The following is a 54,901-nucleotide window of genomic DNA, read 5'->3' as shown; positions in this document are numbered from 1 at the left end:
TCTTGCCTTCCTCGGTACGCGAGAACGGAACGCCGTAGTGCTCCAGCTCGATGATGGCGGCCGGCGCTTCCTTGCACATGTACTCGATCGCATCCTGGTCGCCGAGCCAGTCGGAACCCTTGATGGTGTCGTAGAAGTGGAAGCGCCAGTCGTCCTCGCCCATGTTGCCCAGCGCGGCGGAAATGCCGCCCTGCGCCGCGACGGTGTGCGAGCGGGTCGGGAAGACCTTGGTGATGCAGGCGGCCTTCAGGCCCTTCTCGGCCAGGCCGAAGGTGGCGCGCAGGCCCGCGCCGCCGGCGCCGACCACGATCACGTCGTACTTGTGTTGCTGAACCTTGTAGGCTTCCATCGAACTCAGGCTCCCAGGGCGATGCGCAGCACCGCGAGCACGCCCGCCAGGGTGGCGAGCACGGCAATGAACTTGATCGCCATCAGGAGCGTCGCTTCCTTCCAGCGGGTGTGCACGTAATCCTCGATCACCACCTGCAGGCCGAGCACGGCATGCCAGAACGCGGTGACCACGAAGGCAATCAGCAGCACGGCGTTCCACGGGCGGCCGACGAGCTCGCGGGCGGTGGCGTAGTCGGCGTGCAGCACGCGCAACACCAGCGTGACCAGCCAGATGCCGAGGCCGACCAGGGCAACGGCGGTGACGCGCTGCACCCACCAGTGGCTCACGCCGTGCTGGGCCGAACCCAGGCCACGGGCCTTCTTGAGCGGGTTGCGGTATTCCTTCGGATAGGCACTCATGCTCCAGCTCCCAGAGTCAGCACGTAGGCCCAGACGGCCACCGTCAGCAGCAGGCTGACGATGATCGAGGCCCAGCTCGATCGCACGAACTGCACGATCTCGTAGCCGTAACCGCCGTCCTGCACCAGATGACGGATGCCGTTGCACAGGTGGTAGAACAGCGCCCAGCTCCAGCCGATCAGCAGGACGAGGCCGATGGGACTGCCGACGAAGGCGGTGAAATGGCCGAAGCGCTCCTCGCCGCTGGCCAGCGCGAGCAGGCCCCAGGCAACCAGCAGCAGGCCCACGGACAGGGCGATGCCGGTGGCGCGGTGCAGGATGGAGGTCACCATCTGCACTTGCCACTTGTAGACGGAAAGATGCGGTGAGAGCGGTCGTCGCGTGTCTGCCATGGCGGCTGTCCGTGTAGTGGATTCGCGTCTCGCCCGAGTCGCCCGCCCCTGATGACCTGTACCGGCTCGCGCCGCCACGGGCGAATCAGAAGTCGATGCAGCGTCCGTTCTTTTCCCAGTCGCCGTAGCGGGTGGGATCCGGCGCCGGCCGCTCCGGTCGCGCCTCGCCCTCGGCCGGCCGCGCGGGCACGGCGGGCTGCTCCGCGGGCGCGGAAGCAGGGGCGGGTTCGTTCTTGGAGGAGGACTCGGACATAAGTAAAGCCGCAGAAGCGTAATACGCGCTGACCAAGCAGCACAACCTTGACTGGTGCGTGAAAACCTGTCCGCACCTTGCCTTAACGCGTTTCTTCCCTTATTTCATGCGCCATGCCCAACACCTATTCCGCCGAGCTCATCGCGCTCGAAGGCCCGGACGCGATCGCGTTCGCGCAAGCGCAATTCAGCAGCAACCTCGCCTCGCTGGCCGATGGCCAGTGGCAGTTCAGCGCCTGGCTCGATGCGCAGGGGCGCGTGCGCGCGTTGTTCCATCTGATGCGGCTTGACGGGCAACGCCTGCGCCTGCTGCTGCGCGGTGGTGAGGCGCAGGCGATGGCAGGCGAACTGCAACGCTACGTGTTCCGCGCCAGGCTGCGGGTCCTGGCGTTGCCATTGCGGGAGCTGGCAACCGCCGAGCCCATGCCGTTGCATGCCGTCACGGAACAGGGCGACACGCTGGTGATCGGTTGTGGTTCGCACGCACTGAAGCTGGCCACACGAGGCGACGACGAATGGCGCCTGCGGCAAGTGCGCGCCGGCTGGCCGTGGCTTGTGCGCCACACCGCAGGTGAGCTGCTGCCGGCCTGGCTCAACCTGGGCGCGCTTGGCGCGACGGCGCTGGACAAAGGCTGCTACCCGGGCCAGGAGATCGTGGCGCGTATGCATTACCGCGGCGGCAGCAAACGGCATCTGCACCGCGTTCGACTGTCGCGCCCACTGGAACCGGGCAGCATGCTCGAAGTGGACGGCCAGACGATCCAGTTGCTGGACGTTGTGGCGGTGGGTGGCGCGGCCGAAGCGCTGGCGGTGGTGCACGACGATACCCAGGCCAGCCTGGCTTCCGGAGTGGAGGCGGGGCTTCCGGACGGCTCCGGCGGCGTGCAGGTAATCGCGTTGACTGCGTAGGTGGGCTTCGACCCACCGCTTACGGGGCCAGATGACGGTGGGTCGGGGACCCACCTACGGAGCGAGCCGCTTGCCGTAGACGTGCTGGCTCTTCTGCCGCGCGTAGCCCAAGTGTTCGTAGAACGGATGCGAATCCTGGCGTTGCACGTTGGAACGCACGACCACCATGTCGATGCCCTGCTCCGCAGCCCAGGCTTCGGCCGCGCCGACCAGGGCGCGCCCCACACCGCCACGACGGGCCATGCCGTCGACCACCAGACCCGTGATCTCCACGCGTTCGCCAACCTCCAGATTCAGGCGTCGCTCGGCGGCGATCCAGCCGGCCAGACGCCCTTGCCAGTCGATCACGCGCACGCATTGGCGCGGATTGCCAAGCAACGCATCCAGCCGCTCGGCCATGTTGTCCGGGTCGACCGGATAGCCCAACTCGCCCGCCAGCCGCGCGATCTCGGCAGCGTCGGAGGTGCGCGCTGCGCGCGGCGCTTTCACGCCAGCCGCGAACCGTTGGGTACCGGTCGCTCGACCGCGGTGACAACCACGCCCTCGTCGGTGTGGAAGCCGGTCAACAGGAACTGCGATCGGAACGGGCCGATCTGCTTCTCCGGAAAATTGAGCACGCCCACGATCTGCCTGCCGACCAGTTGCTCGGGCGTGTAGAGCGCGGCGATTTGCGCACTGGTCTTGCGCTCGCCGTAAGGGCCGAAGTCGGCCCACACCTTCCAGGCCGGTTTGCGCGCTTCGGGAAACGGCTCCACGCGGACGATGGTGCCGACCACGATCAGCACCTTCTCGAAGTCCGACCAACTGATTTCTTCCACGCTCATCCTTCCAGTCTCGTTTTCAGCCAATCCTGCAGTTCGGCGCGCCAGTAGCTCGCCTGGGCCGCCATGAAGCCCAGCGGGCGGTAAGTGGAGGCGAGCCCATAATCGTTGAACTCCCGCCACGCGGGATCACCCTCGGCGATGGCAGCCGCCAGCAGCTCGCCGGCCGCGCAGGTCGAGCTCAGCCCATGGCCGCCGAACGCCTGCGCCCACCACAGTCCGTCTTCGCGCCCGCCGATCTGCGGCATCTGGTGGCGCGCGTAGCTCATCAGGCCCGACCAGGCGTAATCGACGCGCACCTCGCCCAACTGCGGGAACACGTGCAGCAGGTCGCGCCGCAGCAAGCGCTGCACCGCGCGCGGCGAACGGTCGAGTACAGAGATGCGGCCACCCCAGAGCAGCCGCGTGTCCGGCAGCGGCCGGTAGTAGTCGAAGGCGAAGCGCGTGTCGTAGATGGCCGCGCGCGTGGCCAGGCATTCGTCAAGGCGATCGCCCAGCGGTTCGGTCACCATCACGTAGGTGGCGATCGGCAGGATCGCGCGGTCGATCCGCCGTTCCAGGCCCGCCAGGTAGCCTCCGCATGCCAGCACGACCTGCTCGGCGAGTACTTCGCCGGAGGCGGTCTGCACGCGCCAGCGATCGCCGTCGCGCTGCAGGCGACGCACGCCGCTGTGTTCGTGGATGCGCACACCCCGCCCGGCCGCCGCCGCGGCCAGTCCGATCGCATAGTTGAGAGGGTGCAAATGCAGGGCATCGCGTTCGAACAGGCCGTCGTGGTAGCGCGGGCTGCGGACAAGCTCGCGAAGGCTGGCTTCGGGCAGCCATTCCCAGTCCACGCCATAGCGCTCGGCCAGCAAATGTTGACGCGTGCGCAATACGCCCGGATCACGAAACCAGTTGGCCCAAATCACGCCCGCATCCACTGCGTCGCAGGGAATCGCGTATTCGGCAACGCGTTGGCGGATGCGGTGCACACCTTCGATGGTCCGCCGGAACAAGGCCTGCGCCCGCTTCTCCCCCAACTGGTCGAACAATGCCTGCTCGCCCAACGAATAGCCGGCGAACACGAAGCCACCGTTGCGCCCGGAAGCGCCATGGCCGATCTGCTCGCGCTCCAACAGTACGACGTCGCGCAGCCCGCGCTCGGCCAGTCCCAACGCCGTGTTGAGTCCAGCGAAGCCGCCTCCGACGACGACCACGCGAGCCTCCTGCCGGCCTTCGAGCGGCGCATGCGGGGCATACGGCGTGGCCGTGGCGCGGTAATAGGACGGAACGGGCGGCGGCATGAGGGACAGGCCAGTCGGGCGACGGCTGAGCATATCGCGGTGGCCGGCGCTATTCGAACGAACCGCCATGGCGCGCAGAACCCGTCGAAGCAACGGTCGGCGCCGGAGCCCGGCTTGCGGATGATGCGCGGCACTGGTCGCCCGGCACATCGCCCGCAAGCGGGCTCCTACAGGTTCATCGGATAAGGGTCAGAGCTGGCTGGCGAACTCGCGCACGACCGGCGCGAGCTTGGGATCCTGCATGGCCATGTGCATGGTGGCGCGAACCAGGCCGGCCTTGTTGCCGCAATCGAAGCGGGTGCCTTCGAAGCGGTAGGCAAGCACCTTTCCCTGCTCCATCAGCAGCGCCTCGATGGCGTCGGTGAGCTGGATCTCGCCACCCGCGCCCGGCTCGGTCTGTTCAAGCAGCTCGAAGATGCGGCCGGGCAGCACGTATCGGCCCACCACGGCAAGGTTCGATGGCGCATCGGCGGGTTTGGGCTTCTCCACCATGTAGCGGATGCGCGCACTGCGCTGGTCGATCGGTTCGGCGTCGACGATGCCGTACTTGTCGGTCTGGTCGTGCGGCACTTCCTCGACCGCGATCACGCCGGCATGTTCCGATTCGGCCAGCGCCGCCATCTGCCCCAGCGCGCCCTTGCCGCGGTTCCAGATCAGATCGTCGGGCAGGATGATGCCGAAGGGCTCGTTACCCACGACCGGCTTGGCGCAAAGCACCGCATGGCCCAGGCCGTGTGCCTCGGGCTGGGTGACGAAGATCGCGCGCACGTTGGACGGCAGCGTGCCCTGTACCAGCGCCAGCAGCTCGTCCTTGCCCTTCTCCTCGAGCTTCGCTTCCAGCTCGTAGGCCTTGTCGAAGTAATCGGCGATGGCGTGCTTGTAACGGTTGGTGACGAACACCAGGGTATCGGCGCCAGCGTCCACCGCCTCGTCGACCGCGTACTGGATCAACGGCTTGTCCAGCACCGGCAGCATTTCCTTGGCGACGACCTTGGTCGCGGGCAGGAAACGGGTGCCGAGGCCGGCCACGGGGAACACCACCTTGCGCAACGGCTTGGTCACTCAGCTTTCTCCTGTTTCGATACGGCCCTGTTCGATACGCCCCGCCTCGCGGCGGATCGACACCACGTTGTCCGGTTGCGCCGTCTCGCTCCAGCGGAACGATGGCAGCAAGCTGGAAACGCAGCGACGCAGTTCGTCTTCATTGAAGATCGCGGTGGCTTCGCAAGCCTTGTTGAGCAGCGCCTGCAACAACTCCCACGAGACCTCGCGATGCTGCGCGAGGAAAATCTTGGCGTGCGCCGTGGCGCTGTAGTTCTCGAGCTGGTGGAAGAGTTCCTCGAACAGCTTCTCGCCTGCGCGCAGGCCGGTGTAGACGATGGGGACCTCGGTACCCGGCTTCTTGCCGGCGAGACGGATCATCTGCTCGGCGAGATCGCGGATCTTCACCGGTTCGCCCATGTCCAGCGCGAAGATCTCGCCGCCCTGCCCCAGGCAGGCGGCCTGCAGGATCAGCTGGCAGGCTTCCGGGATCGTCATGAAGTAGCGGGTGATCTCCGGATGGGTGATGGTCACCGGTCCGCCGTCGCGGATCTGCTGGCGGAACAGCGGCACCACGGAACCGGCCGAATCGAGCACGTTGCCGAAGCGCACCGTGATGTAATGCGTGGCCGAATGGGCGTTGAGGTTCTGGCAATAGATCTCCGCCACGCGCTTGCAGGCGCCCATGACACTGGTGGGGTTGACCGCCTTGTCGGTCGAGATCAGCACGAAGCACTCGACCTGGAACTCGTTGGCCAGGTCCGCCACCGTGCGGGTACCCAGCACGTTGTTGCGGAAGGCCGCCCGCAGTTGCTTCTGCAGCATCGGAACATGCTTGTAGGCGGCCGCATGGAATACCACCTGCGGCTTGGTCTCGGCGAAAGTCTTCTGCAAGGCGATGCGGTCGCCGCAGTCGCACAGCACGCATTCGAGCAGCAGTTCGGGATAGTCGCTGCGCAGTTCCTTGCCGATGCGATAGAGGTTGTATTCGCTCTGCTCGACGATGATCAGCGACTGTGCACCGAGCCGCGCGACCTGGCGGCAAAGTTCCGAACCGATCGAACCGCCGCCGCCGGTGATCAGTACCCGGCGGCCTGTCAGCGTCTCGCGGATGGCGGTCCAGTCCAGCTCGACCGCGTCGCGGCCCAACAGGTCCTCGATCGCCACTTCCTTGATCTCGTTGAATTGCGCGCGGCCGGCAACCACATCCTCGAGCCGCGGTACGGTGCGGTACGGCAAGCCGGTCTGGTCGCACAATTCCACCACCCGGCGCATCTGGCCGGTCGTGGCGCCCGGCAGCGCGATGAGCAGCATCTCCACCGCCGCCTCGCGGGCCAGTTCCGGCAGCTGGTCGATGCACCCCAGCACCGGATGGCCATTGATCGAGGCGCCGCGCAGGCTGGCCTTGTCGTCGACGAAGCCGATCACGCTGAAGCGACCGTCATGGCGCAGGTCGCGTGAGAGCGCCTCGCCCGCGCGATCGGCGCCCACGATGAGCACCCGCTTGGAGGAGCGCGTGCTGAAAAGGTCCAGCCGGCTGTCCTTCCAGAACCGGTAAGCCAGGCGCGGCAGGCCCAGCAGCAGGGTCAAGGCGACTGGGTACAGCAGCAGGACCGAGCGGGGTACGCCCTCCATGCGCTCATAGAGGAACAGCGCCAGGCCGATGGCCAGCGTGCCGAAGATAGCCGCCTTCAGGATGTTCCAGAGATCCGGCAGGCTGGCGAAGCGCCAGACGCCCTTGTAGAGGCCGGTCCAGGTGAACATCAGTCCCTGCATCGCCAGCACGATGGGGAATTCGAGGGCGTCGAAGCTGCCATCCTGGCCCTGCACCGTGGCATAGCGCAGTGCCTTGGCGATCCACCAGGCGAATCCGGCCATCGCCAGGTCGTGCGCGACGACGGCGATCCGCGGGTGGATGAGAGCGATCCATTTACGTGGCGACATGACGGTCCTTCAATGGTGCACGTCGCAGACAGCGGCGCTTGGTAACGATCCATGTTGCGCCGGCCACCGTATAGACGGCGGCACAGGCGGGCAATGCCATGGCCGGGAGTTGCCTCGCGACAACCGCCGCAGGCGCGGCGACGAGCAGATTCCAACCCAGGTACCACGCGGTAGCGCGCGCATGCGTGCGGCCGGATCGTACCAGCCACTGGTAGAGATGCTCGCGATGCGGAGCATACCAGCGCCTGCCGCGTAGGAAGCGGTTCAGCAACGTCAAGCTGGCATCGGCAACGAAACCGGACACGAGGATGAGTGCCGGCCAAAGCAGCGCCGGTTCAACCCGCCAGAGCATGGCCGCCAGTGCGAACAGCAGCAGGCCCACGCTGCCACTTCCCACGTCGCCCATGAAGATCCGGGCCGGCGGCCGGTTGTAGAGCCAGAAGCCGAGACAGGCCGATGCCACGACGAAGCTTGCCCCCATCAGCGCAGGCTGGGCCACGCTCGCGGCGAGGCAGCCAAGCCCTGCCGCCACGAAGATGCCCTGCTGCGCCAGCAACGCGTCGATGCCGTCCATGAAGTTGTGCAGGTTGATACTCCAGCCGCCGGCGAGCACCAGCAGCGGCAACCAGACCCAGGCAAGACCTGCGCTCGCGATCAGTGCCGCGCTGAAAAGCGCGGTCGCGAGTAGCTGAACGCCCAGTCTCGGCCATTGCCGCAGCGGCCGATGGTCGTCCCACCATCCAATCGCTGCGACCAACAACAAGGCCAGCGCCAGACTGGCGATCGTCAACGCCGACCAGGCACCGGCCAAGCTCAGCAACGCACCGGGCATCGCGACCAGGCAGGCCAGCACGATGCCGATGCCGCCGCCGCGCGGTGTCGGCAGCGTGTGCGAACGGCGCTGGCCGGGCTGGTCCAGCATTCCACGCCGGTGCGCATAAGCGATTGCGCCACGGACCGCCACCGTCGCGATGACCAGCGCGACCAGGCTCCATCCCAGCACGATGGTGAGTTCGGGACGGATCACTCGTTGGCGACGCCGTGGATCGGGCGGATGGTGCTCCAGCCCTTGCAGCTGGGACATTGCCAGTGATGGGCCTTGGCGCCGAAGCCGCACCGGCTGCAGCGATACATCGCCTGGCCCTCGAGCAGCTTGCGCGTGAGGTCGCGCAGGATCAGGAAATTCTCGCGCGCCTCGCCTTCGATCTTGTCCATGGTCGCATCGATCAACGCCATCAACCCGCGCACCGAGGGGCGCTGGCGCAGCTGCGACGTCAGGAACTCGATGCCGGCCCGTTCGCCATCGCGCTGGTTATAGAGCTTGGTCAACGCCAGCACCGGCGAGATGCCGTTGTAGCGGGCGAGGATGTCACGCAGGAAATGCTCGGCACGCTCCATCTGCCCGGTGCGTGCGTAGCTGTTGAGCAGCGGCGGGAGGATTTCCGGCACGAACGCGATGTCCGCGCCGACGGCTGCCTCGTAGGCCTCCACGGCTTCGGCGTGCTCACCAGCTTCGGCATGCAGACGGCCGGTAAGCATGAAGGCGCGCACGCAATCGGCCTGGCACCCGAACGCCTGGCGCAGGTAGTCGCGCGCTTCCGACCTTGCGCCATGCTGGCGGGCCTGCTCGGCCAGTTCGCAATAGAACTGGGCGATCATGGGCGATTCGTCATCACCGGTCATCGTCTCGAGCCGGCGCGCGTGGTCGATCGCCTTGTGCCAGTCGCGCTCGTGCTGATAGATGGCCACGAGATGCCGCAGCGCCGACGGTGCGTGGGCGTTCATGGCGACCAGATCGGAGAACAGCGCCTCGGCGCGATCGAGCAGGCCGGCTCGCATATAGTCTTCGCCCAGTTCCAGCAGCGCGACCGTCTTCATCGCCTCGGTCAGGCCCGGTCGCGAAACCAGGTGCTGATGCAGGCGGATGGCGCGATCGACTTCGCCGCGCCGACGGAACAGGTTGCCCAACGCAAGATGGGTTTCCACGGTGTCGCGGTTGTATTCGGCGAGCTTGAGGAAGACCTCGATTGCCTTGTCCTGCTCTTCGTTGAGCAGGTAGTTGAGGCCGCGGAAGTAATCGGACGAAAGCTCACTGACCCGCATGCCCGAGCGATGGACCGCTGCCCGGCGGGCCGCAAACCAGCCGCTGGCGAACGCGGCAGGCACCAGCAAAACCAGCACGTAGAGGACGTTCATGCGCGGGCCGGCGTCTTCCCGCTGGACGGCCGCGCGCGACGCAGCACGCGCCGATGGCGCAGGCTCATGCCCAGCCAGGCGGTAAGACCGCCCAGCAGCCAGCCGATCAGCAATGCGACCAGCAATCCGGCTCCCTTGGGCAGGGTCACCCTGAAAAAGGCCAGGTCGTAGCTCACCGGATCGGCGTTGAGCGCGCCGACGACCACGCCGATGACGACGAAAAGCGCCAGGATGAGTAAGGCAATCAATCGCATCGCGCGACTTTACCGGAATCCGCTTGAACTGGCACGGACCATCCCTTCAGGGAGGCGTGGATGGGGATCGGGCCCGTAATGCGGAATGGGGTAACCCGCCCTCGGTCCGCCACCTGTGAAAAGAATCGACCAGTCACGCATGAGAACAAAAAAGGCAGGATCGGCTTGCGCCGCCTGCCTCCAGACGATGTCCGCTTGTCGAATCAGGCCAGTTCGGCTTCGGCCTGCAGCGACAGATTCACGCGTTCACGCAGTTCCTTGCCCGGCTTGAAATGCGGCACGTGCTTGCCCGGCAGGGCCACCGCGTCGCCGGTCTTGGGGTTGCGCCCCATCCGTGGCGGCCGGTAATGCAGCGCGAAGCTGCCAAAGCCGCGGACCTCGATGCGCTCGCCCTGTGCCAGGGCGTGGCTCATCTGCTCGATCACGCTCTTGACCGCAAGCTCCACGTCGCTGAACGCGAGATGGGTCTGGCGCCTGGCCAGCGCCTCGATCAGTTCGGATTTGGTCATGGGTCCCCAATGTCCGTGACGTTAAACGGCGGGGCGGCTAGGTGCCGCCCCGCTTCGTACTCAAGTCATTGTAATCCTAAAGGAATTACTCGGACTTGTTGAGCTGCTCCTTGAGCAGCGCGCCCAGCTTGGTGGTGCCGCCGGCCGCGGAGCCATACTCGGCCATCGCATCGTGCAGGTCTTCCTCGTCCTTGGCGCGGATCGAGAGCGCCAGCTGGCGGCCCTTGCGGTCCATGCCGGTGAACTTGGCTTCGACCTTGTCGCCCACCTTCAGGTGCTGGGTGGCGTCGTCGATGCGCTCCTTGGCGATGTCGTTGGCGCGCAGGTAACCCTCCACGCCCTCGCCCAGGTCGATCACCGCACCCTTGGCGTCCACTTCCTTCACGGTGCCGTTGACGATCGTGCCGCGCGGATTGTTGGCCATGAACTGGCCGAACGGATCCTGCTCCATCTGCTTGATGCCGAGAGAGATGCGCTCGCGCTCCGGATCGACCGCCAGCACCACCGCCTCGATCTCGTCGCCCTTCTTGAAGTTGCGCACGAGGTCCTCGCCCGACGCCTGCCAGGAGATGTCCGACAGGTGGACCAGGCCATCGATGCCGCCGTCCAGGCCGATGAAGATGCCGAAGTCGGTGATCGACTTGATCTGGCCGGACACCTTGTCGCCCTTCTTGTGCATGGCGGCAAAGGCTTCCCACGGGTTGGAACGGGTCTGCTTGATGCCCAGCGAGATGCGGCGACGCTCTTCATCCACGTCCAGCACCATCACTTCGGTCTCGTCACCGACCTGCACGACCTTGGCCGGGTTGACGTTCTTGTTGGTCCAGTCCATCTCGGACACGTGGACCAGACCCTCGACGCCCGGCTCGATCTCGACGAAGCAACCGTAATCGGTGACGTTGGAGACCTTGCCGAAGATGCGACTGCCGACCGGGTAGCGACGCGAAATCGCGACCCACGGATCGTCGCCCAGCTGCTTGAGGCCCAGCGAGACGCGGTTGCGCTCGCGGTCGTACTTGAGCACGCGCACGTCCAGCTCGTCGCCGACGTTGACCACTTCGGACGGATGGCGCACGCGCTTCCACGCCATGTCGGTGATGTGCAGCAGGCCGTCGATGCCGCCCAGGTCCACGAACGCGCCGTAGTCGGTGAGGTTCTTGACCGTACCCTTGACCACCGCGCCCTCGGTCAGGCGCTCCAGCAGCTTCTCGCGCTCCTCGGAGAACTCGGTCTCGACGACGGCGCGGCGGCTGACGACCACGTTGTTGCGCTTGCGATCCAGCTTGATGATCTTGAACTCGAGGTCCTTGCCCTCGAGGTACACCGGGTCACGGACCGGACGCACGTCGACCAGCGAGCCCGGCAGGAACGCGCGGACGTCCTTGATGTCGACGGTGAAGCCGCCCTTGACCTTGCCGGAAATCTTGCCGGTGATGGTCTCTTCCTTGTCGAAAGCCTGCTCGAGGTCGTCCCACACCATCGAACGCTTGGCCTTCTCGCGGGAGAGCTTGGTCTCGCCGAAGCCGTCTTCCAGGGCGTCGAGGGCAACCTTCACCTCATCGCCTACCTGCACTTCCAGCGTGCCCTCTTCGTCGCGGAACTGCTCGATCGGGACGATGCCTTCGCTCTTGAGGCCGGCGTTGATCACGACGACGTCGTTGCGGATTTCCACAACGATGCCGGTGACGATGGCACCCGGCTTCAGCTTGGCGATGGCCTGCTGGCTCTGTTCAAACAGCTCGGCAAAACTTTCAGTCATGTTGATTCCAGAAATGGGAAAAGGCCCAAAGCCCCTTGTGCGCGCCGTCGGATCAATTGCGCACGGGCTAACCGGCCCACCGGTTGTGGGTGTCGCAGAAAACGCGCCCTGTGACGGACCGCCCTGTCGGCACCGTTGACCAAAACCCCCGCCGCGGCGGAGGCGCCTAAAGCCGCGTGCAGCCTTATCGGGGCTGCACCACGGCAAAAACTTTCGCGACGACGACCTCGATGGGCATGCCGGTGGTATCCACCAGAACCGCATCCTCGGCCGGGCGAAGCGGGGCGACCGTACGCGACGCATCGCGTTCGTCACGCGCCTCGATCTCGCGCTGAAGGGATGCAAGTGTAACGTTCAGTCCCTTTTCCTTCAACTGCTTATAGCGCCTTTTCGCCCGTTCGGCGGCGCTGGCAGTGAGGAAGACCTTGAAGGACGCGTCCGGGAAGATCACCGTGCCCATGTCGCGTCCGTCGGCGACCAGGCCCGGGCTCTTGCGGAAACCCAGCTGCAGGTCGACCAGGGCTTGCCGTACCGATGGGATCGAGGCGATCGCCGAGGCTGCAGCGCCCGCGGTTTCCGTACGCAGTTCGTCGGTGGCGTCGTGACCATTGACGATCACCCGCGTATCGCCGCCATCGGCGGCTGCCTGGAAACGGATCTTGGTCGTCTGGGCACAGCGGGTCACCGCATCGGCGTCGGACAGGTCCAGCCCCTCGGCTCCCGCCGCGTAGCCGACCGCCCGGTAGAGCGCGCCCGAGTCGAGCAGGCGCCAGCCCAGTTGCTCGGCGACCAGCCGACTGATGGTGCCCTTGCCCGACCCGGACGGCCCGTCGATGGTGAGGACTGGGACCGGCTGCGTGCGGCTCATGGGGCTCCCTGGGATCTGCAAAAACGCGATGGTAGCGCGTTGACCACCCCCGAGGCGCGTGCTATCTAGCCGCGCACCGCCGTTGCAGCGCCCTCTGCCATGACCAATCTTCGCCGCGAGTTCGAACAAGCCGCCGAGGACGTCAAACGACTCGGCGCCCGACCCGACAACGACACTCTGCTCAGGTTGTACGCCCTGTACAAGCAAGGCTCCCTGGGCGACATCCAGGCCCACCCCCCCGGCTTTTTCGATTTCGTCGGCACGGCCAAGCACGAGGCATGGGCACAACTGTCCGGCATGCCGCAGGAAGAAGCGATGCGCCGCTACGTCGCGCTGGTGCGCCAGCTCCTCGCCTGAGCCTGTCGTCGCTCGAGGCCATCTCAGGTCGCATCGGGTTCCCCATCCATTCCAACCTCGCCCCCGAGGTACGAAATGGTGTGCTGAAACTTTCCCATTTCCTCACGCACAGCGTGAGACAGCTTGCTTTCATTACGCCCACCCGGCACATTCATACGATCGTTTGAATGGACGCCGGCATGCATTACCCGCACTTGTTCGCCCCCTTGGACCTGGGTCATGTCACCCTTCCCAATCGCATCCTGATGGGCTCGATGCATACGGGGCTGGAAGACCGCGCGGCAGACTACGACAAGCTGGCGGCCTATTTCGCCGAGCGCGCGCGGGGCGGCGTGGGCCTGATGGTGACCGGCGGTATCGCGCCCAGTATCGAGGGCTGGCTCAAACCGTTCGGTGGACGCCTGTCGATGCCCTGGCACGTGGGGCGACACCGCAAGCTCACCCGAGCGGTGCACGCCGAGGGAGGCCACATCTGCCTGCAGATCCTGCATGCGGGCAGGTACGGCTATCACCCGCTGTCGGTAGCGCCCTCGAAGATCAAGTCGCCGATCACGCCATTCACGCCGCGCGCTCTGTCCGCCCGCGGCATCGAGCGCACCATCGACGATTTCGTGCGCTGCGCGCGGCTCGCCCGCGAAGCCGGCTACGACGGCGTGGAGGTGATGGGCTCTGAGGGCTACCTCATCAACCAGTTCCTGGCCGCGCGCACCAACCAGCGAGAGGATGCCTGGGGCGGCGACGTCACCCGGCGCATGCGCTTTCCGGTCGAGATCGTGCGACGCACGCGCGAGGCGGTCGGGCGCGACTTCATCATCATCTATCGGCTATCGATGCTGGAGCTGGTCGAGGGCGGCCAATCCTGGGACGAGATCGTGATGCTGGCCAAGGCCATCGAGGCGGCTGGTGCCAGCATCATCAACACCGGCATCGGTTGGCACGAGGCGCGCGTGCCGACGATCGTCACTTCGGTGCCGCGTGCAGCCTTCGCCTGGGTCACCCAGCGGCTCAAACGCGAGATTGGGCTTCCGCTGGTAGCCACCAACCGCATCAACATGCCCGAGGTGGCCGAGCGCGTACTGGTCACGGGCGAGGCGGACATGGTGTCGATGGCCCGCCCGCTCCTGGCCGACCCGAACTGGGCGACAAAGGCGCGTTCCGGCCGCGGGGCGGCCATCAATACCTGCATCGCCTGCAACCAGGCCTGCCTGGACCATGTATTCCAGAACAAGCGCGCCAGTTGCCTGGTCAATCCACGTGCCTGCCACGAAACGGAACTCGTCATCGGACTGGCCGCGCAGCCCAAACGCATCGCCGTAGTCGGAGCCGGCCCGGCGGGACTGGCCTGCGCGACCACACTGGCCGAACGCGGGCATGCGGTGACGCTGTTCGAACAGGCGGCCGACATCGGCGGGCAGTTCAACTACGCCAAGCGCATTCCCGGCAAGGAAGAGTTTCACGAGACGCTGCGCTATTACCGCCACCGCATGGCGGAATTGGGCGTACATCTGCAGCTTGGAAGTCGGGCGGACGTGGCGGCGCTGAGCGGCTTCAACGAAATCGTGGTGGCGACAGGCGTACTGCCGCGGCAGGTGCATTTCCCAGGCAGCGACGACCCGCGCGTACTGGGCTACCTGGACGTACTCGCGCACGATCACCCCGTCGGTTCGCGTGTCGCGATCATCGGCGCTGGCGGGATCGGCTTTGACGTGGCCGAATTCCTGGCCGAACAATCGCCCTCCCCCTCGCTGGATCCGGTCCGCTGGGCGGAGGCATGGGGTGTGGACCGCACGCTCACCGCGCGCGGCGGCCTGGTACCTCCCGCACCCGAGCCTCCCTCGCGGCAGGTCTGGCTGTTGCAGCGAAGCGAAGGCCGCCCCGGCGCCCGCCTCAACAAAACCACGGGCTGGGTGCATCGAGCCACGCTCAAAGCCCATCAGGTGCGCATGCTGGGCAGCGTGCAATACCAGCGCTTCGACGACGAAGGGCTGCACATCCTGCTCGAAGGGCAGCCGCAAGTCCTGCCGGTCGACCATGTGGTGATCTGCGCCGGCCAGGAGCCGGCCCGAGGCCTGGCCGACGCCCTGCGCCAGGCTGGCTTGACGCCGCACGTCATTGGCGGCGCGGACGTGGCTGCCGAACTCGATGCGAAGCGGGCGATTGCCCAAGGCACGCGACTGGCGGCGATGCTGTAGGAGCGGCTCACTGCGCCCTGCGGGCTAGAGCAGAAACGTTACCGGCAAGCGGGCTCCTGCATGGGCAGGCGGACGTCAAGGGCAAGGGAGGTTCCGCGAGGTTTCGCGGGAACCAAAAAGAAAGCGCTCCGCGAACGACGCGTCGGTAGCGGCTCTGGGGGAGGAGGCCGGTACCGCGGGGATAGCGTCGCTGCGGAGCGAGGGTCACCGCCACCTGGGGGGAGGGGGAAGGTGGCGGGACGAGGCAAACGATACCCTCGTCACAAACGCCCATCCAATATATATTTGCAGCCCGATTTATTCGCGAATCGACTATGTTCGACTTCCGCCAGCTCCGCTATTTCGTCGCCGTGGCCGAGGAGCTGAGCTTCACCCGGGCCGCCCAACGCCTGCACATTTCCCAACCGCCGCTGTCGCAGCAGATCCAGGCACTGGAGCAGGATCTGGGCACGCGCCTGTTCGATCGCGACAAGCGCAACGTGGCGCTGACCGAGCCCGGGCGCATCTTGTTGGAGCAGGCGCGGCAGATCCTCATCCAGGCTGAGCAGGCGCGTGCCAACGTCAGCGATGCGGCGGCCGGCTTCAGCGGCGTGCTGCGCCTGGCCTATACGATCTCGGTCACCTTTCATCGCGCGCTCCCGCAGACCCTGCTGCGCTTTCGCCAGCACGTGCCGAAAGTGCGGATGCAGTTGCAGGAGATGTACAGCGAACCGCAGTTCACCGCGCTGCGCGCCGGCCAGATCGACGTGGGTTTCGTGCGCGATGAACCCCGCCACGAGTCCGATGCCCGCATGCTGCGGATCGACGTGATCGACTACGAAGCGCTGGTGCTGGCCGTGCCCAGCGGCCACCCGCTGTCCGGACAGGACAGCGTGCAGTTTGGCGCGCTGTCAAACGAAGTGTTCGTCAGCCAGCCCCGTGAACTGGCCGCGACGCTGTATGACCGGTTGGTACAGCTGGCGGGCAAGGCGGGCTTTCATCCGCTGATCGGCCAGCAGGCGCAGCAGATCAATGGCTTGCTGGCCCTGGTCGCAGCTGGCATCGGGCTGGCGCTGGTTCCGGCCAGCATGCGCGCAGTGCAGTTGGGTGGCGTCAGCTACGTTTCGCTGGAGGATCCGGACGCCTACCTGCTGTTGGCCGTCGCCAGCCGCAAGGACAACCCTTCCCCGGTGCTGGCCAAGTTCCTGCAGATCGTCAAGGGTGTTGAAGATGCGGACTTGTGAGCGCCAATGGAACCGGCTAAACTTGGCGGCTTGAATTTCCCCGATTTGGTTTCCAGGAGCCTGCCGTGAAGGTGCTTTCCTCTTTGAAGTCCGCCAAGCAGCGGCATCGTGACTGCAAGGTCGTGCGCCGTCGTGGCAAGGTCTTCGTGATCTGCAAGAGCAACCCGCGTTTCAAGGCGCGCCAGCGCTAAGCTTTCCGGGTTGGACGAAAAAAGGCCGCTCCATGCGGCCTTTTTTGTTGCCTGCGTTTCCGGCTCGCCCCACCGGACCCGCACGGCAAGGTGGGCAAAGCCCACCTGCCCTCGACGGCGGTTACTCGTAGCGCACGCCGGTGATTTCGTAGTGCTTGACGCCGTTGGGCGCCTTGAACTCGAAGCTGTCGCCTTCGCTCTTGCCGATCAGCGCGCGGGCGATCGGCGAGGACACGGCGATCAGCCGCTGTTTGATGTCCGCTTCCAGGTCGCCCACGATCTGGTAGGTCACCGGCTCGCCGGAGTCCTCGTCCTCCAGATCCACGGTTGCACCGAACACCACCTTGCTGCCGGCGCCCAGCCTGGACACGTCGATGACATCGGCGGTCGACAGCGCCGCTTCCAGCTCGCCGATCCTTCCCTCGACGAAACTCTGCTGCTCGCGTGCAGCGTGGTATTCGGCGTTTTCCTTCAGGTCGCCGTGGGCGCGGGCCTCGGCGATTGCCGCGATGATCCGCGGGCGCTCGACCGACTTGAGGCGATCCAGCTCGCCGCGCAGGCGCTCCGAACCGGCCTTGGTCATGGGGGCGCGACTCATGCGTTCAGCTCCTTGTGCAATTCCTGCAGGCTGTGCACGTCCGCCTCGCCATGGAAATCCAGCGAGTGGACGAGCGCACGCGCGCCTGCCACGGTGGTCGAGTAGGTGACCCGGTGCTGCAGGGCCTCGCGCCGGATCGAGAACGAATCGGCGATCGCCTGCTTGCCCTCGGTCGTGTTGACGATATAGACGATCTCGCCGTTCTTGATCAGGTCGACGATGTGCGGCCGCCCCTCGAGCACCTTGTTGATGCGCTCGCATGGCACGCCGTGTTCGGTGAGGAAGGCAGCGGTGCCGCCGGTGGCGACCAGGCTGAAACCACGCGCCAGCACTTCCCTGGCCACCGGCAGCAGCCGCTCCTTGTCCGCGTCGCGCACCGACAGGAAGATCTTGCCCGTGTTCGGCGAGCGGATGCCCGCTGCCTCATGCCCACGCGCGAAGGCCGCGCCGAACTGACGGCCAACGCCCATCACCTCGCCGGTCGAACGCATCTCCGGGCCGAGAATGGGATCGACGTTCTGGAACTTCAGGAACGGGAAGATCGCCTCCTTGACCGAGAAATAATCAGGGATGATCTCCCTCGTGGCGCCCTGGCTGGCCAGCGTGCGGCCGGCCATGCAACGCGCGGCAATCTTGGCCAGCGGCATGCCGGTCGCCTTCGAAACGAACGGCACCGTGCGCGAGGCGCGCGGGTTCACTTCCAGGATGAAGACCGTGTCACCCTGGATCGCGAACTGGGTATTCATCAGGCCGATGACCTTCAACTCCCTGGCCATCGCGGCAGCCTGGCGGCGCAGTTCGTCCTGGATCTCGGTCGAAAGCGAGTACGGCGGCAGCGAGCAGGACGAGTCGCCCGAATGCACGCCGGCCTCCTCGATGTGTTCCATGATGCCGCCGACCAGCACGTTGCCCTCGGCGTCGGCGATGATGTCCACGTCCACTTCGACCGCATGGTCGAGGAAGCGGTCCAACAGCACCGGCGAATCGTTGGACACCTGCACCGCTTCACGGATGTAGCGGGCGAGGTCGGCGTCGTCGTAGACCACTTCCATTGCGCGGCCGCCGAGCACGTAGCTCGGGCGCACCACCATCGGGTAACCGATCTCGCGCGCGAGCGCCAACGCTTCGTCGGCATTGCGGGCGGTACGGTTGGGCGGCTGGCGCAGCCCCAGCTTGTGGATCATCTGCTGGAAGCGCTCGCGGTCCTCGGCCAGATCGATCGAGTCGGGCGAGGTACCGATCACCGGCACGCCGGCAGCCTCCAGTGCGCGTGCGAGCTTGAGCGGCGTCTGGCCGCCGTACTGCACGATCACGCCCCTGGGCTTCTCCAGATCGACGATCTCCAGCACGTCCTCGAGCGTCAACGGCTCGAAGTACAGGCGGTCGGAGGTGTCGTAATCGGTCGAAACGGTTTCCGGGTTGCAGTTGACCATGATGGTCTCGAACCCGTCTTCGCGCAGTGCCAGCGCTGCATGCACGCAGCAGTAGTCGAACTCGATGCCCTGGCCGATGCGGTTCGGGCCTCCGCCGAGCACCACGATCTTCTCGCGGTCGGTCGGATTGGCCTCGCACTCTTCCTCGTAGGTCGAGTACATGTAGGCCGTGCTGGTCGCGAATTCCGCCGCGCAGGAATCCACGCGCTTGTACACCGGGCGCACGCCCAGCGTGTGGCGCAAGTGGCGCACGGCTGCCTCGTCGGTGTTCAGCAGCTGGGCGATGCGAGCGTCGGCGAAGCCCATGCGCTTCAGTTCACGCATGCGCGGCGCGTTCAGTGCGGTCATGCCCTGGACCCTGACCTCCTTCTCCGTCAGGACGATGTCCTCGAAGGCGGCAAGGAACCACGGATCGATGCGGCTGCAGTCGAAGATCTCTTCCAGGGAGAGACCGGCACGGAATGCGTCCGCCACGTAGAACACGCGCTCGGGCCGCGGCTCACGCAGCTCGCGCCGGACCCTGGCCTGTCCCTCGGCGCTGGCCAGGTCCAGGCCCGTCGGATTGAGACCCGTCTTGCCGATCTCCAGGCCGCGCAGCGCCTTTTGCAGTGACTCGTGGAAGGTGCGGCCCATCGCCATCACCTCGCCCACCGACTTCATCTGGGTGGTCAGGCGCGCATCGGCCGAAGGGAACTTCTCGAACGCGAAGCGCGGGATCTTGGTGACGACGTAATCGATGGTCGGCTCGAACGAGGCCGGAGTCAGGCCACCGGTGATGTCGTTCTTCAGCTCGTCCAGCGTGTAGCCCACGGCGAGCTTCGCCGCGACCTTGGCGATCGGGAAGCCGGTCGCCTTGGAAGCCAGCGCCGAGGAGCGCGACACGCGCGGGTTCATCTCGATCACCACCACGCGGCCGTTCTCGGCATTGATGCCGAACTGCACGTTGGAGCCGCCGGTATCGACGCCGATCTTGCGCAGCACGGCCAGGCTGGCGTCGCGCAGGCGCTGGTATTCCTTGTCGGTGAGCGTCTGCGCCGGCGCCACGGTGATCGAGTCACCGGTGTGCACGCCCATCGGATCGAGGTTCTCGATCGAGCAGACGATGATGCAGTTGTCCGCGCGGTCGCGGACCACTTCCATCTCGAATTCCTTCCAGCCGAGCACCGATTCCTCGACCAGGACCTCGTGCACGGGCGAGAGATCGAGGCCGCGCTTGACGATCTCCTCGAACTCCTCGACGTTGTAGGCGATGCCGCCGCCGGAACCGCCCAGCGTGAAGCTCGGCCGGATGATGGTCGGGAAGCCGACCCGGGTCTGGATATCGACCGCCTGCTCGTAGCTCCTGGCCACTTCCGCCTTAGGGCAGTCCAGGCCGATGTCGGCCATGGCCTGCTTGAACAGCTCGCGGTCCTCGGCCATGCGGATCGCATCGCGCGAGGCGCCGATCAGCTCCACGCCGTGCTTTTCCAGAACCCCGTTGTCGGCCAGGTCCAGTGCGCAGTTGAGCGCCGTCTGGCCGCCCATGGTGGGCAGCACCGCGTCGGGCTTTTCCTTGGCGATGATCCGCTCGACCGTCTGCCAGTTGATCGGCTCGATGTAGACCGCGTCGGCCATCTCCGGGTCGGTCATGATCGTGGCCGGGTTGGAGTTCACCAGGATCACCCGGTAACCCTCTTCCCGAAGCGCCTTGCACGCCTGCGCGCCGGAGTAGTCGAACTCGCATGCTTGCCCGATGACGATGGGACCGGCGCCGATGATCAGCACGCTCTTGATGTCGGTGCGCTTGGGCATTAGCGGGCCTCCTGCATGAGCTGCGCGAAGCGCGCAAAGAGATAGCCGACGTCATGTGGGCCGGGCGCCGCTTCGGGGTGGCCCTGGAAGCAGAACGCCGGGCGGTCGGTGAGCGCGAAGCCCTGCAGCGAGCCGTCGAACAACGAGGTGTGGGTGACGCGGACGTTGGCCGGCAGCGTCGCCGGATCCACCGCGAAACCGTGGTTCTGGCTGGTGATCAGCACGCGACCGTCGTCATGGTCCTTCACCGGATGGTTGGCGCCATGGTGGCCGAACTTCATCTTGATGGTATTCGCGCCGAGCGCCAGGCCCATCAACTGGTGGCCCAGGCAGATGCCGAACAGCGGAATCTTCGCGTCCAGGAAAGCCTTCGTCGCCGCGATGGCGTAGTCGCACGCGGCCGGGTCGCCCGGGCCGTTGGACAGGAAAACGCCATCGGGCTTCATCGCGAGCACATCGGCGGCGGGCGTCTGCGCCGGCACGACCGTGATGTCGCAGCCGTGGCTGGCCAGCAGCCTCAGGATGTTGAGCTTGGTGCCGTAGTCGTAGGCAACGACCTTGTAACGGGGGCCCGGCGCGGTGAACGTCGCGCGGTCAAGGTCGTACACGCCCTCGGTCCAGTGGTAGGGCTCGCGCACGCTGACTACCTTGGCCAGGTCCATGCCATTCAGGCCAGGAAAGGCGCGCGCCTTTGCCAGCGCGGTCTCGGCGTCGACGCCTTCGCCAGCCAGGATGCAGCCGTTCAGCGCGCCCTTGTCGCGCAGGATGCGGGTCAGGCGACGCGTGTCGATACCGGCGATCGCCACGATGTTCTGGCGCGCCAGGTAGTCGGGCAGGCTTTCGGTGCTGCGCCAGTTGCTCGGCCGGCGCGGCACGTCGCGCACGATCAGGCCGGCAGCCTGCACGCGGGTGGACTCGGCATCGGCGGGATTCACGCCGGTGTTGCCGACGTGCGGGTACGTGAGGGTGACGATCTGGCGGGCATAGGAGGGATCGGTAAGGATCTCCTGGTAGCCCGTCATCGCCGTATTGAAAACCACCTCGCCGACGGTTTCGCCAGTCGCGCCCACGGCGTGGCCGTGGAACACGCTGCCATCTTCGAGGGCAAGCAGAGCGGGAGTGGGCATTGGGGGCCGCCTTTAGGTGCAGCAAAGTCCGCAAGCCGCTGTAAGCAGGCTTGTGGACCTTGGGTCGGAAGAAGTCTCGGGCGGGACGCAATGATAGGTGCGAGGGGCGATTCTGTCCACCGCGCGGTGCGTGAACGAGGCATCCAACCGGGCCTCTGTGCGTGGTCGACGCGCGCTAAACTGGCTGTTATCCGGTCCACGAAGCAGTCCATGAAAGCCACCGTCCTGCTCGATCCCGCCCGCCTCGATCGTCCCGACACCGACGTGCGGCAGGACCCGTTCCCGTTCCTGATCGCCCACGGCCAGTTGCCGGACGATGCCCGCAACGATCTGGAACGCGATTTCCCGCGCTACACCAGCGCGGGCTTCTTTCCCTACGATCCGGTCGATTGCGGCCCGTCGATCAACGCGCTGGTGGCCGACCTGACCGCACCGGCTTTCGCCAGCGTGATCGGCGAACGGCTAGGCATCGCGGACCTGGCCCAATACCCCACGCTGGTGACGCTGTGCCGCCACCTCAACAAGCGCCACGGCACCATCCATACCGACAGCAAGTCCAAGGTCGCCACCGCCCTGCTCTATCTGAACCACCAGTGGCCGGACACGAGCGAGGGCTGCCTGCGCTTCCTTCGCTGCATCGACGACATCGACGATCTGGTTGCACCGGAATTGACGCCCCTGTACGGAGAGTTCGCCGTATTCAAGCGTTGCGACAATTCTTTTCACGGCCACCTCCCCTTCGAGGGCGAGCGCCGGGTCATCCAGGTCGCCTGGCTGACCAGCGAGGAAGAAAAGCTGCGCAAGACACGGCGCGGCAAGTTCTCGCGTGGATTCAAGAAACTGGTCGGCGCGCTGGATCGCCGCTTCGGCGCGCGACGCGCCCGCAACGCCGCGCACCGGGACTGATCGTCAGGCCAGGTGCCAGGCCACGAACGCGGCGAACACTCCGTATAGCAGGCCCACCGGCATCAGCCAGCGCGCGTTGACGTGCCCGCGCTGAAACAGCCACCACAGGTAACCCACCGCCACCGTGGTCAGCGCCCCGGCCACGATCAGTGGCAGGTCGAACAGCCATGGCGTGAAGAACAGGGCCAGCGAACTTGGAATCGTCGCCTGGATCATCATGGCCCCGGAAATGTTCGCCAACGCCAGCCGCTCCTTGCCCTGGCGGACCCAGATCAGCGCGTTGACGGTTTCGGGCAGTTCGGTCGCGACCGGGCTCAGGACCAGCGCCACCACGTGCGCCGACAAGCCAAAGGCCAGACCGATCACCTCGATCTGCGTGACGAATATGCGCGAGGCGATGGCGATCACCACCAGCGCAAGTCCACTCTGGGCGACCACGCGCCACATCGCTGGGTCGTCGGCGTGGGGCTGGAATTTCAGCGGTTCGAGTTCCTCCTCGTCCGCCGCCATGTCGCCGGTTTTCAGCTCGCGCCATACGTACAGGCCGTAGGCGCCGATGAACAACACGCCCAGCCAAGGCTTCAATGCGAACGCGACCAGACCCAGCGTGCACTTGACCACGAAGATCGAAAGGAACCACCGCTGGTCGCGTGCAAGCCGCGCGTGGTCGACCTTCACCACCGCGTCGGGGCGTCGCAACCGGTGCCGGTTGCTCCACAGGGCGATGCCAACCACCGCATAGGCGATGGTGCCCAGCACCAGCGGTCCACCCAGGGCCGCACCGACGCCGATGCCGCGCTGCTCGGGGGTGTGCCCGAACACCACGGCGATGAAGGTGACGGCGCTCTCGGGCAGCGCGGTGCCGAAGGCGGCAAGCACGGTCCCGGTGGCGGTGGCATCCAGCCTGAACTTACGGCCCAGCCATTCGATACCGTTGACGAAGTACTCGCAGGCGGCATAGATCGCCCCGGCGGAAAGCAGGAACCACAAGGCAGTAAGCATCAACGCGAATCCGGCCGGGCGAGCGGAAAACCAATGGCACGACGATGCGGCCCGCCCGGCAAGGGTTCGAGCACATCGTGGCCAAAGGTCTCGCCGGGCACGCGCTTGGCCGATGTACGGCGGCGCTGCCACCCACGCCATGGAGCGTTGGCTCCAAGTCTGTTGACGCGGATTCCTCGGGGAACGAAGGCGGACGGCCTTCGCGGGTGAGGATGGCTACTCCCCAATGACAATAAAGACCATGGTAACGGGCAAGGTGCGAACGCGACAAGCAACGCCCGTCCCGTGTGGGCATCCGGCCGCTGGACACAGTCGTATACACGGCGACAGGTCGGGCCCGGCCTGCCACCTACGCATCGAGTCGCGCGGCCAGCATCGCCTGGAGGTCGTAGGCGGCCGGCGGTTGGGCATGCAGCCAGTGCGCCGCCTCGATCGCACCGCGGGCGAAGATGCTGCGATCGGTGGCACGGTGGCCCAGTTGGACACGCTCACCTGCGCCGATCAGCATCGCCGTGTGCTCCCCCACGATGTCGCCACCACGCACCACAGCGAAGCCGATGCTGCCGGCGCGCCGCGCCCCCTCGCGCGAGCCGGTGACGCCATCCCGCGCGAGCGTGGTACCGCGCGCCGCGGCAGCCGCCTCTCCAAGCGAGATCGCGGTGCCCGAGGGCGCGTCCGTCTTGCGCTTGTGGTGTGCCTCGACGATCTCCAGGTCCCACTCCGGCAGTGCGGAGGCGGCCTGGCGAAGGAGACGCGTGAGTACCGCCACGCCGAGGCTGAAGTTGCTCGCGTGCATCAGCGGTATCTGCGAGGACGCGTCCACCAGCCGGGCCTTCAGCGCGGCATCGATGCCGGTGGTGCCGCTGACCAGCGCCACCCCGTGGCGGGTGCAGTAGTCGAGCGCGGAGGCGAGCCCGCCCGGGCCGCTGAAGTCGATCACAGCGTCGAGCGCTTCCGGTGGCCAGTCCGCGCGGAAACAGGGCGTGGCGCGGTCATGCCAGGAACGCTCCCCCACTTGCGGCATGCCCGGAGCGATGAGTGCCGCGGCGATCTCGAATCGTGCGTCGTCGCGCAACAGATCAAGCAACGCCCGTCCCATACGGCCGTTGGCGCCGTTGATGGCGAGGCGTAGCGGTCGGGTCATCGCTTGGGTCCGTGCATGCTGGAGCGCGTAGCGTACCCGGGAGAGCTAAGGCGCGCATGCGTACTGTTTTGCTCTCTCCCTTACCCGGGGAGAGGGATCAGATGCGAGTAGCGCCCAACAAGATCGGTTTACGAAGTGACGCGGGAGAGGAATTCCTTGACCCCATCGACCCAGCTCTTGGCGCGCGGGGTGTGTGCGTCAGGCTCGCCTTCGCTGAAGCTCGCCTCGAGCTTCTCCAGCAACTCACGTTGCTCGCGGGTCAGGCGCACCGGGGTTTCCACCATGACGCGGCAGATCAGGTCGCCGACGCGGCCGGAACGAACGGACTTCACGCCTCGCCCGCGCAGGCGGAAGGTCTGGCCAGTCTGGGTCTCCGGCGGGATCGACACCGCCACTTCGCCTTCCAGCGTGGGTACCTTGAGCTCGGCGCCCAGCGCGGCCTGGGCAAACCGGATTGGCACTTCGCAGTGCAGGTCGTTGCCTTCGCGCTGGAAGATCGCGTGTTCGCGCACGCGCACATCCACGTAAAGGTCACCCGCTTCGGCACCGGCCGGGCCGGCCTCGCCCTGCCCCGAGAGGCGGATGCGGTCGCCGTTGTCCACGCCAGCGGGGATCTGCACGGACAAGGTGCGCTTTTCTTCAAGCAGCCCTTCGCCGCGGCAGGCCTTGCAGGGCTTTTCGATGGCCTGACCGCTGCCACCGCAATGCGGGCATGCCTGCTGGATCGAGAAGATGCCGTTCTGCATGCGCACGCGGCCGTGGCCGTGGCAGGTCTTGCACTGGGTCGTCTTGCCGTCGGCCGAGCCCGAGCCGTTGCAGTGGTGGCAGTTGACCTGGGTCGGGATCTCGATCGTCTTCCCGACGCCGAACACCGCCTCCTCGAGGTCCAGCTCCATCACGTAGCGCAGGTCCGCGCCACGACGTTGCCGGCCGCGACCGCCGCCACCCATTCCAAAGATGTCGCCGAAGATGTCTCCGAAGATGTCGCCCATGTCGCCGAAACCGCCGCCACGGCCGCCCATGCCGCCTTCGAAGGCGGCGTGGCCGTGCTGGTCGTACATGGCGCGTTTCTGGGCGTCGGACAGGACTTCGTAGGCCTCCTTGGCCTCCTTGAATTTCTCCTGCGCGGTGGGATCGTCCGGGCAGCGGTCCGGGTGGTATTTCATCGCCAGGCGGCGGAAGGATTTCTTCAGCTCGACTTCGGTGACGGTGCGCTCGACGCCGAGCACCTCGTAGTAATCGCGCTTGCCCGTTGCTGCATTCATGACTTGAACCAAACCCCTGCTCTGTCCTGCCCCGATCCGCGGGGCTGCCCGATCAACAAGCAGCCCGCGTCAGCCATGATAGCCGGCGCGGGCTGCCTGATCGGCGGCGTCGACTTCCTTCGATTACTTCTTCTCGTCCTTGACCTCGGTGAACTCGGCATCGACCACATCGTCGGGCTGGGCCGAACCGCCGCCCGGCGCCGCCTGCGGACCGGCCTCCCCGCCGCCCTGGGCCGCGGCATAGAGCGCCTGCGCGGCCTGCTCGAGCTTCTGCATCTTGGCTTCGATCTGCGCCTTGTCGTCGCCGTCCTTGACCTTTTCCAGTTCCGACAGCGCCTCTTCGATCGAACCGATCTGGCCCCCGACCTTGCCGCCATGCTCCTTCAGGGCGCTGCGGGTGGCGTGCACCAACTGGTCGGCCTTGTTGCGGGTGGCGACCAGCTCGTGGAACTTCTTGTCCTCTTCCTTGTTCGCCTCGGCGTCGGCCACCATCCGCTGGATCTCGTCCTCGGACAGGCCCGAGCCGGCCTTGATCTCGATCTTCTGTTCCTTGCCCGTCTTCTTGTCCTTGGCAGACACGTGCAGGATGCCGTTGGCGTCGATGTCGAAGGTGACCTCGATCTGCGGCATGCCGCGCGGCGCCGGGTCGATGCCGGACAGGTCGAAACGGCCCAGCGACTTGTTCGCACTGGCGCGCTCGCGCTCACCCTGCAGCACGTGCACGGTCACCGCAGTCTGATTGTCATCGGCGGTCGAGAAGGTCTGCGCCGCCTTGGTCGGCACGGTCGTGTTCTTCTCGATCAGCTTGGTCATCACGCCGCCCATCGTCTCGATGCCAAGCGACAGCGGGGTGACGTCCAGCAGCAGCACGTCCTTGACCGAGCCGCCCAGCACGCCACCCTGGATTGCCGCGCCCACGGCGACGGCCTCGTCCGGATTGACGTCCTTGCGGGGCTCCTTGCCGAAGAAGTCCTTGACCGACTCCTGCACCTTGGGCATGCGGGTCTGGCCGCCGACGAGGATCACCTCGTTGACGTCCGACACGCGCAGGCCGGCATCGTTGAGCGCGATGCGACACGGCTCGATGGTGCGCTTGACCAGGTCCTCCACCAGCGCTTCCAACTTGGCGCGCGTCAGCTTGATGTTCAGGTGCTTCGGACCGGAGGCGTCGGCCGTCACGTATGGCAGGTTGACCTCGGTCTGGTGCGCGGAGGACAGCTCGATCTTGGCGCGCTCGGCCGCGTCCTTCAGGCGCTGCAGCGCCAGCGGGTCCTTGCGCAGGTCGATGCCCTGGTCCTTCTGGAATTCGTCGACCAAGTAGTCGATGACGCGCTTGTCGAAGTCCTCGCCGCCAAGGAAGGTGTCGCCGTTGGTGGCCAGCACCTCGAACTGCTTCTCGCCGTCGACTTCCGCGATCTCGATGATCGACACGTCGAAGGTGCCGCCGCCCAGGTCGTACACCGCGATCTTGCGGTCGCCGCCCTTCTTGTCCAGGCCATAGGCCAAAGCGGCCGCGGTCGGCTCGTTGATGATGCGCTTGACCTCCAGGCCCGCAATGCGGCCGGCGTCCTTGGTCGCCTGGCGCTGGCTGTCGTTGAAGTAGGCAGGCACCGTGATGACGGCTTCGGTGACCGGCTCGCCGAGATAGTCCTCGGCGGTCTTCTTCATCTTCATGAGGACCTTGGCGGAGATTTCCTGCGGCGCCATCTTCTTGCCGTCGGACGTCTCAACCCAGGCGTCGCCGTTCTCGTGCGCGACGATGCCGTAAGGCACGATGTGCAGGTCCTTCTGGACCTCGGCGTCGGTGAACTTGCGGCCGATCAGGCGCTTGACCGCATAAAAGGTGTTCTTCGGATTGGTCACGCTCTGGCGCTTGGCCGGCGCGCCCACGAGGACTTCGTTGTCCTTGCTGAAGGCGACGATGGAAGGCGTGGTGCGATCGCCCTCGGCGTTCTCGATCACCTTCGCGGTGCTGCCGTCCATCACGGCGACGCAGGAATTGGTGGTACCCAGGTCGATGCCGATGATCTTGCCCATAGTGTTCAGCTCCAATGCTTTCTAGGCGGCCCCCGCGGCCGCGATGGTTTTCCAGATGGTGGCCCACTCCCGGCGATTCAATGCCGCGGGGCCGCCTGTGTGTTCAGCGAGCGATGCGTCAGTCCTTGGCCACGGCGACCAGTGCGGGACGAAGCAACCGGTCGTTCAGCACGTAGCCCTTCTGCAACACGTTGACTACGGTGCCGGGCGCCTTGCCGGGCGCTTCGACCATGCTCACGGCATGGTGGCGCTCCGGGTCAAGGGGTTGGTCGACCGGATCGACCTGCACCAGTCCGTGGGTCTCGGCGACCTTCAGCAACGCTTTCAGGGTCAGCGCCAGGCCTTCGCGCACGGCGGCCGCGTCACTGCTCTCGATGGCCAGCCCGCGTTCCAGGCTGTCGTAGACCGGGAGCAACTCGTTCAACAGTTTTTCGTTGGCGAAGCGGCGGGCCTGTTCCAGGTCGCGATGCAGGCGCCGGCGCTGGTTTTCCAGCTCCGCGTGCTCGCGCAGCACGGACTCGCGCAACTCGGCGTTGCTCGCCTCCAGCTCGGCGACCCGCGCCTGCAGGGCATCGGATCCTTGCGTTCCCGGCGAACCGGATTCCTGCACCTGGTCCGGCGTCTGCTCGTTGTTCTGCATGCATTACTCCCAAACAAAAGTCTGGACCGGCACCTCCGTGCCGGCCACCGATAACTGCGGGAAACCCGCCCTCCGGGGGCGGTTATAGGGACGTCGCGGCGCGATTCAAGGCGTCGCTGAGCAATCCGGCAGTTGCCTGCACCACCGGGATCACCCGGTCGTAGGCCATGCGGGTGGGCCCGATCACGCCGACCGCACCCAGGACCCGCCCCTGCACGCCGTAACTGGCGGTCACCACGCTGCAGCCGTCCAGCGCGGCAAAGCCCGATTCCTCGCCGATAAACAGGCGCACGCCCGGGGCCCGGGCGCACACCTCCATCAGTTGCAACAATTCGTTTTTCTTCTGGAAGGCCTCGAACAGCTCGCGCAGACGGTCCAGGTCGGCAAGCTCGGCGTAACCCATCAGGTTGGTCTGGCCGCTCACCAGAACGTCCTCCCCGCCACCTTGCGGCGCGAAAGAGGCCGCCGCGAGTTCCGTCGCGCTGGCGACAAGGCGGTTGAGCTCGCTCCCGGCCTCGCGCAGCTCGCGCAAAAGGTGGGCGCGGATGTCGTCCACGCGCAGACCGGCAAAATGGGTGTTGAGGTAGTTGGCGGCCTGTTCCAGTTCGCGGCTGTCCAGCGGCCTGGCCAGCTGCACGATGCGGTTCTGCACCTGGTTGTCGGAGAACACCAGGATCACCAGCACGCGTGCGTCCGGCAGCGGCACGAAATCGATATGGCGCAGGGGAAAGTCACCCTGGCGCGGCACCGTCACCACGCCGGCGAAGTGGGTCATCGCCGAAAGCAGCGTGGACACGTTGCCCAACAGGTCGCGGGTGGTCGTGGGTCCGGGTGGCAACTCACGCTTGAGCCGCGCCATGTCCTCGCGCGGCAGCGGCTGCAGCTCGATCAGGCTGTCGACGAACAGGCGCAGGCCACGTGGCGTGGGTATGCGCCCGGCGGACGTGTGCGGGGAGGCGACCAGACCTGCGTCTTCGAGGTCCGCCATGATGTTGCGGATCGTTGCCGGGCTGACGTCCAGCCCCGACGATCGGGACAGCGTGCGCGACCCGACGGGCTCGCCATCGGCCAGGTACTGCGCGATCAGGGTGCGCAGCAGGCGGCGGGCGCGGGCATCGAGGTCGTGGGGTCGGGTCATTCGCTGTAACAAACGGTGAGACGGGACAGAAATAAGGTGTCGCCGCCGAGTTTGCAAGAACGCCGGTCGCGACGGTAGCCGCGCCCGCGCGCCACTTTCTGCCCGTACAATTCCACGCCATGCTCACTTCCCTGTACGTCCGCCATTTCGCCGTCGTCGAAGAAGCCGAAGTCGCCTTCGGCCCGGGCCTCACCGTGGTCAGCGGTGAAACGGGCGCCGGCAAGTCGCTGCTGGTCGACGCGCTGATGTTGCTGGCCGGCGCGCGCGCCGACAGCGGCATGGTGCGCGAGGGCTGCGACCGCGCCGAACTCATCGCCGAATTCGACCTGGCCGCGCTGCCCGAAGCACGCGCCTGGCTGGAACGGGAGGAGCTGGACGATGAAGGTGCCTGCCAGCTTCGCCGCGTGATCCGCGCCGAGGGCAGCTCGCGCGCGTGGATCAACGGCCGCCCGGCCAATGCCAGCCAACTCGGTGAACTGGCCACGCTGCTGGTGGAAATCCATGGCCAGCATGAGCACCAGGCGCTGCTCTCGCGCGGCCACCAGCTCGATCTGCTTGATGCGTACGCCGGCAATGAGGAACTGGTGGGACAGTTGCGCACGCTGGCCGCGCAGTGGCGCGAGCTGGGCGCGCGCATCCGCAAGCTCAGTGGTGGCGGTGACCGCGAGCAACGGCTCGAACTGCTGCGCCACGAGGTCGGCGAGCTCGAACGCTGGGTGTTGCCGGCTGCGGAATTGTCCGAACTCGAGGCCAGCCACAAGCGCTTGGCCAATGCCGGCCGGCTGGCCGAAGGCGCCTCCGGCGTGGTGGAACTGCTCGATGGCGACAGCGAATTCGCGTTGCGCCGTGCGCTCGGCCGCGCGCACGGGGAGTTGGGCAAGCTGGCTGCCCTGGACCCGCGCCTCGCGCCCCTGCTGGAACTGCTGGACAACGCAGAGATACAGCTGGGCGAAGCTTCCGACGGCCTCTCGCGCTACGCACAGGACGTCGACCTCGATCCGGAGCGCTATGCCGACGTCGATACCCAACTCACCCGCCTTCACGAACTGGCGCGCCGCCACCGCCTTCCCGTCGCCGAATTGCACGATCGGCTGGGCGCATTGCAGGCCGAGCTGCTCGAACTGGAAGGCGCCGGCGACGCGCTGGAGCGGCTCGCCGGCGATCGCGCACGGCTGGAACGCGGCTATGCGAAAGCGGCCGATGAACTGAGCAAGGCCCGCCGCACGGCCGCCGCGCGCCTGGGCGAGGAGGTCAGCGCGCTGATGGGCGAACTGGGCATGGCCGGCGGCCGGCTGGTCGTCGACCTCGAACCGGTCGACGACGGCGAGCCGGATGCGCAGGGCCGCGAGCGCTGCGAATTGCTTGTCAGCGCCAATCCCGGCCAGCCACCGCGCGCGCTGCGCAAGGTCGCCTCGGGCGGCGAACTGGCACGCATCAGTCTCGCCATCGAGGTCGCCACGCTGGGCAAGGACACGATCGGCTGCATGGTGTTCGACGAGGTCGACACCGGCATCGGCGGCGCCGTGGCCGAGGTGGTCGGGCAGAAGCTGCGCGCGCTCGGCGGCGAGCGCCAGGTACTGTGCGTCACCCACCTGCCGCAGGTCGCCGCGCAGGGCCATGCACACCTGCGCGTCAGCAAGCACAGCGACGGGGACACCACGCGCACGCAGATCGAGAAGCTGGACCCAGCCGGCCGCCGAGACGAACTGGCGCGCATGCTGGGCGGCGTCGAGATCTCCCGCGAAACGCGCGCCCACGCCAAGCAGATGCTCGAGCGCGCGCAAAGCGCCTGACGCGAGTCCCGGGAGGATGGACCTCAGCCCACCATCGCGGTGCGGCACGGGGGGTTCAAGCCCACCCTACGTCACCCGGTCCGTCAGTTCTTGCGCTCGGACAACAGCCCGCGCTCGCTCGCCATCCGGTACAGGTCGAGTTCCGACCCCGCGCCCAGCTTGCCCATCAGGCTCGCGCGATGGATATAGATGGTCTTCTGGCCCACCCCGAGCACTGCCGCGACCTGCTTGGGCGCCTTGCCTGCCGCCAGCAGCAGGAACACCTCGCGCTCGCGCGCGGTCAGCCGGTTGACCGGATCGAGTGCCTCGCTGGGCCGCTCGGCACGACGCTGACGCAAATCCGAACTCAGGAACGTCTCGCCCTGCATCACCTGGCGCAGGCCCGCCACCAGTTCTTCCGGCGCGGCGCCCTTGGTGACATAGCCGCTGGCGCCACGGCGTAGCGCCTCGGATACGTAGGGCTCGCCGTCGTGCATGCTCAGCACGACGATATGCGTGTCCGGCGCCAGGCTATGCAGGTGCTCGATCAATGGCAGGCCACTGCCATCCGGAAGCGACAGGTCCAGCGCGACGAGATCGGGGCGACGCTGGTTGATCGCGTCCACCGCATCGTCGGCACAACGGCATTCGGCGATCACTTCCAGATCCGGCTCCAGTTCGATGAGCCGCTTGAAACCCTCGCGGACGATGGCGTGGTCGTCGACCAGAACGATGCTGTACATGATGCCCCGCTGACTTGCTGGTTTCGGGCGGTACGCCGGCATGCGGCTCGACCGCTTCGGACGCCCCCGCGTCCGGCCCTGCCACCCGAGTCTATAAGAGACCGGCCGCCCCTGCCCAAACATCCACCACCCGCTGGGCAGGCGACAGTCGCATGTAACATCGCCAGCATGCGATCGAAGCCTTTTTCCCTGCCCGAATCCGGTCCTCTGCTCGGCGTGGTCTACGCGCTGCTGTGGCTGGCGCTGCTGCCTACGCAACAGCCGTACTGGATGCTGCCCTTCGGTCTGCGCTTCGCCGCGCTGCTGATCGTGCCGGTGCGGCAGTGGTTCTGGCTGTTGGGGCTCGAATTGGCCGTGACCGTCATCCTGGACCTGCGTTCGGGCCTGCCCATGGGCTGGCAGACCTTCGTGATCGGCGACCTGCCCGAGCCATTGATCATGGCGGTAGGCCTGTGGCTGTTGCGCCGGGTGAACCTGCACGCCAGCCTGCGCGACCCGGAGGAAGCCACCCGCCTGCTGCTTTCGGCCGTGCTGGTGGTCGGTGCGGTGGCGGCCGCCGACGCGGTGCTGCTGGCGCTGCTCCATGAAAGCGCAGCCCCTGCGGCGATGGTGCGCGCGCTCGGCCGGGAACTGCTGGGCAACTACCTGGGCGTACTGCTGGTGGCGCCGCTGTCGATCATGCTGTTGCGCGCGCGACCGAACCGAAAAATGGTGGCCAGCCTGGTGATGGATGGGCTGCTGGTGATGCTGCCAGCGATGGCGCTGTTGCTGATGCTATCGGAGCACGCCGCGCCCCAGCCGGAATTCGCCCGCGTGTTGTCGCTGGCACCGGTGTTGTTCTTCGCCTTCCGTCACGGCTGGCGCGGCGCCACGCTGGCGATGTTGATCTCGTGCTTGGGCATGACGGCGGTCGACCATCAGCCTGGACATGCGCAGAGCGCAGCCGGTTACCTGTTTCTGGCCGTCGCCGGCACCGGAGCGCTCATGCTTGGCGCGGCCACCGATGCCCTGCGCCGCAGCAGCGAACGGGTGGCCGAACAGAACGTCTACCTGGGCGCGGTCAACCGTCGACTGGACCAGCTCGCCCGCCAGCTGCGCGATGCGGCCCGTGGCAACCTGCAGGCCGAGGAAAACCAGCGCCGGCACATGGCCGCCGAGCTGCACGACGAGCTCGGCCAGAACATCACGGCCATCCAGACCCACATGAAACTCGCGCAGGTACGCCTGCGCCAGGCAGGGCTGGAAGACATCAGCGTCTCGATCAATACCATCCTCGGCTACATGCGCCGCGCCCTGCATCGCCTGCTGGACGACCTGCGCCCCGCGGTGCTGGACGAGTTCGGCCTGCTGCGGGCGCTGGACGAAGGCCCGATCCGCGACCTGCTGACCACTGCCGGCATCGTCTTCCACACCGACATGCGCGGCGACCCGCGGTTGCTGGACGAAGACACCCGCATCGCGGTGTACCGCCTGGTGCAGGAAAGCGCCACCAATGCGGTCAAGCACGCCCAGGCAAGCGAATTCCGCCTGCGCCTGCGCATCGGCGAGCGCCATGGGGTGGTGCTGGCCCTGCTCGACATCCGCGACGACGGTGTGGGCTTGCCCAGCCGATTGCCCCGCGGCGGCCGCGGTCTGCAAGGCATGCGCGACCGCGTCACCTCGCTGGGCGGCCTGTTCCGACTGAGGCCCGACCGTCAGGGCGTCCACTTGCGGATTTTGCTGCGGAGCAGCACGCCCGGCCGTGAACCCGGTCGGCTGGCATAGGAATTTTTCCAATACCGGAGTCGTGAACAGCTCGTTAGCATCAGTCCATCGATGTGGGGGAGCCGCCATCGCAAGATGGCGTGCCGTGGTCACCGTGGGGACGGTGGCCACGAAGAACGGCAGGATGCCGTTCCGCCGGTACCAACGGCGCCACCCGGCCAGCGAGCAATTCGCACTGCCGAGGCGCTATGTGGTAACGGATCAGCCGTGGGTGGACAGGAGTCCTCCCGCGGCTTTTTTTATGCCCCTCGCGTACGCCGCATTTCAAATGGCGGGTAGCCAGCTTGCGCGGCGATGCCTACATCCCTGGAACGGCAGAGCACCTCGCCGCAAACGCGCTCGTGCAGTCCGGATCAGCGGGCCTTGTTTTTGGGCCGCACGTACAGCACCAGACTGTGATCCTCCAGCACGTAACCGTGCTTGGCGGCGATTTCCTTCTGCAGCCGCTCGATCTCTTCGCTGACGAACTCGATGACCTTCCCGCTGTCTACATCGATCATGTGGTCGTGGTGCTTGCCACGGTCGAGCTCATAGACGGCCTGGCCGCCTTCGAAGTTGTGCTTGACCACGATGCCCGCGGCCTCGAACTGGGTTAGCACGCGGTACACCGTTGCCAGGCCGATGTCTTCCTGTTCGGCCAGCAGCTTCTTGTAGACGTCCTCGGCGGTGAGGTGCTGCACGCCCTCCTCCTCGAAGATCTGCAGGATCCGCATGCGCGGATGGGTGACCTTCAGGCCGACCCGGCGCAGCTCTCTGGTTTCCTGTTCCATAGCTCGCTCCACGCACGGCGTATCAAGGCCGTTAGTGTATCATCGCCCCCTTCACGATCCGGACGCAAAACACGCATGCACAAGCTGATTCGCACGCTCGGTTCCGCCATGCTGGCGCTTACGCTGGTGGGCTGCGGACTCGTCTATGTCCCCAACGTGCAGCAGGGCAACTTCCTGGACAAAAAGGACGTCGATCAGCTCAAGCCGGGCATGACCAAGCACCAGGTGCTGGTGCTGCTGGGCTCGCCGTCCGTGCATACGCCGTTCAACCAGAACCGCTGGGACTATGTGTCCACCCAGCAACACCGTGGCGGCAAGATCAAGATCCGCACCTTCACGCTCACTTTCAACAACGACACGCTGGTGCGCACCGACGGCGACTTCTTCGCGCAGGATCCCGAGAAGATGCTCGAGGAAAGCAAGAAATACCACGTCACCTACCCCGTGGACGAAAACCAGGGCGACAAGAACACCAGCGGCACCGACGATAGCGGCTCGACGCCGCCGGACAACGGCAATCCCTGATTTCAGCGGGCGCGGCGCCGCCGCGCCTCCTTCGGATCGAGCACCAGCGTCCGATACAGTTCCACCCGATCGCCATCGCGTAGCGGATGTTCGGGTGGAACGCGGCGGCCGAAGATGCCCAGTCGCTGCATATCGACCAGCGCGCTGTCCTGGCCCAGGCCAGTCGCCGCGATCGCGTCGGCCACCGTCGCGTCTGCGCCAAGCACCAGCCGCTTGAGCAACGTGCGCTCGGGCAGCGCCAGCACCACTTCCACCGTGATCTCAGCCATACGCGCGCTGGGCCTCGCGACCGAAGTCCTCGACCATCTTGCTCGCCAGCGCCTGGAAACCGAGCTTGATTGCGGTGGCTCCCAGGCCCACATAGTCGAAATCCAGCGCGAAGGCGATCTTGCACCCATGCTCGCCTAGCGGAATGAATTCCCACAGACCGTCCAGGCTGCGGAACGGCCCTTCCACCAGTTGCATGCGCAGGCGCTTCGGTGGTTCGGTGGTGTTGCGAGTCGTGAAACCCTGTTTGAGGCCGGCGTATTTCAGATCCAGCCGCGCCACCAGCACGTCGCCCTCGCGCTCGAGCACCCGCGCGCCGGCACACCAGGAGAAGCGCTTTGGGTATGCTTCGACGTCGTTGACCAGATCGAACATTTGCGCCGGCGTGTAATTGACCAGGGCGCTTCGTCGGATTTCGATCACGGCTACCTCTTCCATCATTCGGTGCGACGGCTTCCGGCGCACCGCAAAGGCGCAAGTCTAGCGGACATGGCAAAAGCGAAGGACAAGGACAAGCACGCCGGCGGGACCATCGCGCTCAACAAGCGCGCCCGCCACGAGTACCACATCGACCAACGCTACGAAGCCGGCATCGCGCTGCAGGGTTGGGAACTGAAGGCACTGCGTGCCGGGCGCATCAATTTCGGCGATGGCTACGCGGTCGTGCTCAAGGGCGAGATCTTCCTGGTGGGCACCTCGATCCCGCCACTGATCAGCGCCTCCACGCACGTCATCGCCGAGGACCGTCGCACGCGAAAACTGCTATTGCACAAGCAGGAGATCGACCAGTTGATCGGCGCAGTCGAGCGCAAGGGATACACCCTGGTACCGATCGCCATGTACTGGAAAGGCAACAAGGTGAAGGTCGAGATCGGTCTGGCCCGCGGCAAGCAGGCGCACGACAAGCGCGACGCGGAGAAGGAACGCGACTGGCAGCGCGAGAAGCAGCGCACCATGCGCGCTCACAACCGCGAGGCCTGACGTCGCGGCGTGCCATTGAAGTGCGCTCGCCGACCCCCATATACTTGCCTGACTGACCAGCTCAGGTTTTTCCCCGGGGGTGTCCTGGCTTCGACGGGGGTAGTGAGATGGCTTGGTGCATGCCGAGGGGGCAGCTTTCCTCGTAAATCCAGCCGCAAAACTCATAATTGCCAACGACAGCAATTACGCTCTCGCCGCTTAAGGCGTAGCCCCGAACCCACTTGTGCTCGTGCTCGTCGGTGTAGGGTCATTATCACGGGATCGCCCAACCACTGCCGCCTGTCGGTGCAGGGCCAAATCAAGCAGGCTGGTCCTTCGATGCGCTTCGCACATCGTGCTGTCGCGGGACGAGATCCAACGGTGAGCTAAGCATGTAGTACCGGGCGTCAAGCGCCTTCGGACGCGGGTTCGACTCCCGCCACCTCCACCAATAAGGCATCCCCGCGATGCCCGAACAGCCGGCATCCCAGCGCAAGGAGGTGCCGGCTTTTCTTTTGGCCAACCGATGCCCTGACTATGGCCGCGCAAACGCGCGGCGCAGGCTTTCGGCGAGGCTGGCGCCATCGTAGGGCTTGCACAGGATCGCGGCGCGCGGCCGCCCTTCCCGGTTTGCCAATTCCGTATCGCCGGTAGCGAACACAAGGCCAATGCCCGGGTGCAGCTGGCGGGCGAGCTCGGCCAGCTCGGTACCCGACATCCCGGGCAACCCCACGTCGGTGACCAGCACGTCGACGTGACGCGCCTGAAGCACCGCCAACGCATCGGGGCCGTAGTCGGCCTCCACAACCTCGTGTCCCAGTTCGCGCAGCATCTCGGCCGCGTCCATGCGGATGAGCGCGTCATCCTCCACCAGCAAGACCGTCAGCATCCGCGAATCAGCCGAAGGTGCGGACTTGCGCGCCGCCGAGGAGACAGCATCGTGGTCGCCCGGGACATCGGAAATGTGCGGATTGGACATGGCGTGATCGTCGATGGTGCCCGGAGCGGGGGTCGAACCCGCATACCCGTGAGGGTGAGGGATTTTAAGTCCCTTGCGTCTACCAGTTTCGCCATCCGGGCATAAGGCAGGAATCCTAGCACCCGCCTCCCTTTGCGGGAGCGCACCTCGCGAGAGGCTGGCGAATTGAGAATGCATCGCCCGCAAGCTGGCTCCTGCAGGGTCGAGGCGCGCCAGACAAAAAGGCCCGCCGAGGCGGGCCTTCGAGGATTGCGCAATGGAGGCCAGGGTCGGAATCGAACCGGCGTACACGGCTTTGCAGGCCGCTGCATGACCACTCTGCCACCTGGCCATCGCGCACGGAGCGCATGGTTGCGGTCCGCTTAAAAAACAAAACCCCGGTGGTCCGAGGTTTCTTGAAACTGGAGCGGGAAACGAGACTCGAACTCGCGACCCCGACCTTGGCAAGGTCGTGCTCTACCAACTGAGCTATTCCCGCATCAGAGTCGGAAAGGATAGCAGAACCGGGCCGGATGTGAAGGCCCCGCCGCGGTTTTTGCACGTTTCCGTAGCGCCTGCCGGAAACGACGAAGCCCCGGCATGGCCGGGGCTTCGAAAGAAACTGGAGCGGGAAACGAGACTCGAACTCGCGACCCCGACCTTGGCAAGGTCGTGCTCTACCAACTGAGCTATTCCCGCATCGGAGCCGCGCATTTTAGCGGCGAAAACAGGCCCGTCAAGCCTTGTCGATACCGGGCTGCTTCGGCGGGTCCCCGCGCAGCATCGGCCAGGCCGCGCGCAGGTAGTGCATGCCCGACCAGATGGTCAGTCCGCCGGCGATCACCAGCAGTCCTTCGCCGATGTGATACAGCCGCAGCGCTTCTGCCTCCTTCTCGTGCTGCACGATCAGCACGACCAGCGCAATCATCTGCATCACCGTCTTTAGCTTGCCGACGAACGCCACTTTCACCGTGGCGCGCATGCCGATTTCGGCCATCCATTCGCGCAAAGCCGAGATGCTGATCTCGCGGCCCACGATGACCGCTGCGGTCACCGCCATCAGGATGCCAGGCCAGCCGCCACGGTGGGATTCGACCAGCAGGAACAGCGTCACCGCGACCATCAGCTTGTCGGCCACCGGATCCAGGAAAGCGCCGAATGCCGAGGTCTGGTTGAGCCGGCGCGCCAGGTAGCCGTCGAGCCAGTCGGTGAAGGCAGCCAGCACGAAGACGATGGCGGCAGTGATGTTGTGCCCGCGGAACGGCAGGTAGAACACGACCACCATCACCGGCAGCAGAGCCACGCGGAACAGGGTCAGCCAGGTAGGGAGGTTGATGCGCATCGTCCTTTCCGTCGGTTGTCGTCGTCAGTGTCGCACGGGAGATGGCGGGCTAGCCGTGCAGGGTCGCATAGATGCGCTCGGCCAGGCCGCGATCGATGCCCTTGATCGAAGCCAGTTCCTCGACGCCGGCGGCCTCGACCCCGGCCAGGCCACCGAAGGCCTTGAGCAGCGCGGCTCGCCGGCGTGCACCGATGCCCGGCACGTCCTCCAGGATGCTGCGCTCGCGGGCCTTCTCGCGGCGCTTGCGGTGCCCGCTGATGGCGAAGCGGTGGGCCTCGTCGCGCACGGCGGCGACCAGGTGCAGCGCGGGCGAGGCCGAGCCGGGATGGATTTCGCGGCCGGAATTGGCCAGCACCAGGGTTTCCTCGCCGGCGCGGCGGTCCGGGCCCTTGGCGACGCCCACCACCTCGATGCCGGTGACACCAAGCTCAGCCAGCACGTCCATCGCCTGCGCGACCTGCCCGCCGCCACCGTCGATCAGCAGCACGTCGGGCTTGGCGCCCTCGCCCGCCGCCACCTTGCGGAAGCGTCGGGTGAGCGCCTGGTGCATCGCCGCGTAGTCGTCGCCCGGGGTGATGCCGGCGATGTTGAAGCGCCGGTAGTGCGACTTCTCAGGCCCTTCCGGCCCGAACACCACGCAGGAGGCAACCGTCGCCTCGCCCATGGTGTGGCTGATGTCGAAGCACTCGATGCGTCGCGGCGGCCCGGACAACTCCAGCAATTTCTGCAGATCGTCAAAGCGTGCACCCAGGGTCTGCCGGCTGGCCAGGCGCGAGGTCAGCGAGGCCTGCGCGTTGCGCTCGGCCATCTGCAGGAACCGCGCTCGCTCGCCGCGTACGCTGGACTTGATCTCCACCGCGTGACCGGCCTGCTCGCAGAGCACCTGCGCCAGCAAGGCCTGATCGGGAATCGTCTCGCACAGGATGATCTCGCGCGGCACCGGCCGCTCCAGGTAGTACTGGGCGATGAACTGCGCCAGCACGTCCGCCGGCTCGGCATCCAGCGGCAGCCGCGGGAAGAAGTCGCGCGTGCCCAGGCTGATGCCGTTGCGGAAGAACAGCACGCTGACGCACGCGATGCCGCCCTCGATGCGGCAGGCGACCACGTCCATGTCGGCGCTGGCGCCCTGCACGTGATGCTGCGCCTGCAGCTTGCGCAAGGCGGCGACCTGGTCGCGCAGCGCCGCGGCGCGTTCGAAGTTGAGCGCCATCGCTGCCTGTTCCATCGACGTGGCCAGTTCATCGATCACCGCGCTGCTGCGCCCTTCCAGGAACATCTCGGCATGGCGCACGTCGCTGCGGTAGTCCTCCACCGAGACCAGGCCCACGCAAGGCGCCGTGCAGCGGCCGATCTGGTGTTGCAGGCACGGACGCGAGCGGTTGCGGAAGTAGCTGTCCTCGCACTGGCGGACCTTGAACAGCTTCTGCATCAGGTTGAGGCTTTCGCGCACGGCGAAGGCGCTCGGGTACGGTCCGAAGAAGCGGCCTTTCAGGTTCTTGGCGCCACGATGGAACGCCAGGCGCGGATAGTCCTCGCCCCCGGAAAGGTAGATGTAGGGGTAGCTTTTGTCGTCCCGCAGCAGGATGTTGTAGCGCGGCTTGAGCGACTTGATCAGCTGCGATTCGAGCAGCAGCGCCTCGCCTTCGGTACGCGTGACAGTGACCTCGCAGCGCGCGATCTGCGAGACCATAGCGTTGATGCGCGGCTCCATGCGCGGCTTCAGGAAATAGCTGCCGACGCGCTTCTTGAGGCTGCCCGCCTTGCCCACGTACAACAGCTCGCCGTCGGCGTCGAAGTAGCGGTAGACGCCGGGCGAGGTGGTCAGGGTCTGGACGAAGGCCTTGCCGTCGAACGGCGGCGTCTGGGGCGACTGCATGAGGGCGATTCTAGCCGTTCCGGCAACGGCCGCCGTGACCGGATGCCGAACAGGCCGCAAGGCCGAGGTGGCGGGCTTCAGCCCGCCGGCCTGTCACGCGCCAGGTGCTGCCGGACCTGCGCTTACGGCTGGCTGGCCAGCCAGCGCTCCGCGCGTTCGACGTCCGCCTCGGTATCGATGCCGGGCGGGAACGGCTCGGGCGTCAGCCGCACGGCGATCGGAAAGCCGTGTTCCAGCACCCGCAACTGTTCCAGCGATTCGGCCTGCTCGAGCGGCGTACGCGGCAGGCCGGCGTAGCGGCCCAGGAAGCCGGCACGGTAGGCGTAGATGCCGATGTGACGCAGGAACGGCGGGCCTTCGGGCAGTACTTCGCGATTGCTGGCGAACGCATCGCGCGCCCAGGGCATCGGCGCCCGGCTGAAATACAGCGCGCGCCCGTCCGCCCTGCGCACCAGCTTGACCACGTTCGGATCGAACAGCTCGTGCGCGGCCGTGACGGGCGTGGCGAGCGTGGCCATTGGCGCATCGTCCTCGGCCAGCGCACGGGCCACCTCGCGGATGCCCGCGGCCGGTGCGAAGGGTTCGTCGCCCTGCAGGTTCACCACGATGGCGTCCTCCGCCCATCCGTAGTGCCCGGCCACTTCGGCCAGCCTGTCACTGCCGGAGGCGTGGTCGACACGGGTCATGCAGACATCGACCCCCTGCCCCTCCAGTGCCTGGGCGACGCGCGCGTCGTCCACCGCCACCACGACCTGGCCGGCGCCGGCCTGCAACGCCCGCTGCGCCACGCGCACGACCATCGGCACACCGCCGATGGCACGCAGCGGCTTGGCCGGCAAGCGGGTGGAGCCGTAGCGGGCGGGAATGGCGACGATGAACGGTGGGACGGCGGGCATGACGTGGGAGGCTTGGCAAAGCGGCGAGCCTAGCATCGGGTGGGCGGGTGCGCGCGCTTCTGCCATCTTTGGGGAGGGCACCTATGCATCCGCCAGTGCGAACCCGCATCGGTTGGCCAGCTCCACGAACCCGGGAAACGAGGTCGCGACATTGCGGCAATCCCCAATGCGCACGTTGCCCTTCGCCACGAGGCCGGCGACGGCGAAGCTCATGGCCACGCGATGGTCGCCATGGCTTTCGATCGCACCCGGTCCCATTGTGCCGCCGGTGATGATCGCCCCATCCGGCGTCTCCTGCAGCTGTACGCCCAACGCGCGCAAGCCCGTGGCCATGCTGGCGATCCGGTCGGATTCCTTCACGCGCAGCTCGGCCGCACCGCTTATTACGGTGGCGCCCTGCGCCGCCGCCGCGGCAACGAACAGCGCCGGGAACTCGTCGATCATGTCCGGCACCAGTTCGCCAGGCAGCTCGATGCCCCGCAGCGGCGCGTGGCGCACGCGCAGATCGGCGACCGGCTCGCCGCCACTTTGGCGCTCGTCCAGCACCTCGATGTCCGCCCCCATCAGGCGCAGGGCCTGCAACAACCCGGTGCGGCGAGGATTCAGGCCGACCACGCACAACGTCAGGTCGGAACCGGGCACCAGGCTCGCGGCCACCAGGAAGAACGCGGCCGAGGAGAAATCGGCGGGCACCTGGACGTCGATGGCGCGCAGCGCGTGGCCGCCCGTGAGGCGGGCGCGCCCCGGCGCGAATTCGATCGGCCAGCCGAAGGCTGCCAGCATGCGCTCGGTGTAGTCACGGGTCGGGTGTGGCTCGAGGATTTCGGTTTCGCCTTCGGCGTACAGGCCAGCCAGAAGCAGCGCCGATTTCACCTGCGCGCTGGCCACCGGCAACTCGTAGCGGATGCCGCGCAGCCGTTGTCCACCGTGCACATGCAAGGGCGGTAGCCCCGCTTGCGAATCGATGCGGGCACCCATCGAGGCGAGGGGTTCGGTAACACGGCGCATCGGGCGGCGCGAAAGCGACTCGTCGCCGATCAACGTGGCGTCGAACGCCTGCCCTGCCAGCAGGCCGGCAAGCAGGCGCATGCCGGTGCCCGCGTTGCCGCAGTCCAGTGGACGGCCGGCGCCGCGCAGCCCGCGCAGGCCCACGCCATGCACCAGTCGCTCGCCCTCCGCCGGCGTTTCGATCGACACACCCAATTGCGCGAGCACCGCGGCGGTGGCGCGCGTGTCTTCGCCTTCGAGGAAACCGCTGATGAGCGAGTCGCCCTTCGCCAGCGCAGCGAGCATCAGCGCACGATGGGAAACGGATTTGTCGCCCGGCACCGTGAGCGTGCCACGCAGCGGGCCTGCCGGGTGGCTGATCCAGTCCAGGCGCCCGGTCGTGTCGCTGGCGCCGCTCACGGCAGCGCCACCGGGTAGGAACCGAGCACGCGCACCTGCGTGGCGACCGGCCCCATGTCCCCAAGCGCTGCCTGCAGCGGCGCGTCGTCAATGTGGCCGGAAACATCGATGAAGAACGCGTATTGCCACTTGCCGGTGTGCGCCGGCCGTGACTCGATGCGGTTCATGCTCACGCCGTGCTTGGCGAACGGGTTCAGTACGTCGTAAAGCGCACCGGGCTTGTCGTTGACGGTAATCAGCAGCGAGGTGCGGTCGTTGCCCGAGGGCGGGAACAGCGAACGGCCGATCACCAGAAATCGGGTGGTATTGTCGGCCCGGTCCTCGATACCCTCGGCGAGCGGCTTCAGGCCGTAGACCTTGCCGGCCGTCTTGCCCGCGATGGCTGCCGCGTCGTCGGCGTGCCGGGCCAGGCGCGCCGCTTCGGCGTTGCTGCTCACCGCCACGCACTCGACCTCCGGCAGGTTGATCCGCAGCCAGGTCTTGCACTGCTGCAGCGACTGGGCGTGCGCGAAGATGCGCCGGATGTCCGTCAGCGCACCGGCCTTCGACAGCAGGCACTGGTGCACGCGCAGCTCGATCTCGCCGCAGATGCGTGCTTCCGAGGTCAGGAACATGTCCAGGGTCACCTGGATCATGCCCTGTCCCGAATTTTCCACCGGCACCACGCCGAAATCGGCATGACCGGCGGCGACCTCCTGGAACACCTCCTCGATGCTTCCCAGCGGAAGGCCATAGGCCGCGTGGCCGAAATGCTTGCGCACCGCCTGTTCGCTGAAAGTGCCCTCGGGGCCGAGGAAGCCGACCTTCAGCGGGTCCTCCTGCGCAAGGCAGGAGGACATGATCTCGCGGAATAGCCGTACCATTTCTGTGTCGGACAGTGGCCCCTTGTTGCGGTCGACGACCATGCGCAGCACGTGCGCTTCGCGCTCGGGCCGGTAATAGTCGATCGCCGACAGGCCCTCGCCCTTGACCCGCGCGACCTCCCGCGCCCAGTTGGCGCGCTCGGAAATCAGCTCCTGGATCTGGCGATCGATGCTGTCGATGCGATCGCGCACCCTGACCAGCGATTCCTTGGGTTCGGTCATCTGGCTGTCCAGAAGTAAAGAAGTCCAAACGTTAACAGGTGATGCCTAGCCGTGGCGACGCGCGAAGTCGCGCATGAAGGCCACCAGCGCCTCGACGGCCTCCAACGGCACGGCGTTGTAAAGCGAAGCACGCATGCCGCCCAATGCCTTGTGGCCCTTCAGCGCAAGCAGGCCGGCGGCCTCCGATTCGGCCAGGAAAGCGGCGTCGAGCGTGCCGTCGTGCAGGGTGAATGGCACGTTCATGCGCGAGCGCGAGGCCGGCTCGATCGGGTTGCGGTAGAAACCATCGGAGCCGTCGATCGCCCCGTACAGCAGTGCCGCCTTGGCGCGGTTGCGCTCGCCCATGACTGCCAGCCCGCCCTGCCCCTTCAGCCACTGGAACGTCAGCCCGGCCAGGTACCAGCCAAAGGTATTGGGCGTGTTGAGCATGGAACCGGCCGCGGCATGCTCGGCGTAACGGAAAATCCGCGCCATCGGTCGGCCCGGTCGCGCCAGCAGGTCGCGGCGGACGATCATCAGCACCAGGCCGGACGGGCCGATGTTCTTCTGCGCGCCGGCGTAGATCAGTCCGAATCGGCGCACGTCCAGCGGCCCCGACAGGATATTGGACGACATGTCCGCCACCAGCGGCACGTCGCCGACTTCAGGCACGTCGTGGAATTCGACGCCGTGGATGGTCTCGTTGGGCGTGTAGTGCACATAGGCAGCCTGCGGGTCCAGTTGCCATTCGCGGCGAGGCGCCAGGTGCAGGTAGCCACCGACCTTGCTGCTGGCGGCCACGTTTACGCGCAGGTAAGGCGCAGCCTCGCCGGCGGCCTTCTCGCTCCAGTGCCCGCTCAGGACGTAGTCGGCCGTATCGTTTGGGCCGGCCAGGTTCATCGGGATCTGCGCGAAGTGCTGCGTCGCGCCGCCCTGCAGGAACAGCACCGCGTAGTCGTCCGGCACCTCGAGCAATTCGCGCAGGTCGGCCTCGGCCTGTTCGGCCATGGCGATGAAACGCTTGCCACGGTGGGACTGTTCCATCACCGAGGCACCGCTGCCCTGCCAGTCCAGCAGTTCGCGCTGCGCCTGCTCGAGCACCGCCTGCGGCAATGCCGCCGGCCCCGCACTGAAGTTCCAGACCCTGCCCACGGCGCGCATCCTCTTCCGGTGAGCGTGCATTATGGCGCGGTGCAACATGGCGTCGTCAAATCATCTGCCGTGCCGCCTCGCGTTTGGGTCGGGTGGACAAGTTCGCTAGTCTTGCCACTTGCATCTCGCCAAGCTCGCCGCCCCCAAGTCGATGCTCACCGCCCGCTTCCACCCTGCCATCGCCGAGCTACCCGCGGCGACCTGGGATGCGCTACGGGCGAACGCCAATCCGTTCGTCTCGCACGCCTTCCTGCACATGCTCGAACGCACCGGATGCATTCGTCCGGACTGGGGCTGGCAGGCACACCACCTGGGCCTGTACGAGGACGACCGCCTGGTCGCCGCCGCGCCGCTGTACCTGAAGGGCAATTCGCACGGCGAGTTCGTGTTCGACTGGAGCTGGGCCGGCGCATGGGAGCGTGCCGGCGGCGATTACTACCCGAAGCTGCTCAACGCCGTGCCCTACTCGCCCGTACCGGGTCCGCGTCTGCTCGCCGGCCGGGATGCGCGCGCTACGCACCTTCGCCAGGCGCTGGCAGAAGCGATGCGCGCGGAAACCGAACGCCTGGGCCTGTCGTCGGTGCACGCCAATTTTCTGGAGGATGCGGAGCTCGACGCTTTCGGCGGCGACTGGCTGTCGCGTTCGGACGTGCAGTTCCACTGGCACAACCACGGCTACCGCGGCTTCGACGACTTTCTCGCGACGCTCAAGGCCAAGAAACGCAAGAACATCCGGCATGAACGTGCCCAGGTACAGGCCTCCAGCCTGGACATCCGCATGCGCGATGGCGCGAGCCTGGATGGGGACGCCTGGCGCCAGATCCATGCGCTGTATGCAGGCACCTTCGACGCCAAGGGGAACCACGCCGCATTGACCCGCGGGTTCTTCGAGGCCCTGGGCGACCTGGGCGACGCCGTGCAGGTTGCCTGCGCGATGGACGGCGAACGCATCGAGGCCATGGCGCTGTTCCTGCAAAGCGACACGGCGCTCTACGGTCGCTACTGGGGCGCCCGCGTGGAAGTGCCCGGGCTGCATTTCGAGCTTTGCTACTACCGCGGCATCGAGCATGCGATCGCCCGCGGCCTCGAACGCTTCGAACCGGGCGCACAGGGCGAACACAAGCTCGCGCGCGGCTTCGTGCCGGTACGTACGCATTCGCGCCACTATCTGGCCCATCCGCAATTTCGCCGCGCGGTACGCGAGGCGCTCATCCACGAGGCCCAGGCCATGGACGACTACGCCGCCGAGCTGGCCACGCACGCGCCCTACGCCGGAGGGTGCCGGTGATCCGCCTGCCGCTGCTCGATCCGGCGTCGCCCGAGCGCTTCCCCGATCCGCGCCATGCGCTGGCCGAACCCAACGGGCTGCTCGCCTTCGGCGGGGACCTCTCGCCGCGCCGGCTGCTGGCGGCTTACGAGCGCGGCATCTTTCCCTGGTTCAATCCGGGCGAGCCGATCCTGTGGTGGTCCCCCGACCCGCGCTGCGTGTTCGATACCGCGACGTTCCATGCCAACCGCAGCCTGCGCCGTGCACTTGCCGGGAAGGACTGGCGGATCACCGTGGATGAGGCGTTCGTGCGCGTAATGCGCGCCTGCGCCGCGCCGCGGCCGGACCAGCATGGCACCTGGATCGGCCAGGCCATCATCGACGCCTACGCGTCGCTGCACACGCAAGGCCACGCGCACAGCGTCGAAGTATGGGAGGGCGATGCGCTGGTCGGCGGCGTGTACGGCGTGAGCGTGGGGCGGCTGTTCTGCGGCGAGTCGATGTTCAGCGCACGGAGCGGTGGTTCGAAGCTGGCGCTGGTCGCGCTCGCATCGTTATTGCGCGAGTGGGGCTTTCCGTTGCTTGATGCGCAGGTCAGCAATCCGCATCTGCTGGGCCTCGGCGCCCGCGAGATGCCGCGCGAAGCGTTCCTGGCACAGGTGCGCGCGCTCGTCGCGCAGCCGTTCGATCCGACGCGCTGGCGCAAGGTCGCCGCGCGGCCCGCGAGCGATTACCTCTAGGCCTGCGCCAGTTCCGGCGGCGGGCCCGCCATGCCCAATGCCTTGATGGCAGGGTAGTTGGCGAGGAACAACTCGACCAGTTGCGGGTCGAGCTGGCTGCCGGCGGCCTGACGCAGATAGTCGAGCACGTCCTCCTCCGGCCACGCCGGCTTGTAGACGCGCGGAAAGCTCAGCGCATCCCACACGTCCACGATGCTGAACACGCGCGCGGCCAGTGGTATCTCCTCGCCTCGCAGGCCTCGCGGATAGCCGCCGCCGTCCCAGCGTTCGTGATGCGCATAGGGAATGTCGATGGCGCCGCGCAGGAAGTCGACCTGCTCCATCAGCTCGCGGCCGATCTCCGGATGCCGACGCATGTGCGCCATCTCGGCGTCGTCGAGCTTCCCCGGCTTGATCAGGATGGCGTCGGGAATCGCGAGCTTGCCGATGTCGTGCAACAGCGCGCCGAACTTGACCGCCAGCAACGCCTCGCCATGCATGCCGGCCAGCCGCGCCAGCCCCATCGCCATGCGCATCACGCGGTCGGAGTGGTCGCGGGTTTCCTTGTGGCGGATGTCCATCGCCGACACGAGCACGCGCAAGGTCTGCTCGTGGCCCTGCACCAGGCGGCGGTTGATCGCGGCCAGGCGACGGAGGTCCCGGCCTATCAGCCAGTACAGCATCACGCCGGTCAGCATGACGAAGAACCAGCCCTTGACGCTCTGCGCCCAGACGACTTGCGATGGATTCAGGGCCAGCGACGCGAGCGCACGGTCGGAGAGCCAGATCCACAGGGAAGCCAGCGCCACATACAGGAACGCGATTCGGAACTGCGGGCTGATGGACACGCCGGACTCCAGGCACCAGGACGGCACGGGCGCATTCTTCCGTGCCACGAGGAGAACTGTCGACAGCCTGTCCCCCGGCTGTACGGCCGGATGTGAAACGCGTGATGCAGCGCACATCCCGGCAACCCGGCGGCTGCCGGGCGCGGATGTGTCAGGAGGTCCGGACGGTGTATTTGCGAGCCACGTAGTCGTCCAGGATGCCGACAAATTCCTCGGCGATGTGGTCGCCGCGCAGGGTCATCGCCTTTTCGCCGTCGATGAACACCGGCGCCGAGGGCGCCTCGCCGTTACCGGGCAGCGAGATGCCGATGTTGGCGTGCTTGGATTCGCCCGGCCCATTCACCACGCAGCCCATCACCGCGAGGGTGAGGTTTTCCACGCCGTCGTACATCACGCGCCATTCGGGCATCTTGGCGCGCACGTGGCCCTGCACGGTCTTGGCCAGTTCCTGGAAGAACTCGCTCGTGGTACGGCCGCAGCCCGGGCACGCGGTAACCAGCGGGGTGAACGCGCGCAGGCCCATGGTCTGCAGCAGCTCCTGCGCGACGATCACTTCCTGCGTGCGCGAGCCGCCGGGCTCGGGCGTGAGCGAGATGCGGATGGTGTCGCCAATGCCTTCCTGCAGCAGCACCGCCAACGCTGCGGCGGAAGCAGTGATGCCCTTGGAACCCATGCCGGCTTCGGTCAGGCCCAGGTGCAGCGCGTAGTCGCAGCGGGCGGCCAGGTCGCGGTAGACCGCGATCAGCTCCTGCACGCCCGAGACCTTGCAGGAAAGGATGATGCGCTCGCGCGGCAGGCCGAGCTGTTCGGCGCGTGCGGCCGAATCGAGCGCCGAGCGGATCAGCGCCTCGCGTGCCACCACGCCGGCATCCCACGGCTGCGCGCGTTGGGCGTTCTCGTCCATCAGCGTGGCGACCATGCCCTGGTCCAGCGAACCCCAGTTGGCACCGATGCGCACCGGCTTGCCGTACTGGATCGCCTTCTCGATGATCGAGGCGAACTGGCTGTCCTTCTTCTTGCCGAAGCCGACGTTGCCGGGATTGATGCGGTACTTCGCCAGTACTTCGGCACAGGCCGGCTCGGCTTCGAGCAGTTGGTGGCCGTTGTAGTGGAAGTCGCCGACGATCGGCACGTCCACGCCCATCATCGCCAACCGTTCGGCGATGCGCGGCACCGCGGCCGCCGCGGCCGGCGTGTTCACCGTGATGCGCACGACCTCCGAACCCGCGCGCGCCAGTTCGGCGATCTGCCTGGCGGTGCTGGCCGGATCCTCGGTATCGGTATTGGTCATCGACTGCACCACGACCGGCGCGCCGCCACCGACCATCACCTTGCCCACGCGCACACCCACGCTCGACCGGCGCACTGCGGGACCTGCCGGACGCGGCTGCTGGGAAACGGAATCGCTCATAGATCGAATGGGTGTTGCGCCGCGCTGGCTGCGGCAATGCACAAGAATACCACTGGCGTTGGCTTCCTCTCCCTCCAGGGAGCGCAGCCGGGGCGCCGGGCGCCATGCAAGGCAAACGACCTCAACGAACGTGTCGCCGTCGCGCCGCGGCACCAGCGAACAGGCCAACGCCGAAGGCCACGTAGACCGCGGCGATCGACGTGCGGCTGATGTGCCGTTCGAAGCCGGGCCGGAACCTTGGCGGTGTGATCGTGTAGTCGACCGCACAGGCGGCCATCGCCACCGTTGCGGCGCGAGCGGCCGACACGCGAGCCGGTGCCGGCCGGCGCAGGCACCACGCCTCGTAGATGCCGGCCCAGAGCAGCGAGCTGAAATGGTGGACCAGGTAGCCCACCGCCGTGTAGCGCCAGCTCGGGCCGACGTGCCGCTTCGCCCGCCGCCCCCAGAACCATTGGCTGGCCGCGTTCACACCGGCCAGCGGCGCACGCGCTTCGCACGCACTACACGCGGCCACCACCACGCTCGACAGCACCGCGGCGATGCTGCCGCTGAGGTTGGTGCGGGCGATCCATGAGGGGTTCAGACGCGCGGGCGGCATGGGCATGATGGGGGCTTCCGGAGGGGACAGGACGCGCCTTCGCGTGCTGGTGCTGGGTGCCGATGGATTGATCGGGCGGGCCGTGTGCGACGCGCTGCAGGCGGCCGGCCATCGCACCGTGCGCGGCATCCGGCACGGGCAGGGTAGCGGTGGTGCGGGTGTAGGCCATGTCGAAGTGGACTTCGCGCACGACACCCATCAGACCGACTGGCTGCCGCGTCTCCGGGACATCGATGCGGTGGTCAACGCCGTAGGCATTTTTGCCGAGCATGGCGCGCAGACATTCCGGCGCATCCACACGCAGACGCCGCGCGCTCTGTTTGCCGCCTGTCGCGCGATGGGCATTACGCGCGCCGTGCAGATTTCCGCGCTGGGCGCCGACGAGCACGCCACCAGCCGCTTCCATCGCAGCAAGCGCGCCGGCGACGCCGCGCTTCACGCGATGGTGCCCACCGGCACGGTGCTGCAGCCTTCGCTCGTGTTTGGCCCGACCGGCGCCAGCAGCCGGATGCTGATGCTGCTTTCCTGGTTGCCGCTGGCGGTGTTGCCCGGCAGCGGGCGCCAACGCATCCAGCCGATCCATGTCGACGATATCGCGGCACTGGTGGTGCGCCTGCTGGAGGCTGACGCCCGCCCGCCCGGCCTGGCCGCGGTGGGGCCACAGCCGCTCTCGCTGGCGCGCTATCTGTCGGTGCTGCGCCATGCACTCGGTGGCGGACGGCTGCGCGTGCTCGGCATCCCCACCGCCTGGCTGGCGCGCTTCGGGCGCCTGGGCGGGCATTGGGTAGATCGCGAGGCACTGGCGATGCTCGATCGGGGCAACACGGCCGATGCCGCACCCGCCACGCAATGGCTGGGCCATCCGCCACGGCCACCGCGGCTGTTCCTTTCGCGTGCCGAGGCGGCGGACATGCGCGTGCTGCTGGCCTGGCGCATCTGGTCACTCGCGGGCCGGGTCGCCGTCGCGCTGGTGTGGCTGGTGACAGCCGTGCTTTCGCTGGGCTTGTACCCGGTAACGGCCAGCATGGCTCTGCTCGCGCACGTCGGGTTGCATGGCCCGATGGCCTCGGCCGCACTTTATGGCGGCGCGCTGCTCGACCTTGCGCTTGGCATCGCCACGCTGGCGCTGCGCGGCCGCCCGCTGCGCCTGGCGTACCTGGCGCAGGTCGCGCTCATCCTTTCCTACACGGCCATCATCACCGTCGCCCTGCCGGCGTTCTGGCTGCATCCCTTCGGACCGATCCTGAAGAACCTGCCGATGCTGGCGCTGATCGGCGCGCTGTACGCCACCGAGCGGCGCTGATGGACTACCTGATCGTCAAATGGCTGCACGTGCTGTCGTCCACGCTGCTGTTCGGCACCGGCATCGGCACGGCGTTCTATCTGCTGGTGGCCAGCCTGCATCGCGACGTGCGCGTGGTGGCGGTGGTGGCGCGCTACGTGGTGATCGCCGACTGGCTGTTCACCGCGACCACGGTCGTGTTCCAGCCCGCGAGCGGATTCTGGATGGTGCACTGGGCAGGGATTCCCTGGCGCAGCGGCTGGGTCGGCTGGTCGACGCTGCTGTATGCGCTGGCGGTGGCGTGCTGGCTGCCGGTGGTGGTGCTGCAGGTGCGCATGCGCGACCTGGCGATCGATGCGGCCGCACGCGACGTGCCGCTACCGCTGGCCTACTGGCGTGCCTTCCGGCTCTGGGTGGTGCTGGGGATCCCGGCCTTCTTCGCGTTCGTGGCGGTGTTCTACCTGATGGTGGTGAAGCCGCCGCTGTAGGCGTCCGACCTTCTGTAGAAGCTACGTGTGTGCTCTTACGAGACGCGGGTTTGGCGCAGGGCGGCCAGGACGAGCCGTCGTTGCAGGCGCTCGCCCATGCCCTCTGGCTGTGCCAACTGCATTCGTTCGAGCGCCGCGTCTTCGCCAGCCACCGGTTCGCCCGGTCGTAAGAAGGCTTTCGCCAGGGCAAGGCGTCCACGCCAGTTCGCGCCGCGCTCCTTCAGCCAGCCCAGCGCCGGCACCAGCTGTTGCTCGACATCGGTGAAATCGCTGCCGAACGGAAACAGGGGCAGCAAGGCCGCGCGCCTGAGCGGCGCCAGCGCCTGCTCCAGGCATTCCGGCCGGTGCCGGCGCCACGCCTCGGGAATGCGGAAGCCCGGCGCGAGCTTGCCGTTCGCCTTGGCCTCGGCCGCCAGCGCATCGAGGAAGCGCGCGTCGCAGATCGACAGCATCGCCTCGATGCACTCGCTGTCGCTCTTACCGCGAAGGTCGGCAGCGCCGTACTCGGTCACCACGATGTCGCGCAGGTGGCGCGGGATCGTGGTGTGACCGTAGTCCCAGCGGATGTTGGTGCGCACCTCGCCGCCCTCGCGGCGGGTCGCGCGCAGCAGCAGGATCGAGCGCCCGTCGTCCAGCTCGTGCGCCATGGCCACGAAGTTGTACTGGCCACCGACGCCGCTGACCACCTGGCCATCCTCCAGCGCGTCCGACACGGCGGCGCCGAGCAGCGTGGCCATCATGCAAGTGTTGAAGAAGCGCGCGCCGCGGCGCTGCAGCGCCGCCAGCGGCTGGTGGTCGCCATAGAGCTGGTTGACGTTGGAGACCGGACACATGTCGATCGCGTCCGGATCGGCCGCCTCGGTGGCATCCAGCCATTCGTACAGCTCGCGGCTGCCGAGGAAGAACGCGCCGCGCAGGTAGTGCCCGCCCGGCGTGGCCGGATTGAGCCGCCCCGCCGCGGCGGCCTTCTCCAATGCGAGGTTGTCCCAGCTGCGGCGCTTGAGGATGCCGCCGCGCGCCAGGTGCATGAAACCGTCCATCACCATTTCGCTGGCGCCATACACGCCGGCCTCGAACGGCTCGAGACCGCCGATGCGCCGGGCCAGCGCGAGAGTGGGACTCTCGCCATCGAGCGCGCGCAGGCCATCTCGCCAGGCGGCGTTGTCCCGCTGGCGCAGCAGCAGGCTGCGAACCAGTGCGTCCGACAGCGCACCGATGCCGATCTGCAGGCAGCCGCCGTCCTTCACCAGCGCACTCGCGTTGAGGCCGATCGCATACTCGGCCACGCCCACCGGCGTGCGCGGCAAGGCGAACAGCCGCGGCGACCGTGGCGGGGCCAGTTCCATGTCGAAGAAATCCGCCGCGACCTCCGCGTGCCCGCTGAGGTAAGGCAGGTCCGGATGCACCACCGCCACGCACAGCGGCCGCGGCTTGCCGGCGCGCGCGCATTGGGCGAGGAAGTCGAGCGTCAGGTCCGGGTTGCAGGAAAGGCTGTAGCGCACGCCGTCCGGCGTTTCCCGGCGCGCTACCAGTTGCACCAGCAGGTTGACGTCCTGCGCGGCCAGGTCGCGTGCCACGTGGGTGTAGTTCTGGCTGATGTAGTCGCGCTGCGCCCGCGGCGCGTGCAGCAGGGCGCCGGACTGCAGGTAGAACTCGTGCACGGCCACGTTGGTGGGCAACGCGTGGCGCTGCTCGGCGAGGGCGTATTCGGGATCCTCGTAGTCGGCGCCGAAATGGCGCTCGAGGAATGGCGTGAGGAAGCGTTGCTCCAGCCCCGGTTTCGGCCGCGGCCGGGTCAGCGAAAGCGCGGTGTAGAGCGTCAGAGAGCGGGCCGGATCGGCGACGGTCAACCGGTACAGCGCGTTGAGCAGGCCATGCGGCTTGCCCAACCCCAGCGGCGCGGCGACGCAAAGATGCGCTCCCAGCCGGTCGGCAATGAGCTGTGCGCAGGCGGCAGTGTCGTCGAGGCGCGGCGCGGGCGGCATGCGCGGATCATGGCAGATGCCGGGCGAGCCGCGCATCCGTCCCGCGACGTCCCGGGGACGGACCTTGCCCTACACTCACGGCCATGGCGACGATCCCGCTGATTCCCTCCGCGCCCAGCCGCTTCCTGGCCGAACAGGCACTGAGCCGCGCCGCCGGCGCGCCGCTGATCGGCGGCAATGCGGCCGAACTGCTGATCGACGCCCAGGCGCATTTCGACGCCTGGCTGGCCGCGATCCGCGGTGCCCGCCAGCGCGTCCTGCTGGAAAACTATCTGATCAGCGACGACGCGGTGGGCCGCGCCTTCCGCGATGCGCTGGTCGAACGCGCGCGGGCCGGCGTGCTGGTCGCGGTGGTCTGCGACTGGCTCGGCTGCCTGGGCCAGTCCGGATACGCATTCTGGCAACCGCTGCGCCGGGCCGGCGGCGAGGTGCGCGTGTTCAACCCGCCGCAGCTGGGCAAGCCGTTCGGGTGGATCACCCGCGATCACCGCAAGCTGCTGGTGGTCGACGGTCACCTGGGCTTCCTCTCCGGCGTGTGCATCAGCGCGCGCTGGCTGGGCAACGCCAAGCGAGGCGTGCCGCCGTGGCGGGACACCGGCGTGGTGCTGCGCGGCCCGGCCGTGGGCGAGTTGGAGCAGGCCTTCGCGCAAAGCTGGGTGAGCATGGGCAAGCCCCTCACGCTGCCGCCCCCGGAGGACAAGGCCGCCGGCGAGACCGCCCTGCGCGTGATCGCCACGCAGCCATCCACCGCCGGCATGTACCGGCTCGACCAGCAGGTCGCC

54 protein-coding genes, 4 tRNA genes, 1 other RNA gene and 1 riboswitch (2 of these 60 cut by a window edge) are annotated in these 54,901 nt (G+C 67.0%); of the genes, 16 read left to right on the top strand and 43 right to left on the bottom strand.

Going from position 1 to position 54,901, the window contains the following annotated elements; genetic code table 11:
- The 4 genes from sdhA to ACFWZ1_RS07740 all read right to left on the bottom strand — a co-directional run.
- On the bottom strand, positions 1–349 hold the beginning of the coding sequence (gene sdhA, locus ACFWZ1_RS07755; protein WP_439665980.1) for a succinate dehydrogenase flavoprotein subunit. It extends 1,439 nt beyond the left edge of the window; 349 of the gene's 1,788 nt are visible here — the first part of the coding sequence; it begins with the start codon at positions 347–349; its stop codon lies beyond the left edge, outside the window.
- 5 nt (positions 350–354) lie between these two features.
- Positions 355–750, bottom strand: a complete 396-nt coding sequence (gene sdhD / locus ACFWZ1_RS07750; RefSeq protein WP_231325313.1) for a succinate dehydrogenase, hydrophobic membrane anchor protein — start codon at positions 748–750, stop codon at positions 355–357.
- A complete protein-coding gene (gene sdhC, locus ACFWZ1_RS07745; protein ID WP_439665979.1) occupies positions 747–1,142 on the bottom strand; it encodes a succinate dehydrogenase, cytochrome b556 subunit in 396 nt (131 codons plus the stop codon). Before sdhC ends, sdhD begins: the two co-directional genes overlap by 4 nt.
- A gap of 85 nt (positions 1,143–1,227) precedes the next feature.
- A complete protein-coding gene (locus ACFWZ1_RS07740) occupies positions 1,228–1,395 on the bottom strand; it encodes a DUF1674 domain-containing protein (RefSeq protein WP_231325310.1) in 168 nt (55 codons plus the stop codon).
- A gap of 113 nt (positions 1,396–1,508) precedes the next feature.
- Between ACFWZ1_RS07740 and ygfZ the strand changes: the two genes are divergently transcribed.
- Positions 1,509–2,303 (top strand): CAF17-like 4Fe-4S cluster assembly/insertion protein YgfZ, encoded by a 795-nt coding sequence (gene ygfZ / locus ACFWZ1_RS07735; protein WP_439665978.1) that lies wholly within the window; start codon positions 1,509–1,511, stop codon positions 2,301–2,303.
- Between the two features lie 54 nt (positions 2,304–2,357).
- Here the strand turns inward: ygfZ and ACFWZ1_RS07730 are convergent, their stop codons facing one another.
- The 11 genes from ACFWZ1_RS07730 to cmk all read right to left on the bottom strand — a co-directional run bounded on the left by ACFWZ1_RS07730 (position 2,358) and on the right by cmk (position 12,981).
- The gene (locus tag ACFWZ1_RS07730) at positions 2,358–2,792 is read right to left on the bottom strand and encodes a GNAT family N-acetyltransferase (RefSeq protein ID WP_439665977.1); all 435 of its coding nucleotides are present in this window, start codon (positions 2,790–2,792) and stop codon (positions 2,358–2,360) included.
- Entirely contained in the window at positions 2,789–3,127 is a 339-nt protein-coding gene (locus tag ACFWZ1_RS07725; protein WP_345778313.1) for a tRNA-binding protein, read from the bottom strand. Before ACFWZ1_RS07725 ends, ACFWZ1_RS07730 begins: the two co-directional genes overlap by 4 nt.
- Entirely contained in the window at positions 3,124–4,410 is a 1,287-nt protein-coding gene (locus ACFWZ1_RS07720; RefSeq protein ID WP_439665976.1) for an NAD(P)/FAD-dependent oxidoreductase, read from the bottom strand. The genes ACFWZ1_RS07725 and ACFWZ1_RS07720 overlap by 4 nt, the downstream gene beginning before the upstream one ends.
- A 189-nt stretch (positions 4,411–4,599) precedes the next feature.
- Complete coding sequence (galU, locus tag ACFWZ1_RS07715) at positions 4,600–5,472, bottom strand: UTP--glucose-1-phosphate uridylyltransferase GalU (RefSeq protein WP_231325303.1); 873 nt, start codon at positions 5,470–5,472, stop codon at positions 4,600–4,602.
- Positions 5,473–7,395 carry a polysaccharide biosynthesis protein gene (locus ACFWZ1_RS07710; RefSeq protein ID WP_231325301.1) on the bottom strand — a complete coding sequence of 641 codons (1,923 nt, stop codon included), beginning with the start codon at positions 7,393–7,395 and terminating at the stop codon, positions 5,473–5,475.
- A complete protein-coding gene (locus ACFWZ1_RS07705) occupies positions 7,382–8,422 on the bottom strand; it encodes an MraY family glycosyltransferase (RefSeq protein ID WP_439665975.1) in 1,041 nt (346 codons plus the stop codon). Before ACFWZ1_RS07705 ends, ACFWZ1_RS07710 begins: the two co-directional genes overlap by 14 nt.
- On the bottom strand, positions 8,419–9,591 hold the full coding sequence (lapB, locus tag ACFWZ1_RS07700; protein ID WP_231325297.1) for a lipopolysaccharide assembly protein LapB: 1,173 nt from the start codon (positions 9,589–9,591) through the stop codon (positions 8,419–8,421). The genes ACFWZ1_RS07705 and lapB overlap by 4 nt, the downstream gene beginning before the upstream one ends.
- Positions 9,588–9,845, bottom strand: coding sequence for a lipopolysaccharide assembly protein LapA domain-containing protein (locus ACFWZ1_RS07695; protein WP_231325295.1), 258 nt, complete (start codon positions 9,843–9,845; stop codon positions 9,588–9,590). The genes lapB and ACFWZ1_RS07695 overlap by 4 nt, the downstream gene beginning before the upstream one ends.
- A 203-nt stretch (positions 9,846–10,048) precedes the next feature.
- The gene (locus tag ACFWZ1_RS07690) at positions 10,049–10,354 is read right to left on the bottom strand and encodes an integration host factor subunit beta (RefSeq protein ID WP_231325293.1); all 306 of its coding nucleotides are present in this window, start codon (positions 10,352–10,354) and stop codon (positions 10,049–10,051) included.
- A gap of 85 nt (positions 10,355–10,439) precedes the next feature.
- Complete coding sequence (rpsA, locus tag ACFWZ1_RS07685; protein ID WP_231325292.1) at positions 10,440–12,113, bottom strand: 30S ribosomal protein S1; 1,674 nt, start codon at positions 12,111–12,113, stop codon at positions 10,440–10,442.
- A 184-nt stretch (positions 12,114–12,297) separates the two neighbouring features.
- On the bottom strand, positions 12,298–12,981 hold the full coding sequence (cmk, locus tag ACFWZ1_RS07680; protein WP_231325290.1) for a (d)CMP kinase: 684 nt from the start codon (positions 12,979–12,981) through the stop codon (positions 12,298–12,300).
- A 99-nt stretch (positions 12,982–13,080) separates the two neighbouring features.
- On the opposite strand from cmk, the gene ACFWZ1_RS07675 reads away from it, so the two are divergent.
- The 4 genes from ACFWZ1_RS07675 (at position 13,081) to ykgO (ending at position 16,944) form a co-directional block, all read left to right on the top strand.
- Complete coding sequence (locus tag ACFWZ1_RS07675; protein WP_231325288.1) at positions 13,081–13,338, top strand: acyl-CoA-binding protein; 258 nt, start codon at positions 13,081–13,083, stop codon at positions 13,336–13,338.
- Between the two features lie 179 nt (positions 13,339–13,517).
- Positions 13,518–15,530 carry an FAD-dependent oxidoreductase gene (locus tag ACFWZ1_RS07670; protein WP_439665974.1) on the top strand — a complete coding sequence of 671 codons (2,013 nt, stop codon included), beginning with the start codon at positions 13,518–13,520 and terminating at the stop codon, positions 15,528–15,530.
- A gap of 314 nt (positions 15,531–15,844) precedes the next feature.
- On the top strand, positions 15,845–16,753 hold the full coding sequence (locus ACFWZ1_RS07665) for a LysR substrate-binding domain-containing protein (protein ID WP_231325284.1): 909 nt from the start codon (positions 15,845–15,847) through the stop codon (positions 16,751–16,753).
- Positions 16,754–16,818: 65 nt separating this feature from the next.
- Positions 16,819–16,944 (top strand): type B 50S ribosomal protein L36, encoded by a 126-nt coding sequence (ykgO, locus tag ACFWZ1_RS07660; RefSeq protein WP_008215056.1) that lies wholly within the window; start codon positions 16,819–16,821, stop codon positions 16,942–16,944.
- 121 nt (positions 16,945–17,065) lie between these two features.
- Here the strand turns inward: ykgO and greA are convergent, their stop codons facing one another.
- The 3 genes from greA to carA are packed head-to-tail and all read right to left on the bottom strand — an operon-like array spanning position 17,066 to position 21,893.
- The gene (gene greA / locus ACFWZ1_RS07655; RefSeq protein ID WP_231325283.1) at positions 17,066–17,542 is read right to left on the bottom strand and encodes a transcription elongation factor GreA; all 477 of its coding nucleotides are present in this window, start codon (positions 17,540–17,542) and stop codon (positions 17,066–17,068) included.
- Positions 17,539–20,766 carry a carbamoyl-phosphate synthase large subunit gene (carB, locus tag ACFWZ1_RS07650; RefSeq protein WP_231325281.1) on the bottom strand — a complete coding sequence of 1,076 codons (3,228 nt, stop codon included), beginning with the start codon at positions 20,764–20,766 and terminating at the stop codon, positions 17,539–17,541. Before carB ends, greA begins: the two co-directional genes overlap by 4 nt.
- Entirely contained in the window at positions 20,766–21,893 is a 1,128-nt protein-coding gene (gene carA, locus ACFWZ1_RS07645; protein ID WP_439665973.1) for a glutamine-hydrolyzing carbamoyl-phosphate synthase small subunit, read from the bottom strand. The genes carB and carA overlap by 1 nt, the downstream gene beginning before the upstream one ends.
- A gap of 210 nt (positions 21,894–22,103) precedes the next feature.
- Here carA and ACFWZ1_RS07640 point away from each other — a divergent pair, with 210 nt between their 5' ends.
- On the top strand, positions 22,104–22,799 hold the full coding sequence (locus ACFWZ1_RS07640) for a 2OG-Fe(II) oxygenase (RefSeq protein ID WP_439665972.1): 696 nt from the start codon (positions 22,104–22,106) through the stop codon (positions 22,797–22,799).
- Between the two features lie 3 nt (positions 22,800–22,802).
- Here ACFWZ1_RS07640 and ACFWZ1_RS07635 read toward each other — a convergent pair whose 3' ends face one another.
- From ACFWZ1_RS07635 to hrcA, 6 genes are all read right to left on the bottom strand, one after another.
- Positions 22,803–23,801, bottom strand: coding sequence for a sodium:calcium antiporter (locus ACFWZ1_RS07635; protein ID WP_231325275.1), 999 nt, complete (start codon positions 23,799–23,801; stop codon positions 22,803–22,805).
- Between the two features lie 68 nt (positions 23,802–23,869).
- A riboswitch (yybP-ykoY riboswitch) is annotated at positions 23,870–24,038 on the bottom strand.
- Positions 24,039–24,150: 112 nt separating this feature from the next.
- The gene (gene dapB, locus ACFWZ1_RS07630) at positions 24,151–24,945 is read right to left on the bottom strand and encodes a 4-hydroxy-tetrahydrodipicolinate reductase (RefSeq protein WP_439665971.1); all 795 of its coding nucleotides are present in this window, start codon (positions 24,943–24,945) and stop codon (positions 24,151–24,153) included.
- A gap of 128 nt (positions 24,946–25,073) precedes the next feature.
- On the bottom strand, positions 25,074–26,210 hold the full coding sequence (gene dnaJ / locus ACFWZ1_RS07625) for a molecular chaperone DnaJ (RefSeq protein ID WP_439665970.1): 1,137 nt from the start codon (positions 26,208–26,210) through the stop codon (positions 25,074–25,076).
- A gap of 123 nt (positions 26,211–26,333) precedes the next feature.
- Positions 26,334–28,247 carry a molecular chaperone DnaK gene (gene dnaK / locus ACFWZ1_RS07620; RefSeq protein ID WP_439665969.1) on the bottom strand — a complete coding sequence of 638 codons (1,914 nt, stop codon included), beginning with the start codon at positions 28,245–28,247 and terminating at the stop codon, positions 26,334–26,336.
- A gap of 118 nt (positions 28,248–28,365) precedes the next feature.
- Positions 28,366–28,887, bottom strand: a complete 522-nt coding sequence (grpE, locus tag ACFWZ1_RS07615) for a nucleotide exchange factor GrpE (protein ID WP_231325268.1) — start codon at positions 28,885–28,887, stop codon at positions 28,366–28,368.
- A gap of 82 nt (positions 28,888–28,969) precedes the next feature.
- Positions 28,970–30,025: a heat-inducible transcriptional repressor HrcA gene (hrcA, locus tag ACFWZ1_RS07610; protein ID WP_439665968.1), complete on the bottom strand. Its 1,056-nt coding sequence runs from the start codon at positions 30,023–30,025 to the stop codon at positions 28,970–28,972.
- A 119-nt stretch (positions 30,026–30,144) separates the two neighbouring features.
- Here hrcA and recN point away from each other — a divergent pair, with 119 nt between their 5' ends.
- Complete coding sequence (gene recN / locus ACFWZ1_RS07605; protein WP_439665967.1) at positions 30,145–31,818, top strand: DNA repair protein RecN; 1,674 nt, start codon at positions 30,145–30,147, stop codon at positions 31,816–31,818.
- A gap of 83 nt (positions 31,819–31,901) precedes the next feature.
- Here the strand turns inward: recN and ACFWZ1_RS07600 are convergent, their stop codons facing one another.
- Positions 31,902–32,540: a response regulator transcription factor gene (locus ACFWZ1_RS07600; protein ID WP_231325262.1), complete on the bottom strand. Its 639-nt coding sequence runs from the start codon at positions 32,538–32,540 to the stop codon at positions 31,902–31,904.
- Between the two features lie 168 nt (positions 32,541–32,708).
- On the opposite strand from ACFWZ1_RS07600, the gene ACFWZ1_RS07595 reads away from it, so the two are divergent.
- Positions 32,709–34,304, top strand: coding sequence for an MASE1 domain-containing sensor histidine kinase (locus ACFWZ1_RS07595; RefSeq protein WP_439665966.1), 1,596 nt, complete (start codon positions 32,709–32,711; stop codon positions 34,302–34,304).
- A gap of 353 nt (positions 34,305–34,657) precedes the next feature.
- Here ACFWZ1_RS07595 and fur read toward each other — a convergent pair whose 3' ends face one another.
- Positions 34,658–35,074, bottom strand: a complete 417-nt coding sequence (fur, locus tag ACFWZ1_RS07590; protein ID WP_439665965.1) for a ferric iron uptake transcriptional regulator — start codon at positions 35,072–35,074, stop codon at positions 34,658–34,660.
- A 75-nt stretch (positions 35,075–35,149) separates the two neighbouring features.
- On the opposite strand from fur, the gene ACFWZ1_RS07585 reads away from it, so the two are divergent.
- Positions 35,150–35,599: an outer membrane protein assembly factor BamE gene (locus ACFWZ1_RS07585; protein WP_231325256.1), complete on the top strand. Its 450-nt coding sequence runs from the start codon at positions 35,150–35,152 to the stop codon at positions 35,597–35,599.
- A gap of 2 nt (positions 35,600–35,601) precedes the next feature.
- Here ACFWZ1_RS07585 and ACFWZ1_RS07580 read toward each other — a convergent pair whose 3' ends face one another.
- Both ACFWZ1_RS07580 and ACFWZ1_RS07575 read right to left on the bottom strand, forming a co-directional pair.
- Entirely contained in the window at positions 35,602–35,868 is a 267-nt protein-coding gene (locus ACFWZ1_RS07580) for an RnfH family protein (RefSeq protein WP_231325254.1), read from the bottom strand.
- Entirely contained in the window at positions 35,861–36,289 is a 429-nt protein-coding gene (locus ACFWZ1_RS07575; protein ID WP_231325252.1) for a type II toxin-antitoxin system RatA family toxin, read from the bottom strand. The genes ACFWZ1_RS07580 and ACFWZ1_RS07575 overlap by 8 nt, the downstream gene beginning before the upstream one ends.
- A gap of 66 nt (positions 36,290–36,355) precedes the next feature.
- On the opposite strand from ACFWZ1_RS07575, the gene smpB reads away from it, so the two are divergent.
- Together smpB and ssrA are read left to right on the top strand one after the other, a co-directional pair.
- Entirely contained in the window at positions 36,356–36,847 is a 492-nt protein-coding gene (smpB, locus tag ACFWZ1_RS07570; protein ID WP_091336452.1) for an SsrA-binding protein SmpB, read from the top strand.
- Between the two features lie 75 nt (positions 36,848–36,922).
- Positions 36,923–37,277: a transfer-messenger RNA gene (gene ssrA, locus ACFWZ1_RS07565) on the top strand.
- A gap of 84 nt (positions 37,278–37,361) precedes the next feature.
- Here the strand turns inward: ssrA and ACFWZ1_RS07560 are convergent.
- The 11 genes from ACFWZ1_RS07560 to serC all read right to left on the bottom strand — a co-directional run bounded on the left by ACFWZ1_RS07560 (position 37,362) and on the right by serC (position 45,521).
- Positions 37,362–37,805 carry a response regulator gene (locus ACFWZ1_RS07560; RefSeq protein ID WP_439665964.1) on the bottom strand — a complete coding sequence of 148 codons (444 nt, stop codon included), beginning with the start codon at positions 37,803–37,805 and terminating at the stop codon, positions 37,362–37,364.
- 14 nt (positions 37,806–37,819) lie between these two features.
- Positions 37,820–37,906: transfer RNA gene (locus ACFWZ1_RS07555), tRNA-Leu, on the bottom strand.
- A 156-nt stretch (positions 37,907–38,062) separates the two neighbouring features.
- Positions 38,063–38,136, bottom strand: a tRNA-Cys gene (locus ACFWZ1_RS07550).
- A gap of 71 nt (positions 38,137–38,207) precedes the next feature.
- Positions 38,208–38,283 (bottom strand) — tRNA-Gly (locus tag ACFWZ1_RS07545).
- 124 nt (positions 38,284–38,407) lie between these two features.
- A tRNA-Gly gene (locus ACFWZ1_RS07540) sits at positions 38,408–38,483 on the bottom strand.
- A gap of 37 nt (positions 38,484–38,520) precedes the next feature.
- Entirely contained in the window at positions 38,521–39,126 is a 606-nt protein-coding gene (gene pgsA / locus ACFWZ1_RS07535; RefSeq protein WP_231325114.1) for a CDP-diacylglycerol--glycerol-3-phosphate 3-phosphatidyltransferase, read from the bottom strand.
- Positions 39,127–39,175: 49 nt separating this feature from the next.
- Entirely contained in the window at positions 39,176–41,002 is a 1,827-nt protein-coding gene (gene uvrC, locus ACFWZ1_RS07530) for an excinuclease ABC subunit UvrC (protein ID WP_439665963.1), read from the bottom strand.
- Positions 41,003–41,124: 122 nt separating this feature from the next.
- Positions 41,125–41,898, bottom strand: coding sequence for a 3-deoxy-manno-octulosonate cytidylyltransferase (kdsB, locus tag ACFWZ1_RS07525; protein ID WP_231325111.1), 774 nt, complete (start codon positions 41,896–41,898; stop codon positions 41,125–41,127).
- A gap of 81 nt (positions 41,899–41,979) precedes the next feature.
- Entirely contained in the window at positions 41,980–43,305 is a 1,326-nt protein-coding gene (gene aroA, locus ACFWZ1_RS07520) for a 3-phosphoshikimate 1-carboxyvinyltransferase (RefSeq protein ID WP_439665962.1), read from the bottom strand.
- Entirely contained in the window at positions 43,302–44,390 is a 1,089-nt protein-coding gene (pheA, locus tag ACFWZ1_RS07515; protein ID WP_231325109.1) for a prephenate dehydratase, read from the bottom strand. Before pheA ends, aroA begins: the two co-directional genes overlap by 4 nt.
- Positions 44,391–44,435: 45 nt before the next feature.
- Positions 44,436–45,521: a 3-phosphoserine/phosphohydroxythreonine transaminase gene (gene serC, locus ACFWZ1_RS07510; protein WP_439665961.1), complete on the bottom strand. Its 1,086-nt coding sequence runs from the start codon at positions 45,519–45,521 to the stop codon at positions 44,436–44,438.
- Between the two features lie 151 nt (positions 45,522–45,672).
- On the opposite strand from serC, the gene ACFWZ1_RS07505 reads away from it, so the two are divergent.
- Positions 45,673–46,809, top strand: coding sequence for a GNAT family N-acetyltransferase (locus ACFWZ1_RS07505; RefSeq protein WP_439666884.1), 1,137 nt, complete (start codon positions 45,673–45,675; stop codon positions 46,807–46,809).
- Complete coding sequence (gene aat / locus ACFWZ1_RS07500; protein WP_231325106.1) at positions 46,806–47,528, top strand: leucyl/phenylalanyl-tRNA--protein transferase; 723 nt, start codon at positions 46,806–46,808, stop codon at positions 47,526–47,528. Before ACFWZ1_RS07505 ends, aat begins: the two co-directional genes overlap by 4 nt.
- Here aat and ACFWZ1_RS07495 read toward each other — a convergent pair.
- The 3 genes from ACFWZ1_RS07495 to ACFWZ1_RS07485 all read right to left on the bottom strand — a co-directional run bounded on the left by ACFWZ1_RS07495 (position 47,525) and on the right by ACFWZ1_RS07485 (position 50,370).
- Positions 47,525–48,355 carry an HD-GYP domain-containing protein gene (locus ACFWZ1_RS07495; protein ID WP_439665960.1) on the bottom strand — a complete coding sequence of 277 codons (831 nt, stop codon included), beginning with the start codon at positions 48,353–48,355 and terminating at the stop codon, positions 47,525–47,527. The genes aat and ACFWZ1_RS07495 overlap by 4 nt on opposite strands.
- Positions 48,356–48,506: 151 nt before the next feature.
- Positions 48,507–49,766 (bottom strand): flavodoxin-dependent (E)-4-hydroxy-3-methylbut-2-enyl-diphosphate synthase, encoded by a 1,260-nt coding sequence (gene ispG / locus ACFWZ1_RS07490; RefSeq protein WP_439665959.1) that lies wholly within the window; start codon positions 49,764–49,766, stop codon positions 48,507–48,509.
- 121 nt (positions 49,767–49,887) lie between these two features.
- Entirely contained in the window at positions 49,888–50,370 is a 483-nt protein-coding gene (locus tag ACFWZ1_RS07485; RefSeq protein WP_439665958.1) for a hypothetical protein, read from the bottom strand.
- A gap of 37 nt (positions 50,371–50,407) precedes the next feature.
- Between ACFWZ1_RS07485 and ACFWZ1_RS07480 the strand changes: the two genes are divergently transcribed.
- Together ACFWZ1_RS07480 and ACFWZ1_RS07475 are read left to right on the top strand one after the other, a co-directional pair.
- Complete coding sequence (locus tag ACFWZ1_RS07480; RefSeq protein ID WP_439665957.1) at positions 50,408–51,667, top strand: SDR family oxidoreductase; 1,260 nt, start codon at positions 50,408–50,410, stop codon at positions 51,665–51,667.
- Entirely contained in the window at positions 51,667–52,134 is a 468-nt protein-coding gene (locus ACFWZ1_RS07475; RefSeq protein ID WP_439665956.1) for a DUF2269 family protein, read from the top strand. Before ACFWZ1_RS07480 ends, ACFWZ1_RS07475 begins: the two co-directional genes overlap by 1 nt.
- A 35-nt stretch (positions 52,135–52,169) precedes the next feature.
- Here ACFWZ1_RS07475 and ACFWZ1_RS07470 read toward each other — a convergent pair whose 3' ends face one another.
- Positions 52,170–54,119, bottom strand: coding sequence for an acetyl-CoA hydrolase/transferase C-terminal domain-containing protein (locus ACFWZ1_RS07470; RefSeq protein WP_439665955.1), 1,950 nt, complete (start codon positions 54,117–54,119; stop codon positions 52,170–52,172).
- 83 nt (positions 54,120–54,202) lie between these two features.
- Here ACFWZ1_RS07470 and ACFWZ1_RS07465 point away from each other — a divergent pair, with 83 nt between their 5' ends.
- Positions 54,203–54,901, top strand: partial view of a phospholipase D-like domain-containing protein gene (locus ACFWZ1_RS07465; RefSeq protein WP_439665954.1) — the 5' end (the start) only. The gene runs 723 nt beyond the window's last position; the window shows 699 of its 1,422 coding nt (coding positions 1–699); the start codon lies at positions 54,203–54,205; its stop codon lies off the right edge, out of view.

The organism is Frateuria sp. GZRe14 (genome assembly GCF_051900395.1).
In the GTDB taxonomy this organism is placed as follows: domain Bacteria; phylum Pseudomonadota; class Gammaproteobacteria; order Xanthomonadales; family Rhodanobacteraceae; genus Frateuria_A; species Frateuria_A edaphi.
Note: the sequence above shows the minus strand (reverse complement) of the source record. Positions and strands in the feature narration are given on the sequence as shown.

What these genes read in the sequence shown, in the direction of transcription:
- sdhD (WP_231325313.1), bottom strand. Translation starts at nt 750, where the DNA reads ATGAGTGCCTATCCGAAGGAATACCGCAACCCGCTCAAGAAGGCCCGT.
- sdhC (WP_439665979.1), bottom strand. Translation starts at nt 1,142, where the DNA reads ATGGCAGACACGCGACGACCGCTCTCACCGCATCTTTCCGTCTACAAG.
- ACFWZ1_RS07740 (WP_231325310.1), bottom strand. Translation starts at nt 1,395, where the DNA reads ATGTCCGAGTCCTCCTCCAAGAACGAACCCGCCCCTGCTTCCGCGCCC.
- ygfZ (WP_439665978.1), top strand. Translation starts at nt 1,509, where the DNA reads ATGCCCAACACCTATTCCGCCGAGCTCATCGCGCTCGAAGGCCCGGAC.
- ACFWZ1_RS07725 (WP_345778313.1), bottom strand. Translation starts at nt 3,127, where the DNA reads ATGAGCGTGGAAGAAATCAGTTGGTCGGACTTCGAGAAGGTGCTGATC.
- ACFWZ1_RS07720 (WP_439665976.1), bottom strand. Translation starts at nt 4,410, where the DNA reads ATGCCGCCGCCCGTTCCGTCCTATTACCGCGCCACGGCCACGCCGTAT.
- ACFWZ1_RS07710 (WP_231325301.1), bottom strand. Translation starts at nt 7,395, where the DNA reads ATGTCGCCACGTAAATGGATCGCTCTCATCCACCCGCGGATCGCCGTC.
- lapB (WP_231325297.1), bottom strand. Translation starts at nt 9,591, where the DNA reads ATGAACGTCCTCTACGTGCTGGTTTTGCTGGTGCCTGCCGCGTTCGCC.
- ACFWZ1_RS07695 (WP_231325295.1), bottom strand. Translation starts at nt 9,845, where the DNA reads ATGCGATTGATTGCCTTACTCATCCTGGCGCTTTTCGTCGTCATCGGC.
- ACFWZ1_RS07690 (WP_231325293.1), bottom strand. Translation starts at nt 10,354, where the DNA reads ATGACCAAATCCGAACTGATCGAGGCGCTGGCCAGGCGCCAGACCCAT.
- rpsA (WP_231325292.1), bottom strand. Translation starts at nt 12,113, where the DNA reads ATGACTGAAAGTTTTGCCGAGCTGTTTGAACAGAGCCAGCAGGCCATC.
- cmk (WP_231325290.1), bottom strand. Translation starts at nt 12,981, where the DNA reads ATGAGCCGCACGCAGCCGGTCCCAGTCCTCACCATCGACGGGCCGTCC.
- ACFWZ1_RS07675 (WP_231325288.1), top strand. Translation starts at nt 13,081, where the DNA reads ATGACCAATCTTCGCCGCGAGTTCGAACAAGCCGCCGAGGACGTCAAA.
- ACFWZ1_RS07670 (WP_439665974.1), top strand. Translation starts at nt 13,518, where the DNA reads ATGCATTACCCGCACTTGTTCGCCCCCTTGGACCTGGGTCATGTCACC.
- ACFWZ1_RS07665 (WP_231325284.1), top strand. Translation starts at nt 15,845, where the DNA reads ATGTTCGACTTCCGCCAGCTCCGCTATTTCGTCGCCGTGGCCGAGGAG.
- greA (WP_231325283.1), bottom strand. Translation starts at nt 17,542, where the DNA reads ATGAGTCGCGCCCCCATGACCAAGGCCGGTTCGGAGCGCCTGCGCGGC.
- carB (WP_231325281.1), bottom strand. Translation starts at nt 20,766, where the DNA reads ATGCCCAAGCGCACCGACATCAAGAGCGTGCTGATCATCGGCGCCGGT.
- carA (WP_439665973.1), bottom strand. Translation starts at nt 21,893, where the DNA reads ATGCCCACTCCCGCTCTGCTTGCCCTCGAAGATGGCAGCGTGTTCCAC.
- ACFWZ1_RS07640 (WP_439665972.1), top strand. Translation starts at nt 22,104, where the DNA reads ATGAAAGCCACCGTCCTGCTCGATCCCGCCCGCCTCGATCGTCCCGAC.
- ACFWZ1_RS07635 (WP_231325275.1), bottom strand. Translation starts at nt 23,801, where the DNA reads ATGCTTACTGCCTTGTGGTTCCTGCTTTCCGCCGGGGCGATCTATGCC.
- dapB (WP_439665971.1), bottom strand. Translation starts at nt 24,945, where the DNA reads ATGACCCGACCGCTACGCCTCGCCATCAACGGCGCCAACGGCCGTATG.
- dnaJ (WP_439665970.1), bottom strand. Translation starts at nt 26,210, where the DNA reads ATGAATGCAGCAACGGGCAAGCGCGATTACTACGAGGTGCTCGGCGTC.
- dnaK (WP_439665969.1), bottom strand. Translation starts at nt 28,247, where the DNA reads ATGGGCAAGATCATCGGCATCGACCTGGGTACCACCAATTCCTGCGTC.
- grpE (WP_231325268.1), bottom strand. Translation starts at nt 28,887, where the DNA reads ATGCAGAACAACGAGCAGACGCCGGACCAGGTGCAGGAATCCGGTTCG.
- hrcA (WP_439665968.1), bottom strand. Translation starts at nt 30,025, where the DNA reads ATGACCCGACCCCACGACCTCGATGCCCGCGCCCGCCGCCTGCTGCGC.
- recN (WP_439665967.1), top strand. Translation starts at nt 30,145, where the DNA reads ATGCTCACTTCCCTGTACGTCCGCCATTTCGCCGTCGTCGAAGAAGCC.
- ACFWZ1_RS07600 (WP_231325262.1), bottom strand. Translation starts at nt 32,540, where the DNA reads ATGTACAGCATCGTTCTGGTCGACGACCACGCCATCGTCCGCGAGGGT.
- ACFWZ1_RS07595 (WP_439665966.1), top strand. Translation starts at nt 32,709, where the DNA reads ATGCGATCGAAGCCTTTTTCCCTGCCCGAATCCGGTCCTCTGCTCGGC.
- fur (WP_439665965.1), bottom strand. Translation starts at nt 35,074, where the DNA reads ATGGAACAGGAAACCAGAGAGCTGCGCCGGGTCGGCCTGAAGGTCACC.
- ACFWZ1_RS07585 (WP_231325256.1), top strand. Translation starts at nt 35,150, where the DNA reads ATGCACAAGCTGATTCGCACGCTCGGTTCCGCCATGCTGGCGCTTACG.
- ACFWZ1_RS07580 (WP_231325254.1), bottom strand. Translation starts at nt 35,868, where the DNA reads ATGGCTGAGATCACGGTGGAAGTGGTGCTGGCGCTGCCCGAGCGCACG.
- smpB (WP_091336452.1), top strand. Translation starts at nt 36,356, where the DNA reads ATGGCAAAAGCGAAGGACAAGGACAAGCACGCCGGCGGGACCATCGCG.
- ACFWZ1_RS07560 (WP_439665964.1), bottom strand. Translation starts at nt 37,805, where the DNA reads ATGTCCAATCCGCACATTTCCGATGTCCCGGGCGACCACGATGCTGTC.
- pgsA (WP_231325114.1), bottom strand. Translation starts at nt 39,126, where the DNA reads ATGCGCATCAACCTCCCTACCTGGCTGACCCTGTTCCGCGTGGCTCTG.
- uvrC (WP_439665963.1), bottom strand. Translation starts at nt 41,002, where the DNA reads ATGCAGTCGCCCCAGACGCCGCCGTTCGACGGCAAGGCCTTCGTCCAG.
- kdsB (WP_231325111.1), bottom strand. Translation starts at nt 41,898, where the DNA reads ATGCCCGCCGTCCCACCGTTCATCGTCGCCATTCCCGCCCGCTACGGC.
- pheA (WP_231325109.1), bottom strand. Translation starts at nt 44,390, where the DNA reads ATGACCGAACCCAAGGAATCGCTGGTCAGGGTGCGCGATCGCATCGAC.
- ACFWZ1_RS07505 (WP_439666884.1), top strand. Translation starts at nt 45,673, where the DNA reads ATGCTCACCGCCCGCTTCCACCCTGCCATCGCCGAGCTACCCGCGGCG.
- ispG (WP_439665959.1), bottom strand. Translation starts at nt 49,766, where the DNA reads ATGAGCGATTCCGTTTCCCAGCAGCCGCGTCCGGCAGGTCCCGCAGTG.
- ACFWZ1_RS07485 (WP_439665958.1), bottom strand. Translation starts at nt 50,370, where the DNA reads ATGCCCATGCCGCCCGCGCGTCTGAACCCCTCATGGATCGCCCGCACC.
- ACFWZ1_RS07475 (WP_439665956.1), top strand. Translation starts at nt 51,667, where the DNA reads ATGGACTACCTGATCGTCAAATGGCTGCACGTGCTGTCGTCCACGCTG.
- ACFWZ1_RS07470 (WP_439665955.1), bottom strand. Translation starts at nt 54,119, where the DNA reads ATGCCGCCCGCGCCGCGCCTCGACGACACTGCCGCCTGCGCACAGCTC.